The organism is Alphaproteobacteria bacterium, assembly GCA_026400645.1.
Classification (GTDB): domain Bacteria; phylum Pseudomonadota; class Alphaproteobacteria; order Paracaedibacterales; family CAIULA01; genus JAPLOP01.
This window is the reverse complement of the sequence record JAPLOP010000001.1, coordinates 15097-59902: the sequence shown is the minus strand read 5'-3', so window position 1 is coordinate 59902 and position 44806 is coordinate 15097. Positions and strand designations below refer to the sequence as shown.

Genomic DNA, 44806 nt, shown 5'->3' with positions numbered 1-44806 from the left:
CTGCGTCAGGAAAAAAGATTATGGGTCAGTTCATCAAGAAATACGTATGCTGTTTATTGGTTGGTGGCATCCTTAACAGCACAGTCATGGGAAGCTTGGCCCAAGCCATGGATTGCTTGCCAACGGATTGCTTCACGAGGGCTCAACACCGCCCCAGGATTAATCAAATTGTTCCGTTCACGCCATCACCCGTTGTGGATCAGGGTAACGATCAGCCGCTGTCACAATCTGTGGGATCCACCCCTCCCCATGTGGATGAAGTCCGCCTTGAAATACTCCCCAAACCAACAAGGATAGGTTTTGCCCGGTCATCGGTTTCAGCCCTGCATGATCAGCACGGAATCACACAGGACAAGCTGGATGAATTTTCCAAGTATTGGGAAGCGTTTTCGGAGGTGGATGATGCGACAAAGAAGAGTATTAGTGACCAATGGCGCCATTTAGCATTCGCTGGCGGAGTTGCGTTGTGGGCCACAGCGGGTTATTGTGCATCCTTGGAACTATATTATGGACCGTTACTGGGGTTGCAAAATAGTCTCCCCACAAACGTCAGAAGTCTGACCGAAAAACTGTTTGTTGCTGGTACGGCTTTGGCCTCCTATTCAATCTTATTCATACCTTTTGTTGGACAGTTAAACAGCGTTGCAAAAAATATATTTTCCTTGCGGAGCTTCCTTGGTTTGTCGTCCGATGAAAACAATCGGTGGCCCTATAAACTTTTAAGAGCCGGCATCGTGTCAAGTGCCCTGATGGCTGGGGTTGTCCCCGCTTCCTATAAGAATCTTCAATATTATTACCAGCTCAAGGATCTGCCTAATCCTCTTGTTAATACTGCGCTGAATGCAGTTTTTACGTTCAGTATTGCATACCAAAGAACATGCATCTATCGCGACATGCTTTATGACAGAGCGCAACAAAAACTGAATGAAAGATTATGGGAAAATGCGTACGTTGCTGGACTTAGAACGACACTATCCTGGGATATTGGAAATGCGATCACAAGTTTTCATTCTTTGTCCGATTCCGATAAAAAAGATTTTCATCATCGGATTTTTGGAGCAAGCCAAGAAAGTATAAACCCACAAGAAAACACCTTTGAGGATCTCGAAAACCTATACCGCATTGTGTATTTCAGTCGTCAACATAATCCTATCCACCCCAATCAAGAGGAGCCAAGCCTCAGGAAAGCGGCACGGCATGTATCTCATGCTTTCTCCTTGATTATCGGGGCGGTCGAGGCAAAGTTATTATATGATTCCAGTGAAGGTCTTCTCTCTGGTCACACAGCCCTATCCGATCAATGGACTACCTCACTTTCTGTTGGGGCAAGTTTGGCTTACGGATTTGTTAAAAAATCTATTTATCGAACTCTGATTACAAAAAATTTAACTGATCTTTATGACTGGTATTTTGGGTACAAACCCCAAGAGGTTGATTTCAATGACAATCATCATTCGACAAATTTGCTTACAAGAGGTTTTAATTATTTAGGTGGACTGTTGATGGGGGGAAGAGCGAATAATTTCTCAGAATTTAGTCAATTTCCAAGCGCACTGCAAATCCCCAGCATGGTTGTTGTTGGTGCAGGAAATGGATTATTTTGGTACTCTATCCTCAACAAATGGCAACCCGTTGGGATCAATAAGATCAAGGAATTATGTTACAAAACAGACTGTTTGAAACCCTATATGGGGTCGCCTGATGAGGATATATCCTTCATGACATACCAAGTGATTGATTATATGACCAAAATAGGAAAATCCGTTGGATCCATGCCGGATGAATTGATCCAAACACACTTTGGGTTGATTCAGACGTATATGGATAAAAAGGAGGAGGCGGCAGAGGCGGCGGAGGTGGCAGTGGCAAACAATACCATTTCATGAACTATCGATTGGTGTTTCCTGGATGGCCACACTCTCTTCGTTCGTTCGCCATGACGGCGTGGGTTCGGACGTGACCATCCCCACCTTCGTTCGTTCGCCATGACGCCCTGCATGAGAAGGGCGAAGTCCGATGGGACCATCCGATTCTACTCGTCAGCCATGACGTCATGGCGAACGAACGAAGAGAGTGTGGCCATCCATGACCTGAGTGATTGAGTGATTATTTTTGAAAACGATACGCTATCGAAATTTTTCAGCGCACTTGATTTTGATACCCGGGTGTGTCTATAGTCAGGGGTTAGTAACAAGCACTCCTTGCCTGTTCAAGGTCATTTATCGAAATGTGCCGGATTTTATGGAATGGGCTGTGGCTTTCGTTACAAGTTATCAACCGTAAGGAGTTAAAAGTGGATTTTTACGAAACTGTATTTATTGCGCGTCAGGATGTTACATCCTCTCAGGTCGAGGCGATGACATTGCAATACACATCATTGATTAAAGACAATGGTGGGGATATAACCAAGACTGAATTTTGTGGATTGCGTCCCTTGGCTTATACTAATAAAAAAAATAAAAAAGGCCATTATGTCCTGTTAAATATTTCTGTTGATTCCAAGTGGATCACCGAAATGGAACGGCAAATGAAAAATAATGAAAATATTTTGCGCTATTTGACTGTAAAGGTCGAGGAGCTGGATAACAACCCGTCGGCATTGATGCAGCAGCGTCATTACCGCGAGGAGCAATATCATAGCTACGGCGATGCCGAGGAAGAAACAACAGAAATCGTTGTTGAAACCGAAATTTAACAGTCACAATAAGGAAATAAAATAATGACTTATTCAAATTCATCATCCGGATCAGAAAGATCAGGCGGTTATCAATCCGGCGGACGTGGCGGGGAAAGCAGCGGAGCAGCAGACGGTCAACGTCCACAAGCGAAACGCCAATTTTTCCGTCGTCGTAAAACGTGTCCATTTTCTGGTGCCTCTGCCATGAAGATCGATTACAAAGATGTACGCGTTTTGTCAAAGTTCGTGTCAGAACGGGGCAAAATAATGCCAAGTCGCATCAGCGCCGTTTCTATGAAAAAGCAGAGAGAGCTTTCCGTGGCGATCAAACGGTCACGGTTTTTGGCATTGATGCCCTACGTGAATGGCTAAAGGCCTGGGGTTCTAAGAGACTAATGGCATTTGGTTAATGAAATAGCGTGAACTGCTCTCCAAATAACACCTCCCGTCATCCCGTGGCTTGACCACGGGACCCATGTATTTCGTTGTGGATCCCGCGATCAAGTCGCGGGAGGACGGGGGTGATGTTCTTTTAATGTGAATTTCACACTAATCGAATGCTATTGTAACAAGCGGCCCCTTTTTATTTTAGATGTTGATTCCTGGATGACCGCACTCTCTTCGCCCACTCGCTATGACGACATCGCGGTGCGCTAGGCGAGGCCCATTGAGTAATCCGGGAATCAACGTTAATCGACATGCACTGGTATCATTCGATGTTTTCGTCTGTTCGTTCCGTTCATCCCTTGATCCTGTCGTTTTTCGCGGGATTTCTCACACTCTTTCTGGCTTTGGGGCCTGCCTATATTCCCTTGGTTGGGTTTTTCTTGGGGTATTTTAGCTCTCTCCCCCTTTTTCTAATGAGTTTTGGCTGGGGAATTCAGTCTGGATTCACGGCTGGTGCTTCGGCTTTTCTGTTATTTTTACTGATCTTGGGCCCTCCGGCTGCCATTTCTTTTGCGATCGTCACGTTGGTGCCATTTGCCCTCTTGTCCTATTTGTTTTTGACACAGAAAAAGGATACTGACGACAACCAAAATTCCTTTTGTTACCCTATCTGTCTGATGCCGTCTTATTTGGCTGGGACATTCCTTATTGTTACGGGGGTCGCTATTTTTGGTTTTTATCTTTGGGGTGGGGCTGATCTTCGGCAAAGTGTTGCACATCAGTTGGAACAGTTTATACCCCCCAACCTCCCCATGGAAAAGGGGTTTATCGAGAATTTGATAGATTTAATCCCAAGCTTTTTCTTTCTATCCCTTTTGGCGGTTAATGTTGCCAATGCCTGGGTTGCTGAAAAAATACTGGTGACCCATAAAATGGCCATAAGATCTGTGACCGAAGGCGATCTTGTTTTTTCACGCGTGTGGGATACGGTCGTTGTTGGGGGTGGGTTGATTATTTTGCTTGGCAGGTATTGGCCAATGCCGCATCTGATAGTGATTGCAAAAACAATGGTGGTTGTGGGGTGTGTCCCTTTATTCATTTTGGGCCTGCGTATTTGCTATTTAGTTTATCCAAAAACAAAACAAGGGTCGATGTGGTTTAATTTAACCATTTTGTTGGCATTTGTTCTTGTCTGGCCCTTGTTAGTTATAGTACTGTTAGGTTTTATTGAACCATGCTATGGTCTGACAAGGCGTCTAACGCAAAAATAATTTTCTTAATCAATTATACTGAGGAGTTTTCGGGATGCAGGTCATCTTATTGGAAAGAGTCGAGAAGCTAGGCCAAATGGGCCAAGTTGTAACTGTGAAGCCGGGCTTTGCTCGTAATTTTTTGTTACCCAAGAAAAAAGCAATCCGCGCAACAAAAAGCAATCTAACGTATTTCGATACGCAAAAGGTTGAGCTAGAGGCACAAAACCTAAAGCGCAAAGAAGAAGCCACACACGTTGGATCGAAAATGGAGAACGTGATGGTTACCGTTCTGCGTCAGGCCAGCGAAGTTGGGCATTTGTTCGGATCTGTTCGGGGTCGGGATATCAGCGAAGGGTTGTCACAGGCTGGTTACAATGTTAGCAAGTTGCAAATCGAATTGATTTCTCCGATCAAAACATTGGGAATTCATACAGCACGCGTTGTTTTACACCCAGAGGTCAGCATCGATGTTTTGGTGAACGTTGCTCAATCAGAAGAAGAAGCCGTCGTTCAACGCGAAGCTGCTGCACAAAAAACTGCTGCGAAATAAGCGTTTTTAATTAAACCTTAATGTTTTAAGCCTAGCCTAAACCTATAAGTAGGGAATTTGGGCTAGGTTTTTTTATGGTTAGTAAGGTCTCGACGGTTGCATTTCACGGGATAGAAACGCTTTCTGTCACCGTAGAGGTGCAGATGTCATCCGGCCTGCCGGCATTTTATGTCGTCGGTTTAGGGGATAAAGCCGTTGCCGAATCAAGGGAGCGCGTCCGCGCCAGTTTTCATCACCTTGGTCTTAGTCTGCCATCCAAACGAATTACCGTCAACCTTGCGCCCGCTGACATGCAAAAGGAAGGGTCGCATTATGACCTGCCGATTGCTTTGGGCCTGATGGTATTTATGAATATCTTGGATCCATTAGATGTTGCCCGATTTTCAGCCGTGGGCGAATTGGGGCTTGATGGAACATTGGCGCAGGTGGTTGGCATATTGCCTGCTGCCATCAATGCATCGGCTAACAATCGTGGGTTAATCTGTCCCCAAAGTGGGGGGAGGGAAGCCGCCTGGGCCGGGGATCTGCCCATTCTGGCGGCGCCATCTTTATTGTCGATTATTAATCATTTCAAGGGGATTCAGGTCCTGTCCCCGCCGGAACATTCCCCCTTTCCGTCCTTTAACAAAACCGGTATGGATATGAAGGATGTCAAGGGGCAAGATATCCCCAAACGCGCACTAGAGATTGCCGCATCAGGCGGGCATAATCTTTTGATGATTGGTCCACCGGGTTCTGGTAAATCAATGCTGGCGCGACGATTGCCGGGTATATTGCCGCCGTTTGAACCCATGGAGGCGCTGGAAACCACCATGATTCATAGTCTGGCTGGATTATTGCCAGAGGAGGGGTTGATCACCGAACGCCCCTTTCGGGATCCCCATCATTCATCGTCGTTGGTTGCCTTGGTTGGGGGCGGGGCGCGCACAAAGCCGGGTGAAATTTCCCTGGCGCACAATGGTGTTTTGTTTTTGGATGAATTTCCCGAATTTGCCAGGGCCACGTTGGAATCGTTACGACAGCCCCTGGAGACCGGTCAAATTGTTGTGGCCCGTGCCAATAATCACGTGACCTATCCAGCAAGAATCCAATTGATTGCGGCCATGAATCCGTGTCGATGCGGATATTTCGGGGATGCTGATCGTCAATGTCATAAGGTTCCGCGGTGTGCTGGCGATTATCAAGGGAAAATATCAGGCCCCCTGATGGATCGTTTCGATTTGGTTGTGTCTGTGCAGGAAGTCAAGGCAACACAGTTATTGGAGGAAAGCGATGGCGAATCCAGTCATGATGTGGCGTTGCGCGTTGCCCATGCGCGGGATCTTCAGAAAAAGCGATCCACACATCCAAAGGGGCTGACGATCCTGAATGCCGTGATTGATGGTGAACAGCTCGAGGACGTGGTTGTGTTGGAATCGGACGGTCGGCAGCTTTTGTCAACCGCGATCGATAAAATGCGCCTGTCTGCCCGTGGGTATCATCGCATCCTTAGGGTTTCGCGGACGATTGCCGATCTGGATGACAGCCCTAGCGTTTGCCGCCATCACATTGCGGAGGCCCTTCGGTACCGTCAGAGTCTTTCATTGTAAAAAACATCTTGAAATTTTTCGAATTGTATGTGTTTATATCGGCATGGTGATTCCTATTGTAGTGATATAAATGCGTGATTCAGTGGAACTGTTAAGCGATAGCTTAAAAAAAGAAGATTACCCCGTAGCAAAAAAAAATCCCAATAAGATTGGCCGTTGTGGGTCTGATCGTCATGAGCATAGGGAGCTTTGTGATTTATGCAAATTCTGGTTTTTTAAAAACAGATTCCCAGAAAACAAATGTGATCAATCCCGTCAAGGGCTATTTTCTGGAACGACCGCAGCTTTCTGTGCAAATTGAACAAAAGCTGGCTGGAAAAGACAAAATCAATGCCGTTGCTTTAGTTGGTATTGTTGGCATGGGGGGTGTTGGCAAGACAACATTGGCCCGTGAATTTGGGCGATCGGATAAGTCATCTGTTGCATGGGAAATCAATGCGGAAACCCATGAACAATTAATTCGATCCTTTATGGATTTGGCTTTTGCTTTGGCGAAGACACAAGAAGAAAAGGGAGAATTAGAATCCATCAATGAGTTGAAAAAGCAAGAAGAAAAAGAAAATAAACTTTTGGCATTTGTCAAAAAATATCTCAAAAATGAAAAAGGCTGGCTTTTGATTTTTGATAATGTGAATACCCTGTCAGAGGTTAAAGATTTCTTTCCCGATAATGAAGCGACCTGGGGGTCAGGTAAAGTGATTATCACGACCCGGGATGTGGCTTTTGAAAAATCCAGTCTTGTGAATCCCGAAAACGTCATTCATCTGGATTCCTTAACACAACAAGAAGCTCACACCTTGTTTACGCGCATTCTTTTTGGATATCCGCATACCGATTTAACTCCTGAACGCTTTGCTGAAGTTGATAATTTTCTAAAACACATTCCGTTGTTTCCGCTGGATGTTTCAACCGCCGCGCATTACATTAAAAATACAGGTATTTCGTATGAAGATTATTTAAAAGAAGCTAAACGTCATAGTCAGGATTTTGAGAAGGCCCAAGAGCATCTGATGCAGGAAACAGGCCATTATATGAAAACACGATACGGCGTGATTGTTTCTGTGATTGATCGATTGATCTGCAGCAAACCCGATTTCGAAGATATGCTGTTTTTATTGTGCCTGGTGGATTCCCAAAATATTCCCATTGATTTTTTGTTGAATTACAAAGACAAAGAAACTGTCGACGCGTTCATGAAAATCCTTAAAAACTATTCATTGATGACAAGCCTATCATCAGAAAATCTGTCGCTACGACATGATCAAAATGATCCGGATGCACTACAATTGATTTCCCTTCATCGAAGCATGCAGGCGATTTGTTTTAGTCACCTTATTCAAAAGTTATCTCCAGAACGCAAAACAGCGATGATTCAATCCATTGCCGATGCGTTGGAAGGCTATATGAAGAAAGTTCTCGACACAGAAGATGTTCAAAAAATGAAAACCGCCATTGGTCATTTGGAGGTATTGGTTAATCACACGCCTATGCTGTCGGATACGATCCGGGGAACCTTTTTGAGTCAGCTGGGTGCTGTATATTACTATATGTCGGATTATAAAAAATCGAAACAGGTCCTGGATGAAAGTTTCGTTCTGTTGAGCCGGGATTACGATCGGAATTTTGAACGGATTGCATGGAATTTGTTTGTCTTGGGAGGGGTTCATGCAGAGACAGGATATTATAAGGAATCTATTATATTATACGAAAAAAGCTTGAGTATTTATAAAAAACATTTTCCTGAAAACCATATTTATGTAGCAAAAATCCTAACACATCTTGGAAACGTATATAGAATTACTAATCAGAACAAAGAATCCATAGAATTATTGGAAAAAGGTTTGTTGATCTATAATCAATATTACCCTGATGATCTTTCTGGACGCATTAGGGTTTTAGGCAATCTTGGAAACGCTTATAGAAACATCAGTGACTATGCCAATGCTGTAAAAATGTTTGAAGAAGGTTTGGTGCTTTATCAACAAAAAACATCGAAGAATTATGCGCGTATCGCACGAATTCAGGGGGACTTGGGGATCCTTTATACAGATATCGGTGATTACAAAAATGCTAAGATTGTTCTTAAGCAAAGCCTAGAGAACCATAAAAAAGTATACTCAAAAAATCATATTTATGTCGGTTGGTCGCTGGCGCACTTGGGAAATCTTTATCGTTATATAGGTCAATATAAAGAAGCAGAGGCGGCTCTTCAAGATAGTCTTAGAATACATAGTTTGAATGCTGAAACACGTTATGGTATTGCGCGTGCCCTTTGGTATCTTGGTGAATTGTATATCGAAATGAAAGATTACGGACAGGCCTATGGCTATTGCGAAAAAAGTCTAATTTTTTACAATTCGCTTCAGTTAAAGAGGGATTATGACATCGCCATGGTCACAAAAGCACAAGGGATGATCTATTTCTGCCAAGAAGAGTACGATAAAGCAGAAGAATATTTTCAACAATCAGTGGATAAGCTCACTGCGCTTGGACAACCCAAAAGATATATGGCCCTTGAAAACCTATGCGATCTTTACGTCAAAAAATCGGAAAATGCCACAAAAACAGGCGATCATCAACGTGCGCAAGAGTATAAAAATAAAGCCGCAGATTATATCAAGCAGGCCTATGAAGTTGTGCAAAACCATATGTCGCCTGATTCGCCCCACATCACAAGGATCGCTGCAAAGTTAATTCCCCCAAATCCTCAATAAACAAGCAGGTCCATTGCCCCGTTTTGGGGGGGCGGTAGTGATCGATAAAATGCGCTTATCTGCCCGTGGATATCGACGTATGCACAGGGTTTTTCAAGGATAATTAACCCCCAGTTCGACGTAAGAATCCCCAAGAAGCCTTATCAAGACTGGTGTTTTAAGGTCTGGATTGCTTTGTCGGGCTTCGCCCTCCGCGCAAAGACGTCGTTGCGAGGAACGTAAGAGATGAAGCAATCCAGGGTTGTCCTGGATAATTTGGACATTTCCGGTTTTTCTTACGTCGAGCTGAGGTTAATTACTCTGATATTGACGAAACTCCAACCGTTTGCTGCCATCACATTGCGGAGGCCCTTTGGTGCCGTCAGAGTCTTTCCCTATAGGGTTCTTCGTCGCAAATACGGCTCCAGGTACTGCCCGGTGTAACTTCCGGGAATCTTGGCGATATCCTCTGGCGTTCCAACGCCCATGATTTGGCCGCCGCCGGCGCCACCCTCTGGTCCTATATCAATGACCCAGTCGGCAGTTTTAATGACTTCTAGGTTGTGTTCGATCACAATGATCGTGTTTCCCTGGTCAGTCAGGGCATGCAGAACTTCTAAAAGTTTGCGCAAATCCTCGAAATGCAATCCTGTTGTGGGTTCATCCAAAATATACAGGGTGCGCCCTGTGGCCCGACGGGACAGTTCTTTGGCGAGTTTAACGCGCTGGGCTTCTCCGCCAGACAAAGTTGTTGCTTGTTGTCCCACATGCAAATACCCCAACCCAACCTGTTGCAGGCTTTTAAGTTTTTCCCGAACCTGAGAATGCGATTCAAAAAACTCAACCGATTCATCCACGGTCATATCCAAAACGTCAGCAATCGTTTTGCCCTTGAAATGAATATCCAGCGTCTCACGATTGTACCGCTTACCATGACATTGGTCACATTGGACATAAACATCGGGCAGGAAATGCATTTCAATTTTGATCAGGCCGTCCCCCTGGCAGGCTTCGCAACGGCCACCCTTGACGTTAAATGAAAATCGCCCGGGGCCATATCCACGGGTTTTTGATTCGGGCAAGCCCGCGAACCATTCGCGAATGGGTGTGAAGCATCCAATATAGGTTGCGGGGTTGGATCGTGGCGTTCGCCCAATAGGGGACTGATCAATGTCGATAACCTTGTCGATATATTCAACCCCATGCAGCTTTTTGTGTGCCCCTGGGTGGTCGCGGCTATTACTAAAAATACGGGCCAAGGCTTTATAAAGCGTTTCAATAACAAGCGATGATTTTCCCCCACCAGACACGCCCGTCACGCATGTCATTATGCCCAATGGAAAATCAACCGTCACATTTTTCAAATTATTTGCCGTTGCCCCAATCAGCTGCAGGCATTTCCCATCGCGACTTGATCGACGCGTTTCGGGAATCGGGATGAATCGTTTTCCTGTTAGATATTGCCCAGTGATGCTTTCTGGGGCTGCCATGATTTCCTGGGGCGTTCCCTGGGCGATAATTTCCCCGCCATGGACCCCGGCTGCCGGCCCCATATCGATCACATAATCGGCTGTGCGAATGGCATCCTCGTCATGTTCAACCACAATGACCGTGTTACCCAAGTCGCGCAAATGTTTCAATGTACCCAATAACCGATCGTTATCCCGTTGATGGAGACCAATGGATGGTTCGTCCAGCACATATAAAACACCAGTCAATCCCGATCCGATTTGGGATGCTAAGCGAATCCGCTGGCTTTCGCCGCCTGATAAGGTTCCGGCCGACCGGGACAGTGTTAAGTAATTCAATCCCACATTCACCAAAAATTTCAATCGATCGTTGATTTCTTTTAGAATGCGGGATGCGATTTCTTGTTGTTTTGGGGTTAACGTTAGATGGTCAAACCACGCCAGGGCATTGGCAATGGACAAATCAGAAACGTCTGCAATGTTGGTATTGTTGATTTTAACGCACAATGCCTCTGGTTTTAGGCGTTGCCCATTGCATGTGGAGCACGGACTTTCATTTTGAAAACGGGACAGGGCTTCTCGAACCCAATCGCTTTCTGTTTCCTGCCAACGTCGTTTTAAATTCGGGATGACCCCTTCGAATGCTTTTTGGGTCACATACGTTCGACTGCCATCATTATAGGTGATGGGGATGATTTCAGTTCCCGACCCATAAAGAACCGTTTTTTGTATTTTTTCTGGTAATTCATTAAAGGGGGTCATTGATGATTTTTGATAGTACCGCATGATGGAATCAAGGACCTGGATATAATATTCACGGGTATAAGCGCTTCTTTGGCTTCGTTGTGAATCGTCACTCCAGGGGGCAATGGCGCCCTCACGCAGGCTTAGCGATGAATTGGGAACAATTAGGGTTGAATCAAAAACGATTTCCACGCCCAATCCGTCACATCGCGGGCAGGCCCCTTGGGGGCTGTTGAATGAAAAAAGGCGGGGTTCTATCTCATCCAGGGTAAATCCCGAAACAGGGCAGGCGAACTTGGCGGAAAAGGTTGTGATTTTGGCGGTATCGGCGTCCTCCAGCCATATCAGACCATCGCTCAGCTTGATCGCAGTTTCTAGGGAATCCGCCAGTCGTATTTTCCATTCACTTTGGTCGTTGATTTCGGGAACAACCAGGCGATCTACGACCACAGCAATATCGTGCTTTATGTTTTTACTGAGGTCTGGCGCCTCGTCCAGTTCATAGATTTTTCCATCAATCTTGACGCGTTGAAATCCCTTTTTCTTGATTTCTTGGAGCTCGCGCTTGTATTCGCCTTTTCGACCTCGGACTATGGGGGCCAGCAATAATACGCGCGCCCCGACTGGCATGTCCAAAATTCGATCCACCATTTGGCTGACGGTTTGGGCCTCTATCGGCAGGCCTGTTTTTGGGGAATGCGGAACGCCAATTCGGGCAAACAAAAGACGTAAATAATCATACAGCTCTGTTACGGTGCCGACAGTTGATCGGGGGTTTTTGGACGTTGTTTTCTGTTCAATGGAAATCGCGGGGCTTAATCCCTCGATCGAATCCACATCCGGTTTTTGCATCAGCTGAAGGAATTGACGCGCATAAGCCGACAAGCTTTCCACGTATCGCCGCTGTCCCTCGGCATAGATGGTATCGAACGCCAGGGATGATTTCCCTGACCCGCTTAACCCTGTGACGACCACAAGTTTATCGCGTGGAATATCCACATTGATATTTTTCAAATTGTGTTCCCGCGCCCCGCGGATGCTGATTTGATGAAGAGTCATTTTTCCTATTGTATTTTACTTTAGCGGCTACTGGTATTGGTGGTGCTTTTGTTGACGCCATAAAGGTAAGGCCAGATCCCAAAAGAAGCAAGAGAATAGAGTCATTCATGACGCTTCTGTTAAGATATCCGATTTCTCTTTGGATTCTGGATTCGGCGTTTTCTTGGATTTTTTGGTTAATTCATCGACGACGCGCGTTAGCAGTCTTTCCGTTCTGAAAGAACCGTAAACGTACAATAATGAGAAGAAGAAAATTAGCCACAAAACAGAATCTTTGCCATAGCGCGCACTCAACCAAAACGTTAAATAAGATGTAATAAAGTACATGATAGCCTTTGTAAGGGACCACACCAACATCATCGTTCTGCAACGTTGTGTTACGGGGATGGCCTTGATAAAAAGTGGAGTTAGCGGAACGGGACCACTTGCAAAGCATGTTGAAAGTTGAAGAAAGGCAATGAGCAAAAAGCTCTGGGGTAGTGGGAAAAATATGACTAAAAGAAGGATGATAGGAAGAACGATCGACTTTGCCTTAAAAAGCGTGAATGGTTTGTTCGTTTTATAAGCTATATACCCCCAAAGAATATCTGTGAAAATAAAAAATGCTGAAACAACAGCGCTTTGCGCGGTAATAAAAGAAGGAGAATATCCCATTTTTGAAAGTTGTTCTGGACAATAACTAAAAGCAAAAACGGACGCCGCAGCAACAAGGGTATACAGGGTGGATAGAATGAATCGAAGCTGCCAAACGTTTTCTACAACTATTTTTTCTTTTTTAGAGGCCGGCGTTAAATGTATAGCGGCAATGAATTCTGGCGTTTCTTTAAGTGTTTGGCGTGCCCATGTTCCAAAGAAAGCAAGACAACTTCCGAGCCAGAAGGGGATCATCCATCCTTTTTCAGGGAAAAAATAAAGACATACCGATGAAGCAAGAGAGGCAAAAAGGAAGCCAATGCAGGTGGTTGATGAGATTAAACCGTCCCTAAAATAGGCCTTGGGTATTGTTGATGACTCGGCAAAATAAATGAAGGCTGCTTGAACCTCCCCGCCGGCCGCGAATCCCTGAAGAAACCGACAAAGAATAACCAAGATCGACGACCAAATACCGATCGACTGATAGGATGGGATTGCTGTAATGGCCATTGATGCAATACCCATCAAAATCATTGTGTTTGTCAATACATGAACGCGTCCGTAACGGTCCCCGATCCATCCCCAAAATAGAGCACCAACTGGCCGCATGAAATAGGCCGCACAAAACATAAACACTTTTCCCAGGATTGCAACAGACTCGTTTCCCTCTGGTAGAAAAATTGGGTTTAAAACAAAAAGAAGGGAAATAAACAAGCTGAGATCATAATACTCAAGAAAATTTCCAATTAAAATCAGCCTTAGGCATCGTTGTTTTTCTTTTTCCGCAATTTGGGGCGCCGAAAGGCCGAGTTCTTTGTAGCGATTCATCCTTTTATGGGACAGGATTTTGGAATCTGGCATGTTCGGATGCTTTTTCATTTTATACCCCTGTTACTCTTGTTTTACTAAAAAATTGGTAAAATTTAACATAAATACTAAACGATTAAATTGCCTAAGAATGATTAGGCTGAATTTGGGGTCAGTATATACCCTTTAAGATTTTATGCGAGTCTTTTCTTTTGTGCATAAAAAAACCCCGGCTACCCTTGTGGGCGGCCGAGGTTTTAAAACGCACGCGTTGATTAATCAATCAATTACTTGGTTTTTTTCTTTCCTTGAGGTTGTTGTTCGGCTGGTTTTGCAGCCTCATCACCGATTAGGTTTATAGACTCTTTGCCTTTTGCATTATCAAACCTGATAAAACACATGAACTTTTCTGGATCGGGTTGATTATTTTTTCTGTCGCCCAAAAGTGCGTTTTTTCCCCAGACTACATAGGTAAATACTTTGCCTGATTTATCCTTGAGGGAGAAAACAACTTTTTCAGCATCTGTTCCTGTGCGTTTTTTCTCTAGTTCCTTAATGGCTGTTGTAAACCATTTTTGCCCTGCCACAGATTGACCAAGGGCAGGCGTCCCAACGGAGGCTACCTTTACGATATTGTTTTCGATACAAGCCATGCCTTCGCCTGAATCTGCTGTTCCGGCTGCACAATCGGGGGCCCCCTCAGTGTCCTTGTCTGGAAAATTTCCACGTAACATAGAAAATGCACTGGTGGTGCCAGAGTCAGCAATAAGGTTTCCGGCGGTTTCTAGTCTGTCATTGGCCTTGCTAATGATTGAGCTTTCTGTAACAGTAGCCGATACCTGGCTGGCTATCATTGCCAAACCAAACACCAAGGATCCTTTTGTTAAAATTTTCATTTTTCTCTCCACGATTTATTTTTAATTAAGTTTATCATATTTTTTTCTAAACTGTAGCTCAGTCTCTCACACTTTAAGATCTTAATCAATTTCTTCCTGTTGGAGGAGACGATCCATCTCCTGTTTTTGCTTCTTTGAATATGTCGTGGTTGGGTTGGGATTGTCAATACCCTTTGGTTTTAGGTTGGCTAAATCCTCTGCTGCCTTTTGTGTATCAACAATTTTTTCCTCTCTCGTTTTTACCTTGGAGGAGGGATGCTGAGGCGAGGGCAGGGCAAGGGGCAATGTTTCGACCGTTTTCCCCACTGGTTCCTGAATCAGTGCCAGGATAGCTTTGTCGGTGACCTTGCTTAGGGCTGCTTCTGCTGGTGATTCTTTTTGTTCATTACTGTTTTTATCCTTTTGTTGGAGGATAAATTCCTGAACATAATTGGGCATTATCTGAAACAAAGCATCGCTTCCTTGGTATAATAAGGATGAAAATCGACTGCTTTTGACAAGCTCTGGCTGATCTGCCCGGGGCACAAAACATCCCATCAGTAATTCCAAAATGCACGCAAGTGCAACGCCCCGAACAATGCCAAAACCAAACCCAAGAGACCGGTCAATTCCGCCAAGGGCACTGTTTCGAACCATGCTCGAGAAAAAATGGCTGATTAAGCTAAAAAGAATAAGAAATACAACGAAAAGAATCAGCACCGCCGCGCCATCGGCGACAAGTTGATTGGTGATTTGCTGGCGTGCAATCTGTCGAGCAAACGGGAACAATAAATAGGTTCCTGTCCCCGATCCCCCCCAGGAAATTAGGCCAAAAAACTCCCGGGTGATTCCCTTGGATGCACCAAAAAGAGAGGACACCAATACAATAACAACAATACCAATATCGATTGCATTCACAAATTTGGCCGCCTTTATATTTAGAGGATTGAGCAGGCCTCGTCAAAGTCTAGCTTTGGAAGGCGTGGTAAAAGTTTTTCTGTTTGTCCGTATCCGAGGTTACATAAGAAATTGGAACGAATGGACGTTCCCCGAAAGAAAGTATCGTCAATTTTCTGGTGATCGAATCCAGACAAAGGCCCGCAATCAAGCCCAAGGCCCCTGGCTGCCATCATAAAATAAGCGGCTTGCAAAACAGCATTACGAAACGCTGTCGCATAAATCAGATCATTGTTGCCCACAAACCAAGCCTGCGCATCCACTGGGGGGAAAAGTTTTGGTAACTTTTTGTAAAATTCCATATCATGCCCAAATATAGCTGTAACGGGAGCTGTAATGGTTTTTTCAATGTTGCCCGCTGCCAAGCAGGGTGTTAGTTTTTCTTTCGCCTCTTGCGATTTAACAAAAATAATCCGGAGCGGGCAGCAATTCGCACTGGTTGAACCGAACTTCATGAGGTCATAAATGTTTACCAAAAGCTCATCAGAAACCCCCTTTGATTGCCAATGATAATGGGTCCGCCCATCAATAAAAATTTGCCTAAGGGTATGTTCGTTTGAAAAATCAGTCACGGTCTACCCTTTTGTTGGATGAATTTTGCTCATGCCAGCACCAGGGCCAAAGGCAACGCGTATAAATTTATTTTTTTTAACTGCGCATACAGGGGTATTGTTTGCTGCTTGTGTGACCAGTGGTTCTACACTAAAAAAAGTCTGACCCGGTGCCTGATGAGAAGAAGCGGCCGCTGGCAAAGGGGCAGCTGATCTCTGTTTATGTTTTTCCCACACAGAAAAAACACGTTTTTTGTAAGAAACATTATGATGGGGGGAGTCAGAATGATAATATTTCACAGCTTTTTCCCAGGAACCATGGTGGTCGTACAGGTGACGAACCAGCTTGGCCGCATAGGATATATTCTGAAATGGCGTTACAGCCTCATCAATCGATTTGAACTTTTTCCCATGCGAGGGCAAATTAATTTGCATACATCCCACATTGATATTTTTCACGCCCTGTGATTGCAATTTCTTTATATGGCTGACGGCGTCTTCTTTTTTCGAGAAAAAATGAGATCGGCATTGGGCATTAACGGCCCAAGGGGATTTTTTTGATTCCACAGAAGCAATCGCGGTTAAAAGCTTGTCGGGTATGCCATATTGTTTTTCGAAGTGTTCGATAATGGCCTGACAATTTGTAGAAGTACGAAGAGATGGCTCCGCGGCGCTAAGATGGCAGCTTTTTTGTGCCCCCAGTTTAGGGCCTGTCTTGATCCTCGGTATTGAACGAACAGCCCCAAACGATTGAGACGTCAGGACCGGCAGACATAGCAAAAAACCAACAAGAAAACGACAAACAGCTTTGTCCTTGGTCTTTGTATTATTTTGAATAATCAACTTGCTGTACCTCCATAACTTCTGGGATATAGTAACGAAGCATGTTTTCTATCCCGGCTTTTAATGTTGCTGTTGAGCTTGGGCATCCTGAGCAGGCCCCTTGCATTTTTACATAAACGATACCGTCCTTAAAGGAATCAAATACGATATCCCCACCATCCTGCGCCACGGCTGGACGGACGCGCGTTTCTAATAATTCTTGGATTTGTTGGATGATAGAATCTTCTTCGGGGGCGGACCCATCTATCGTTTCGGTTGGTTTCTTGTCGATGATGATATCAAGATTATTAACAAATAGCTCGAGCATCGTTCCCAGTATGGCTGGCTTTAAATCATACCAATCCTTATCGGGATTCTTGCTGATAGTGATAAAATCTTGCCCCAGCAAAATACTGTCGATCCCGTCAATGCCGAAAAGTTTTCTGACAAAGGGCGAATGATCACACGAATCTGTTTTCAAAAAGAAAACGGTGTCGCGATTTCCCAAAACCTCCCTGCCCGGAATAAACTTAAGGCTGTTTGGGTTTGGTGTTTCTTCGGTCTGGATAAACAAAAATTTTCCTCCTAAAAAAAACTAACAAAACCACCATATACCACTTTATGAGTGTTTGTCAAATTTAGCATTTTTTTTACAATCGCAAAGTTAATTGCGCCGAATAGGGCAAATTCTTTACTATGTTTTTTCAGTCAAGCATAATAATTGATAATCTGTACTTGAGCAAAAAAAATTTTGAAAAATGAGGGGATTGAAGTTTTTGTCCAGTTTTTGTGCCTGGTGGTACGCATTAATAAAAAATTAACAATTTTATTGTATAAAAAATAGTAACACTTCGCGTGTCAGTTGCGATTAGTTTAAGGAAAAATTCATGCTCAACTCTATATTTTTAGGTGCTATTGCGTTTGTTGCATTAAGCAACGTCAGTGTTATCGGTTCTGAGTTTGATCAATATGCTGAATCCAATCAATGCGATATGCAGTCCCCAAGAATCCTTGGGTCAGTCCAGCAGTCCTCTATCGTGAAAATCCAAAATTCATTGCGAGAAAGAGTTCGCCTTGAGGTGGCAGAAAAGGAGATGGTCGGGCCAATTCGCGAGTTTGCTGTGCACCATGCGGATGAAATTGTTTCTTTTGCAAAACAGAGGGCCGCGACAGCAAATCCGAGCGCTATTAATTTTATAAAAGATATGAATGATTTGAGGGCGGAAGATATGGAATCCGTTGATCCTTGTTTCTTGCCATGCCCACCGATGCGTGCGTTTTCTGAATACAGTCGAAAAAACCCGAACGATGTATACGCAAGATTGATTGAGTGCCGGCGAGCACAGAATGATCGGCTTTTTAAAGCTTTTGATATTATCAGGGCGCAGTTTAATATTAATCCGCTTTCTGATGATTTTGAATGGCCCGTTTGCTTGCCCGGTGGTCTTTTGATACAGGAAAATGGTGAGATATCCATGGTGAGCCCAAACGCTGCGGTCGATCAAGCCCGCTAATTCCATTGTTAAATCGGATTCCTTTGAAAAAAAGTGAACAGAGTTCTTGTTTGCAAGCTTGAGTTATATTAAGGTGAGTCATAACAGGGAGAGGTGGCCGAGCGGTTGAAGGCGCACGCCTGGAAAGTGTGTATACGGGGAACCGTATCGAGGGTTCGAATCCCTCTCTCTCCGCCAGGCTTCGTTCTGCGAACGAATATAAGGATCGTACGTATCATGAAAATAATCCCTCAATAAGCCCCACCAAACGGGCTTTAGCTGCGAATTGATAAAATTGCAGCCTCATCAAAAAAGTCCTTTGATGTATTGAGAGAATTTTCTATGCCCGCAATCAATTTCAAAAACGTTAGTCTGTCATTCCCCCACAAAATTTGTTTCGAAAATTTTACCACGCATGTCCAGCCCGGCAGTCGCATTGGCATTATCGGTCGGAACGGCAGTGGAAAATCCACCTTGCTTCAAATGATGCAGGGGGCCGTTAAGCCAACGGATGGGGAGATCACCCTTTCGCCCACCGCCGTTGTTGGATATGTGCCCCAAATCATTATCGATCACGATACTCTAAGCGGTGGGCAGCGCCTTAATAAAGCCTTGACTCACGCGCTTGTCCAACAGCCCACGATTTTGCTGCTGGACGAGCCAACCAATCATCTGGATACGCGCCACCGAAAATCATTGATGCGAATGATGGCGGCGTATTCCGGAACGCTGATTGTTGTCACCCATGATGAGGATTTATTGCGAACTTGCATAGATACGCTGTGGCACATCGATAATGAGCGTGTTCATATTTTTCCAGGTCGGTACGATGATTACAGGCAAGAAATCAACCGCAAACGTGCCTCCATCGAAAAAGAAGTATCCGGACTGAATCGATCACGGACCGAAATGCATCATGCCTTAATGAAGGAACAAGAACGCGCAAAGAAAAGCAAAATCAGTGGCGAAAAAAAGCGTGCGCAAAACCATTGGCCGACCGTCGTTGCCGGGGACAAGGAAAGACAGGCGGAATCCACAGACAGTCGTAAAAAATGCGAAATTCAGGGTAAAAAACAGCATCTATCCGACCGGTTGTCGGAATTGCGTTTACCCGAAATTATCAAGCCAAAATTTTCCATTGATGCCGCGGATATTAAGGATCGAACCCTTGTTTCCATTGTGGACGCAAGCGTTGGGTACGATAAAGCCCTGCTTTCTAAAATCAACCTGGAATTGAATTCGCGAGATCGCATAGTACTAATGGGCGACAATGCCAGCGGAAAATCGACGCTGATTAAGGGGATTCTGGGGGATCCATGCATCACACGGCAAGGCAATTGGACTACCCCAAAACCAGAGGATATTGGTTATCTTGATCAGCATTATGGCACGTTGTCATTGGAAAAAACCGTGATTGAATCGATTGTTGATTTGGTGCCGTTATGGTCCCATGCTGAAATCAGGTCGCATTTGAACGATTTTTTGTTTCGCAAAAATGAGGAGGTGAATTGTTCTGTGGCACAATTATCAGGGGGCGAGAAAGCCCGTCTTTCCCTGGCGCAAATAGCAGCAAAAACGCCAAAGCTTTTGATTCTGGACGAAGTCACCAACAATCTGGATCTTGAAACCCGTGACCACATTATTCAGGTATTGAAAGAGTATTCGGGGGCGTTGATTGTAATCTCTCATGATGATTCCTTTTTGAGAGAGATTTCTGTGACATGTTTTTATCAAATTGAGGATGGTATTATTTTTTCTGTTAATCCTATGGCCTCCATGGTAAAAAGACTCACAAGAGAATGACAAATCTGAGTTCGAGATAAGAGCGGTATCAACAGGACTCACCCTAGTCTTCCTCCGGCTTGACCGGAGGATCCAGCCGATAAGGATCGATTTCCTTCTCTGGACCCTATGGTCAAGCCATAGGGAGACTTCCTTGTCCGGGTTTTATTGGCTTGTTATATCGAACTCAGTCCAACAATTAAAATAAAGGGTGCCCCAGAAATGAAAAAATTTGGACCTATGATAATTCTTGCACTGAGTTTGTTGACGGTGATTACTTATACGATCAATAAAGGGGCATTTAAGTCTGACGTTCCGTCCACAAAGGTGCAAACAGCGCCTTTAGTTGCCGTCCCTGAACCTAAGAATATTCCAATCAAAAAAACAATTGCCTTGCCAGCCACAGCTGTTCGATCATTGTCGCGATTTGGCAAGCCGCTTTATCCGGATAATTTTGCGCATTTTAATCATGTGAACCCTGATGCGCCAAAGGGCGGAACCCTTCGTTTGGGGACAGTTGGTGGGTTTGACAGTATTAATAATTTTATTGTTATGGGTATTGCTGCTCAGGGGGTCCTTATAACCCATGAAACGCTCATGGTGCGGGCGGTTGGCGAGCCCTTTACATTATACGGTTTGTTGGCGGAGGGTGTGGAGCTTGCCCCCAACAATTCATCCATTACATTTTATCTGAATCCAAATGCACGGTTCCATGATGGATCCCCGGTTACAGCAGAGGATGTTCGCTTTACGATTGAATTGTTGCGGGACAAGGGATGGCCCCGATACCGTCAGCATTATTCCCGCATTGATAAAATGGAAATCATCAATCCGACCACCATAAAAATAAGTTTCAAACCAAATGATAGTGGGCAGTATGATCCCGAGCTGCCATTGGGACTATCCATGTTGTATGTTTTATCGAAAGCACAATTATCAACGGTCGATTTTGCTAATAGTGGCCTGACTGTTATTATGGGCAGCGGTCCTTATAGGGTTGGGGCCGTTGATCAGGGGCGTTCGATAACGTATCAGCGGGATCCCAATTATTGGGCAAAGGATTTGCCGGTTAATAAGGGGCAATACAATTTCGACACAATTCGAATTGACTACTTTAAAAATGCGCAATCTCAGTTCCAGGCCTTTACGGCCGGTGAATTTGACGCTTATTTTGAAACCAACCCCAACCAATGGCAAACGGGTTATAATTTTGCTGCCGTCAAGGATGGACGCGTCGAAAAGGTTAATGATTCACATCGTCGGCCTGTTCCCGTCAAGACGATTATTTTTAACATGCGTCGGCCAGTTTTTTCTGATAGTCGAATTCGGCAAGCATTAGGGTTGGCGTTGGATTTTGATACGCTCAACAAAATGGTATTTTATGGAACAATGAAATGCCCGAACAGTCTTTTTGCTAATACGTTTTTGGCGCATCATGGACCAGCTGTTGGTAAGGAAAAGGAAATTTTACAAAAATATGCCTCCCGGATTGAGCCAGGTTTTTTCAAAACGATGCTGGAAAAAGAATTTTCACCTGCAAGGACCGATGGCAATGGGGATCAGCGCGCAAACTTGGCAGAGGCTGATCGATTGTTAAAGGAAGCAGGTTGGACAATAAAAAATGGAAAGCGCGTCAATGACAAAGGTCAAATCATGACGTTCGAATTCATGATCAAAGACCCTCTGTTGGAAAAAATCGTTCTTGCCTATCGCGAAAGTCTTAAAAAACTCGGGATCAATTTGTCTGTCAGGATGATGGATGCGGTTCAGTATGAAAATCGCGTGATTGATCGTGATTTTGACATGATGATTCACGCGTGGGCGAATTCATTATCGCCCGGCAACGAACAACCCTATTACTTTGGTGTTAAAGTTGCTGATGTCAAGGGAAGCAGTAATCACATCGGAATGAAAGATCCAATTGCCGAGGAATTGGCAAAGAATGTGACGCAGGCAACTGATCAGGAAACGCAGGCTGCCGCAGTGCATGCCCTGGATCGATATGTGATGTACAGCATGTACCAGATTCCCTTGATGTATGACAACAACATTCGTTGGGCATATTGGGTGGATAAAGTGGCCCATCCCAAGGTGGATCCCGAAATTGGGACAAATGTTATGAATTGGGGTTGGTCACCACAAATAAAGTGAACCCGTTAACGATTTATTTATGATTTGATTGTATAGTCTATAGTATAGAAGCTACACAATCAGAGAGAGATTAATATGACAGTTCCTGTGATCAATAAAACCGGTGAAAACGATCGCGACATTACCGAAGGTTCGCGCATCCTTATTAAATATACAAATGATGTTGCCATAAAATTCTGCCAGGAGGGGGATAAAACCCCCCAGGAGTTCCTGGATTTTGGGCGTTCGTCTTATGCCGAAATATCACAGAAATGGCAGGGAGAAGTTATCCCCCTGAGAAATGTTGAAACATTTACTGTGCCTTCTTCGAATCCATTAAAAGAACAAGAATCCGACCACGCCATACCGGTCAGACTGTACCAAAATGGTACCCCTGAAACACCGCTGATTTTCTTTGTTCATGGGGGCGGGTGGTCCCGTGGTGATCTTGAAACCCACGATAATTTATGTCGGCATCTGTGTCAAAAGACCGGCTATAACGTTTTGGCTGTCGATTACCGTTTGGCACCAGAGAATCCTTTTCCATGTGGACTGAACGATGTTTTGTCGGCGTATGACTGGTGTATTGAGAATCATAAAACCTTGCAAATAAAGCCGAATCAAATCTTTGTGGCCGGTGACAGCGGTGGTGGAAATTTGGTAACGGCCCTAGTGATGGCCCTTCGTCAACGCAAACAGGCCATTCATCCATTGGGATTGTTGTTGATTTATCCGGCGCTTGACCTTCGGATCAGGGGGGATGAATTTGTGTATGACGAGGGGTATTTCTTGTCCCGGGATCGAATTGATATTTTGGTTAAATGCTATGTGCAAAACAGGCTGGACGAAGTCGACTTTAATCCATTGTTGTCCCCATTATTGGCATCAGATCTGGAAAATTTCCCCCCAGTTGTTATCGTTTCAGCACAGATTGATCCATTGCAGCCGGAAACAGAGGCATTCGCAAGGAAACTTCGGGAAAATGGCAACGATGTCAGGTGCATTAGTGTTCATGGGGTTATTCATACGTTTGCGCAATTCTTTGGACTTTTTCCAGAAGCCGAAGGGGCTGTTGCCTTTATGGCGGACCAACTGAAGGGTATTTATGGGGCGCAGAAGTAAGACGCAGATTTTTCGGATGGCTACGTTAACCCCAGTTCGATGCAACAAGTCAATAAAACTCAGACAAAAGCAAGTTTTCCTATGGCTTGACCCATAGGGTCCAGAGAATGAAAATGATCTTTATCAGCTGGGGCAACCTATAGGTTTCCCCGGTCAAGCCGGAGGAAAACTAAGGCGGGATCTTGTTTTGATGCTGCCCTTACGTCGAACTCGGACTACGTTATAAAATTACAATCAGAAACAACTGTATTGTTTGAAAAAATCTTCGTAATCGTGTATGTAAGGTAGTAACATACATTTTTTTTGAGTAGGAGTCCGAAGATATGAGCGCCAGTGGAATGATGCAAGCAGAAGCAAGGTCCGACAGTGGAACGGGAGTGGCGCGTTCTTTGCGTCGTGATGGTAAGGTTCCCGGGATCGTTTACGGAGACAACAAAGAACCACAAATGATTTCTGTGGACTATAAAACATTAGCGTTGGAATGCCAGACATTAGCGTTCTTTAACAGGGTGATTAACTTATCCGTTAATGGAAACAGTGAACAGGTTATCCCAAAATTTGTACAGCTTCACCCTGTGACAGATTTCCCCCTTCATGTCGATTTTCAAAGACTTGGGGCAAACGCAAAGGTTCATGTTTTTGTTCCAATTACTTTTGCGAATGAAGACAAAGCGCCCGGCCTCAAGCTTGGCGGTGTTCTGAACATCGTTGTCCATTCATTGGAAATGATTTGTTCCCCTCAGGCGATTCCAGAAAATTTGGTGATTGACCTGGCTGGTGCCGAAATGGGCCGAGGCATTCATTTAAGCTCTATTACATTGCCAGCGGGAACAAAGGCAGCGCATGCTGATCGTGATGATGTATTGGCGACAATCGTTGCCCCAAGTGGATTTGGCGAAGAAGCAGCCGCGAAATAACGCTGGTATCATGTTTGTTTTTGTTGGGCTGGGTAATCCCGGCGCGCAATATGCCCTGAATCGGCACAATGTTGGATTTATGGTTGTGGACACGATTGCGGAAAGTTACGACTTTCCGCCGTTTCGCACCAAGTTCAACGCCCTTGTAACCGAGGGTAAAATTGGTCCGCACAGGGTTATTTTGTGCAAACCACTTACCTATATGAATTTATCGGGGCAAGCTGTAGGGCCGTTAATTAAGTTCTATAAGCTGCCCTTGAGTTCTGTATACGTCGTTCATGACGATCTGGATTTGAATCCCGGTCAGGTAAAATTAAAGATCGGTGGCAGCAGTGGCGGCCACAATGGGTTGGTTAGTATTGACCAGGCTGTTGGCAAGGATTACTGGCGACTGCGCATTGGAATTGGTCATCCTGGCCATAAAGATGCCGTATCTGCCTATGTTTTGTCCAACTTTCGATCAGAAGACCATGATTGGCTTGTTCCGCTTTTATCGTCTGTCGCAGGTCAGGCCCCGACACTTTTTGATACAACCACCCCCGCCACATGGGTTAATGGATTAAAGAATTAAGGATATATAGTATGTTGCTTAAATCTATATGGATTGTTTTGGTATCATGTGCTGTTGCGGCCATTGTTTTTCTGGGCGGGGTTGGCGTTTCCGTTGTCCCGCTAACAGTTGAAAAAGAAGTTCCGGATAGTCAGCTGCCAAAGTGACATTACCAAAGTGACAGTTCCCAATGTTCACCCTCATAACCTTGTTGAGCGGTTTCTAGAAGGCATGGCAGCCGAAAAAGGGGCGTCAAGCAACACCCTTTCATCCTATAAAGCTGATATTCAGGATTATTTTGGTTTTTTAGAAAAACAATCTCCGCTAACCGCCACCAACGATACGATGCTGGCGTATCTGGAAACCCTCCAGAAAAAAGGATTTAAAACAACCACGCTTGCGCGACGCGTTTCCAGCCTAAAGCAATTTTATGGCTTTCTGGCAGAGGATGGTTTGTGCGCAAGTAATCCCACATCCCAATTATCGGCAACAAAAATAAAACGCCCATTGCCAAAAACGGTAACAGAGGTACAGATTGAAATCTTGTTGCAGTCGGTCTATCAGGATGAAACTGTCGAGGGGGTTCGAATGGCCGCCCTTTTGGAAACGCTTTACGCAAGCGGCCTTAGGGTGAGTGAGCTTGTTGGTTTGCCGCTTAGAAGCCTGATGGTTGATCGGGATCGAAAAACCCTGCAAAATATGGTTCATGTGTTGGGCAAGGGGGGTAAGGAACGTTTGGTTCCGCTCAATCCACCGGCGGTCATTGCCTTGCAAAATTATCTAGCGATCAGGGAGCAATTTGTCACCAAAAAGAATCTAAGGGCCCAAAGCTGGCTTTTTCCATCATCCAGCAAAGACGGGCACTTAACACGACAAAGGTTCGGGCAATTATTAAAACAGCGTGCTCTGGTGGCGAATCTAGATCCGGACACGTTTTCCCCGCACATCTTAAGGCACGCCTTTGCAACACACATGCTACGCGGAGGGGCCGATTTATTGGTGATCCAAAAATTATTGGGGCATGCTGACATTGCAACAACACAGATCTATACTCACGTGATTCCGGATACTATACTGGATATGGTAACCACCCATCACCCCCTGACAAAAGAAAGAAATTTATGACAAAGCAGTACAAAGAAATCACCAAGGATATTTCCGCATCCCTGGCCAAATTACGCAAGGAAATCCCGGATGCTATGGCTGGATTTAGCGCGTTGGCCCAGGCATCCACAAAAGATGGCGCGCTGGATAAAAAAACAAAGGAACTGATTGCGATTGCATTGGGTGTGGCAGCCCGCTGTGATGGATGCATTGGCTTTCATGCCCAAACGCTGGTTAAGCTTGGTGCATCCCGCGCAGAACTGACTGAGGTTCTGGCGATGGCCATTTACATGGGTGGCGGCCCATCGTTGATGTATGCAGCGGATGCCCTGGCGGCGTTTGATGAATTCAGCGGATAATACCATTTTCAATAAATGACCGGTGTGAGTTTCCTGGATGGCCACACTCACTCCGTTCGTTCGCCATGACGTCGCGGCGTGCAGGGCACAGCCCATCGAGCAATCCAGAACTCATGAAGATTTATTGAAAATGGTATAAATTTAGTTACTGATGATCGATAACAAAAGCAGCCCTCAACGATGCTTAGAATGAGTTTGCGCTTGGCATTTTTCGTTTTCGTCTGGTGTTAAATCCGCGCATATCGTATTACAACTTTTCTTGTGTTTATCACCCGAACAAGCAGATCCAATCCCATTACAGTTTTCCTTGCAATAATCCATAAGACAAGGTTTGATTTCGTCTTCTGTTAGTATTGTTTTACATAAACCCTGACAAGCCAATCCATTTGTGTCCTTGCTGCAATAACCCTCCTTTGTGCATTGTGTCGAGCAAAAATTCTGAAGGCATGGATTTATATCGCCCTCTGATTTCTTATCCTCAATCCCAATCTTATGGCACAAGCGGGCTTTCCCTGATGTGTCACAATATTCTCCGTCCTTTTTTGTGCAATTTGCCCAGTAAGCGGCACGACAATTTGGAATTTGCTTAGCCGAACAAACTTCATTGCATCGTTTTGCCTCGTCGAATTCTTTGCAACTGCTTTTTGAGCAGCCTAGCGAACAAGTCTCCCAGGGGCCGTCCTTCGCTCCTGCGATGCCCTGATTCATGCTGCCCGCAATGAATAAAATCAATAATGATGCTATTTTTAACATTTTTTAAACTTTCTAGTTTGAATACAATATCCCCATGGATGAGGCCTCTGATATCCAGAATAGATCATAAGGTCTTAAAAAATCGTTAACAAAGCCCCCCTAAAAAGATCTCAGCCCCCTTACGCCAAGCTTGGATACTGCTTTTGATCCTTTTTTAAGCACATCTTTTTCAAAACGATGGCAACCAAACCAAGTGCACCAAATCCAAACAGCGTATCACCAAAGGCACGCATCCAAATAAATGCATGAACAATGGGCTGCGCGGTAAAGTGTTCGGACCGGGCATACCACATGTCATGCGTGATGCTTGTCCAGGCTTGATACAAACCAACGGGCAGCAGACTCAAGAAACACATACCAGCAATACCAATATTCAAAAGCCAAAAAGTCCACGAGACCAATTTTTCATCACGGGCAATAACGTCTTTTTTGATGAACGAATTCATGCAGAAAAGAAGCAGGCCAATCGACAAATTACCGTAAACACCATAAAGGGCTGCGTGTCCATGCAGGGGTGTCGTATTTAAACCCTGAAGGTGATAAAGCGCTGATGGCATATTGATCATAAATCCAAACAAGCCTGCGCCAACCAGATTCCAAAAGCTTACGGAAATGAAGAAATAAATGGGCCACTTATAGATTGCAACCCAAGGGGCGGATTTACTGATTTCATAATTATGGTACGCTTCGAATCCCATTAACGTTAGGGGGACGACCTCTAGGGCGCTAAATATGCCTCCCAAAACGATGACTGTTTGTGGTGTCGCTGTGAAATAGAGGTGATGAAAAATCCCGATAATCCCCCCAAAGGAATAAAGAGACGTCGCCAACAAGACCGATTTGGTCGCTTTGTGACGATCAAGAAGCCCCAAATTAACAAACAAGAATGCAACGGCTGTTGTTGTGAAGATTTCGAATATCCCCTCGACCCAAAGGTGCACAACCCACCAGCGCCAATATTCAACGATGGCAAGGTTCGTGTGTGATCCCCACATAAATCCAGCGCCATAAAATGCAGCAATTGTGAATACAGCGATACAAAAAAGGAACAACAGTCCCCGGTTTTGTGTTTTGTCCCTTAGGGCGGGCATCAGGGCACGAACCATAAGCACAAGCCACACAACCAGGCCAACCATCAGGAACGATTGCCAGAAGCGACCCAAGTCAACATATTCATAACCCTGGTGACCAAACCAGAAATTCATCTGCAGCGAAAGGTATTGCTTGATACCAAACCATTCGCCAGCCATCGAACCCAGAACGATTATAACCAGGCATGTCCACAGGAAATTTACACCAAATCGTTGATAGGGGGGCTCGTACCCCGAAATCATGGGGGCTAAATAAAGTCCAGTCCCAAGAAGGGCCGTCGCAATCCAAAATAGCGCCAATTGAACATGCCAGGTTCTTGAAACCGTATAGGGCAGAAATTCACCCGTTCTTATTCCAAAAAGGGCATTCCCCTCGACAGTATAGTGGGCGGTTATAACCCCAAAGACTACCTGCAAAAGCAGCAACAGCGCCACAATCAAGAAATATTTTTTCGTGGCAATCATCGATGGTGTTGGCGCATTAAAGACGGGTGCTTTTAGCGTGGTTATGTCTGTATACCCGGACCTTAGGTGGACGGCATAATACCAAATCATAATGCCGACTGCTGCCAAAAGCAGGACAACGCTCATGATCGATGACATCAACAAAACAGGCGGTGCCGTGTTGCCAATCAGTCTTTCGGATGGCCAATTGCTTGTATAGGTAATGTCTTGCCCTGGACGATTCGTTTGACATGCCCAGGCGGCCCAGAATAAAAAGCCCGATAATGCGTGACGATTTTCAGCAGAGGCAACGGTATCCTCCATCATGGAATATTTATTACGCAATTCGTGTAATTCAGGTGCATTTCCAAATAAATCTTGGTAATAGCGTGCAACCCTTTGTATTGATGTCCCAACATCTTTTGAGAAAACTATATTCCCTGTATCTGGATTATAGGTGTTCGTGCGAACTTCTTTTTGAAGGCGCACTTTAAGGACGGCTTTCTCTTCGTCTGGAAGGGTATCAAAATTCTTTTTGTAGTCCCGTTGGGCCCATGTATTCAAAAGATCAACGGCTTGGCGGTGAATCCAATCGGCGCTCCAATCCGGCGCTAGATAGGACCCATGTCCCCATATGGTTCCAAGTTCCTGTCCGCCCGTTGATTGCCAGACGGCCTGACCTTTTTTGATATCTTCTTCTGTGTAAAGGGTTTGGCCACCGTCGATCAACATTGCTTTTGGAATGGGGGGAACCTGTTGGTATATTTCTTTCCCAAGATAACCAACAACTAGGAACGATAACACCGTGACGGCGATTAACGTTGACCAATAGGATCTGTATGACATAAAAACCGTATTTTTGAAGATGACTTCCGATCAGTATATGGGTGTTCCATCGCAATTACTAGGGTGCACTTTTGTTCATTTTTTGGAGGTGTTTCCTGGATGGCCACGTTCTCTTCGTTCGTCAGCCATTAACTAATGCTATAAAGTTTTCTTGTCCAAGCCCAATTCCTGAATCTTTTTTCTAAGGGTATTTCGGTTGATCCCCAAAACTTCAGCAGCCTTTTTTTGATTGCCGCACACAGCTTTCAGGGTTATCTCAATCAGGGGTTTTTCGACCTCATGAATGATGGTGTGGTACAAATTATTAACAGGCAATAATCCATTATGTTGATCAAAATAGATTTGCAAAAAATGATAAACGGCGCCACTAAGACCTTTATACTGGCCTGTATTATGATCATCATTTTTACTTGTATTCATGCCCGGTACCTCTAACAAAATCGTCCATAAAAAGAATTAATAAGATTCAACAACGATGACGTGTTTTCTGTCTGGTTGATGCCGACTCGAAATTCCGCGGATCCTGACAACCCCTTACTGTACCAGGCTATGTGTTTCCGGGCAATTTTAATTCCGTGCATTTCCCCATAATGCGACAAGATATCATCCAAATGTTCCAGCACCATTTTGTGCTGCGCCGAAACGAGCGGTTCTGGCAATATTTCTTTTGTCTTTAGATAATGACTGACATGATGAATGAACCATGGCCGCCCATACGAACCACGGCCGATCATGACGCCATCCGCTGTGCTTTCGTCCAGCAAGTTTTGCGCATCCTCTACCGATGTAACGTCCCCATTGCCAATGACGGGGATGGTCACTGCTTCCTTTACGGTTCGAATGAACGCCCAATCCGATTTGCCCGAATATAACTGACAGCGGGTTCGCCCATGAACGGTGATCATTTGGATGCCGCAATCCTGTGCAATGCGCGCCAAAAGCGGGGCATTTCGGGTATTTTCATCCCACCCCGTGCGCATCTTTAATGTCACGGGTAAAGACACGGCTTTGACGGTTGCTTCGATGATTTTTGTTGCCAGAGGGATATCCCGCATCAATGCTGAGCCTGCATAGCCATTCACAACTTTTTTGGCCGGACATCCCATGTTGATATCGATGATCTTGGCCCCTAGATCCTGGTTCAGTTTGGCAGCCTCTGCCATGATATCGGGTTCGCATCCCGCAAGCTGAACCGCCAAGGGATCATCATCGGCGCTTCTTTCAAGCATTTTGATTGTTTGGCGCGTTTGTCGAATCATTGCCTGACTTGCGATCATTTCGGAAAAAACAAGACCTGCCCCAATCTTTCTGACTGCACGACGAAACGGTTGATCACTGACCCCCGACATAGGGGCCAACAGAACGGGACTGTCAATGATGATAGGACCAATGCGCATACAATATTTAATCGTGTGATTTTAATTTGCGTAGAGTAAACCGATTTGGCGTTAAGTGCAAGCAAACAACCTTTGCATAAAAGGCTCGACAGAAAGCCGATAATCCGCTACAAAGGGAAGGTACGAAAAGTACGGGCGCCTAGCTCAGTTGGTAGAGCAGCTGACTCTTAATCAGCGGGTCAGAGGTTCGAATCCTCTGGCGCCCACCATTCCTCTTAATTTAAAATCAGATTAAGTCCAGTGACCTCAAAAAACAAATCATCCACAAAATCATTTCAGCAAATTATCTTTGATCTCCAAGTTTTTTGGGCAAATCAGGGATGTGTCATTCTGCAACCTTACGATACCGAAATGGGTGCTGGGACATCTCATCCCGCAACCACATTACGGGCATTGGGGCCAGACTTTTGGCGGGCTGCGTTTGTTCAGCCCTGTCGTCGCCCAAAGGATGGCCGATATGGGGAAAACCCCAACAGAACACAACACTATTACCAATTTCAGGTTATTTTAAAACCTTGCCCAGTCAATTCCCAGCAGCTTTATTTGGATAGCCTGCAGGCGATTGGGTTGGATCTGTCTCAGCATGATATTCGCTTTGTCGAGGATGATTGGGAAAATCCGTCCCTGGGTGCCGCCGGCATGGGATGGGAAGTTTGGTGCGATGGAATGGAGATCACTCAGTTTACGTATTTTCAACAAGTAGGGGGCATTGCCTGTGATCCTGTTCCGGTTGAGATTACCTATGGGTTGGAACGCGTTGCGACATTCGTTCAGGGCGTTCAAAGCCATTTTGATCTGAATTGGAATGGATGCGAGGGGGCAGAAAAGCTAACCTATAGCGATGTTTGTTTGCGGGCAGAAAAAGAATTTTCAGCCTATAATTTCGAATACGCCTCAACCGATATATTGTTTCGTCACTTTCAGGATTGCGAAATTGAATGTCGGCGATTATTGGAAAAATCCCTGATCATGCCAGCATACGAACAAAGTGTTAAGGCCAATCATTATTTTAACCTGCTGGATGCGCGCGGTGTGATTAGCGTGACTGAACGTGCGGGATATATCACCAGGGTCCGCGCCCTCGTAAAGGATAGTTGTGAAGCTTGGGTGGAGTCTTTGAAACAATGAATGAATTATTGATTGAATTTTATAGCGAAGAAATACCGGCCCGGATGCAATGTCAGGCGGAAAAAGACAGCAAAGTTTTGTTGGAATCGATTCTGACTGCCCAGAATGCATCGTTTCAGACGGTTCAATCGTTTATTGCGCCGCAACGTTTAACCCTGTGCGTTTCGGGTTTGGATGAAGCAACAAAGGACATCAAAGAAAGCCGTCGTGGTCCAAAGGTGGATGCGCCGGTGGCAGCATTTCAGGGGTTTTTAAAAAGTGTTGGCCAAAACCAGGATCAGTTGATCCAAAAAGATGGCCATTGGTATGCTGATTTGGCGGAGCCTGGAAAGCTGCTTGTTGAAATTTTACCTGAGGTTATCGGGGAATTTTTGGATAAAATGCCCTGGCCAAAATCAATGCAGTGGCACAATCACCAAACGAACAAACGGTCAAAGCCGTGGATTCGCCCCCTGCATTCGATTGTTTGTGTCTATCAGGGACGCGCTGTTTCTTTTAATATCTCATCGCTGGGATTGACCACGGGTAATGTCACGTATGGCCATCGGTTTTTGGCGCCAGATGCCATCATGGTCACGGATTTTCGGGATTATCAGGAAAAGTTGGCAGAGGCTTTTGTTGTGGTGGATCGTCAAGACAGGCAACGGGATATTTATGATCGCCTTGGGCAAATGGCGGCGGAAAAAGGTCTTTTCATTAAAGATGACCCGGCTTTGCTTGATGAGGTTTCGGGGCTGGTTGATTTCCCCTTTGTCCATATCGGCCGGATCGAAAAAGAGTTTATGCGATTGCCGGATGTCGTTTTATCCACATCCATGCGGGTCCATCAAAAATATTTCACACTGTGTGATCGGCACGGAAAGATTGCGCCATTTTTTGGTGTGGTAACGAATAATCCCGGTGGTGATGGGCAATTGATGATGGCGGGGTTTGAACGTGTTCTGCGGGCCCGATTAGCAGATGCGTCGTTTTTTTATGATGTTGACCTTAAATCCCCCCTTGAAAGTCTCGTGCCAAAATTGGATGCGATTATTTTTCATATAAAGCTAGGGTCCCTTGGGCAGAAAGTTGAACGCCTTTGTCGCTTGATGACAACGGACGACGGGGCGCGGGCCGCATTGTTGTGCAAAATGGATCTTTTGACTCAGATGGTGGGTGAATTTCCGGAACTGCAGGGAACAATGGGGCAAATCTATGCGATCCTTCAGGGTGAATCGGATGCTGTTGCCGCGGCCATCAAGGAACATTATCAACCCCATGGCCCAACAGACGATTGCCCAACGGCGCCCATTAGCATGGAATTGGCATTGGCTGATAAAATCGATACCTTGGTTGGTTTTTTGGGCAGTGGAATTAAGCCAACGGGGTCCAAAGATCCATTGGGATTGCGGCGGGCGGCTTTGGGGGTTATTCGAATCATTATCGAGAATACCCAAAAAGAAGTGTGTTTACGGGATTTGATTCATCGGTCCGTTTGCACCTATCAAAACCAGTCGGTTGCTTTGTCGGCGGGGGTTGCGGATGATGCGATTCAATTCATTGCTGACCGTTTAAGTTTTTATCTAAAGGGGCAGGGGGGTGACCACGATTGCGTGATGGCGATTCTGTCGACCCAGTCAGGGGATATTCGCCCTTATAGTCTTTGGTCGATTGCAGAGCGTGCAAAAGCATTGCAGGCCTTGTTGCAAACGGATGCCGGTGAAAGTCTTAAGGGTGCCTATCGGCGGGCTGCTGGGATTTTGGCCAAGGAATCGCATGATCTGCCTGAATGTGATGAGGCTTTGCTTGTTGAGTCCGCTGAAAAAGATTTGTTTGTTCAGATTCAGCGTGTTCAGCAAGATTACCGGGGTCTATTGGAAAATCATGACTATGCACCTCTTATGGAGTTATTAGCAACGCTAAGACCGCAAATTGATGCCTTTTTTGATGCCGTTATGGTTAACTGCGAGGACCAGACCCTTAAAAACAATCGATGTGCATTGTTGTCGAGCTTTAAGGGGCTGGTTGATCAAATAGCGGACTTTTCGAAGTTGCAAGGTTAGGTGGTTTTGCAGTACACTGCATCATTAAAGCACAAGTATAAGCACCCGTAGCTCAGCTGGATAGAGCGTTGCCCTCCGAAGGCAAAGGTCAGAGGTTCAAATCCCCTCGGGTGCACCAAAAATCAAATACCTCAAAATCAATTCCGTATTCCTACATGGTGATTCGACTTAATCAACAGAGGCATCCGATTCCTGCTTTGGATGATCGGGTGTGCTTGTTTCTGTGTCATCGTCCACCTGCTCTTCTGCTTGCTTCTTGTTTTTATTCCATGCTGTTCGGCATTTTTTTGTATTATCATGTCCGTTGAAATATTCGCACGCCTCGCTAAAACAATGTTCTGTTTTCTTGGTGCCGTCGCAATAATCAGGTTCTCGGCATTTTCCACAATGCGGCGCTAGGCAGGACTTTGTTGCTGAATCATCGGGGCCATTCTTGCATAATTTATAGCAGGCAAAAGCATCTTCTTTTTTGCTGCAATTTTTTTTGCTTTTCTCTTTGCATCCGGAACAGTAAGAATCCCTGCATTTCCCGATATTTGGTGACTTAAAAGATGGGCATTCGTTGCATTTTAAGGCCGTGTCACTGTCTGTTTTGCAGTGTTTTTCATTGCATTTGGAACAATAGGCAAGCGGGTCAACTGGCTCCCTGCTATGACTTTGAGTCAGAGTTCCCGCAAGCACAAAAATTATTAATGATAATGTTTTTAGCATGGTTTTTCCTTAAATATCTATCGAATCATATATCTAAGGCTAAAACACAACCTATTAACAAACCGTTAAGAAAATCATAACTATTCAGCTGCCCCCCATAAAACCATGAACTCACATAATTTCCTCGTGGGATCAATATTTAGAATTTTCATAAATCTTCTCACACTACCCCTGACTCATAATGCCATTTTCATAAATGATTAGTGAGTTTCCTGGGTTGCTTCGTCGCTACGCTTCTCGCAATGACGTCTTTGCGATGAGGGCGAAGCCCAAAGAAGCAATCCAGAAATCTCCACAAACTCATGAAGGCTTATTGACAATGGATAATCTGACAGGCTTCCATGCTGTGTTCCTCGAAAGCTGCCCCCGGAGTAATTCTGGAGCCACTACTGCACAAGTTAAGGCTTTGTTAATATTTTTGCTATATTGTTATAATATAGTGCTCGACATCTTATTACTTTTTTATTTTTGTGAGATTTATATGCTAAAAAAATATTTATTTATAGTCTACGGTATATTTGTATCATTGCAGCATTGTGATGCCAGTAATAACAATGCTTTTGATTTAGATATTGATTCAAACGTTTCACACAGTGCAATGACCACACACCGGCAATTAAAGGCTATAAAATACTTAAGTATAGAACAAAAAATTGCAAATTTCATAAATGGTACTTTGCAACAAATGACAAATAAAGATGTTTGTGGTCGCATGGCAAAACATTTTAGGCAAATGAAATTGCTAGATCAACAAGATAAATGGGCTCCTGGCCTTGAAGGGATTGCAAAAAAATTATTCCCAGAAAATGTTACAGTTTCAGATTTTGAAACCTTGGTTGACCAAATGGCAGTGTGTGCTGCACGTAATCCTTACTTACATAGTGTTGTTGAGGAAGTGGTAAATGGAAATTTGGGAGATTTATATTCTAAAGCAGAGCAGGAAGGAAAAGAAATTCTTCCAGATGTTGTGGCCTATGCTATGGTATTGAATAACTTAACCGTAGCTATGCGTAATGACATAGCTATTCTTAAAATTTGTAGTGACATATGGATCGAAGAAAGAAGTAAAATTGACATTTTTAGTTCCACCTTTGGGCTATTCGAGTGGATAAAGTTCTTCACAATTGAAAAAAGTATAGACAGTTTTAGAGCTGTAAAAAACACTAAATTGGCTCCAAATTATGGAAAATGCGGCATCCCAATAAATATCCTAGAAGCAACATTAACAGATATATTTAATGGTAATTTTAATAATGCTTATGCTGGCTGTGTATTGGCTAAGAATAGTCTGGGTGGCAAGGAAAATGAAGTAACTGGCGCAGGTCCTGCAACTTTTTCAGAAGATAGAAGAGCCATTTCTATTCATATGCCTTTTGAAAAAAAATGGGCCGACTTGTATGCGGTTTGGAACCTTGGGTTTGTTTCAAGATATGAAGCTTTTCCATATGTAATGGTGAAACTTTTAATTCCCCAAGTTAGTGATTATGAAAAAGCACCAGGTGAATACATATATAATAGAACTCTAGCTCTTTATGCAACACTTAATTTCATGTGTTTTGGTGACCCTGAAATAAAATGTGACGTACATTTAAAATCTTTCAATTGGAAGCAGCAAGAGCTTACTGATATTTTTGGTAAAATAAATGTTGAAAGTGCCAAAGAATATCAAGCAGAGGTTGATAAAGCTGATGCCATTTTCAAGAAATCCTCATGAGTGTCAACGACGCTTTCTGGATTGCTCATTGGGCTTCGCCCTCATCGCAATGACGTTGTGATGGCCGACGATCGCAGAGAGCGTGGCCATCCAGGAAACTCACCAATCATTTTTAAAAATGGCGCAAGGCTAAAACACAACCTATTAACAATCTGTTAAGAAAATCTAGATTTCCTCTTCGCTTGCTTCACTATCAGCATCTTCTTCATCTTCATCCTCATCTTCTTCGATTCCGTCTTCGTCCCCGTCGGTTATGCTAAATTCTTTGGGATTAAATTCGCCTGGATTCCAACCTTGTTCCGCCTTCATCACGTCCTGCAGCTCTTCATCAAGGACACTTTCAACATCATCAACAAAGACAGTTTTTTGCATACCTTTAATGACGCCCGCTCTCAGGCCCTCGATAGAGATTGTGTTCTCGGATATTTCACGCAAAGAAACGACTGGATTTTTATCGTTGTTGCGGGAAACTGTCAGGCTTGACCCTGCGGCAATTTCACGGGCGCGCTTTGCGGCTAAAAGAACAAGTTCAAATCGATTGGGAACATTCAGAATGCAATCTTCAACTGTGACGCGGGCCATGGGGATTCCTTTTTTTTGAAAAAACAAGATAACTTTGGACATAATACAAGAACTATCCCGCTAATCCTAGAAAAATCAAGCTAATCTTGCTATGCTTCAGGCATTATTCTGCGGGGTCAGACCCATAGGGAAGTTAGTGAAGACTCACAGAAGAGCGGCCTCATCTGATGGGAATTCGCACATATAAAATGAAATAGTTTCGCTTGGATTGGTTATGTATTACACTCTCCATTTATCTTGATATAAAGAAGGAATAGGGGTTTGAGTTTTAAGAAAATTTGGTTTTTGCTGTCGATCGCAATTGTGAGTTTATATCTCGGCCTGACTATTTTTGATTTTGTATATAAAAAATATACAGAGGAGGAAGTAAAAATAAATATATCTTCCCCCACAGATTTCAAAAATGATATCGATGTGCAGGGGTTTTTAAAGCAGGCCAACCCACAAGATCATCTGGTTCCAGAAATCAAAGATCTGTCTATTCTTGTTCCTAGCTGTGATAAATATTCAGAATTATGGAGCCCATTTTTTCATTTTTTGTTTAAAAATATGCCGTGGTTGAAAACGGGGTCGCTGCGCTCTTCGAGTATATATTTGATAACAGGGCGGAAAAAAATTAATCATGAAAGAATTGTAAATATCAAAATAGATGAAGAAAAAAGTTGGTCCGATAATATGCTTAAGGCTTTGGATGTTATCCCGACAAAATATGTTCTGATCGTCCTGGATGATTATATTATCTATGAAAATGTTTCTGAAAAACGATTTGCGGACCTTTTTAATTTTATGAAAGAAACAAATGCGCCCTACATGGAGCTTCAAAAAGATCCAGGTCGATTAGAGGGCGGAGAAATCGTCTCTCGTCCCCTGTCTCTTACTCGAAAAGCTCAAAAAGGCTCTTACAGAGCATCCCTTCAAATATGCATTTGGGAAAAAGATACCTTGCGGCGAATGCTAAAGTCAGGGGAAAGTATTTGGGAATTTGAAATCTCTGCAACAAAAAGAACTTTTGATGACACAAGGCCCTATCTTATTACTCATGGGGATTATGTATTTCGTTATCATAACCTGGCTACTAAAGGGAAATTATGCAAAATCGTTGTAGATTTTATTAGAAATGATATGGATTGGGATCATACATGGAAATGCACAGATGAGATACCCTGGGGTTATGGTCAGTACGATCTTCAATAGTAATAAAAACAAACGCAATCAATGAAACAGAGGAATAATATTATCTATGTCGCTTACCTTCTATAATAGCCTGTCTCGTCAAAAGGAACCTTTCATCCCCCTGGATCCGGATCATGTACGGATGTATGTTTGCGGCCCAACGGTCTATGATCGCGCTCACTTGGGGAATGCACGCCCTGTTGTTGTGTTTGATGTGCTGTATCGTTTGCTGCAGGCTCAATTTCCAAAGGTGACCTATGTTCGCAATATCACGGATGTGGATGATAAAATTAATGCAGCCAGCCTAAAACTGGGGATTAGTATTGGCGAGCTGACTAATCGCACGATTCAGGATTACCATGATGATATGGCCGCCCTTGGGACATTACCGCCGACGATCGAACCTCGTGCAACAGATCATATCCCGCAAATGATTGACATGATCCAGCGACTTATTGAGCGGGGTCATGCGTACGAGGCCGATGGGCATGTGTTATTTAGCGTAAATACATATCCGGTTTACGGCCGATTATCAGGGCGAAATCAAGACGAACTGCTGGCTGGTGCCCGTGTTGAGGTTGCCCCCTATAAAAAGGAGCCGGGGGATTTTGTGTTATGGAAACCATCAACTCCCGATTTACCAGGGTGGGACAGTCCGTGGAGCAGAGGGCGGCCCGGGTGGCACATTGAATGTTCGGCCATGAGTCAGGCTTATTTGGGGCAGACTTTTGACATCCATGGTGGCGGAATTGATCTGATTTTTCCGCATCATGAGAATGAAATTGCGCAAAGTTGCTGCGCCCACGGAACGGAATTGATGGCTCGTTATTGGTTGCATAATGGGCATTTGACAGTTCATGGCGATAAGATGTCCAAATCCCTAGGTAATTTTTTCACGGTTCATGATTTGTTGCAAGAGCACGCTGGTGAATCGATTCGGCTAGCTTTGCTGATGACACATTATCGCCAACCCTTTGATTGGTCTGATGATACGCTGGTGCGGGCTAAGCAGGCTCTCGATCGCTGGTATGCAGCCTTAAACACCACAGAACAGGAAGAAGGTCCGATTGATTCCGATGTCTATCAGGCGTTGGCAGATGACCTGAATACTCCGTTGGCGATCAGTCACCTCCATCAACTGGTGCACCAAATTTATAAAACGAATGATAGTGCGCAGAAAAAACGACTCGGGAGCCTGTTAAAACGATCGGCTGGTCTTTTGGGTCTTTTGCAGCAACCTCCCTTGCAATGGTTACAACAAGACCAATCTGGGGGTCTGGGCAGCTCCGAAATAGAATCACTGATAGAAAACCGTCGCATCGCCCGGCAAAATAAGGATTTCGCCGAATCTGATCGAATCCGGATATTTTTGTTGGAGAACGGCATCCAGCTGGAGGATACGTCGTCGGGCACCACATGGCGTCGGGCGTAGGGGGCATAATTTTCAGGGCCACAGCATGAAAAATCAAAATATGTCATTCTTGATACAGGGTCCATTTATTGTGTACTGAAGCACCATGACAAAGCTAGATTGTTGTTATAGATTGGCAACTGTAGTATTAACGCCTATGCAGTATATTGAGAGTGTTCATTCCGAGGCTGCAGCGGAGTCTCATTTGATGTGAACCCGCACACCGCACAAGAAATATCTAGACAAACGAATCCGTTACACATACCATGAAACTGCAAATTATCGCTTTATATCGGATATTAAAATGAAGAAAATCGTCGTCGTTTAAGTTGGAAAGTTAGGTTTTTCGGCAACCCTTGAAAACAGGGAACGCTATAATATTGCTTAATTTTGAATTTAAATGTCGGAGTTTTTTTATGATACACGTTTTATCGCCAGCTGTTTGGCTTATTGTTTTAATTGCGGGTCTTTCGCAACTTTCTGAAACCGTTTACACGCCTTCTTTGCCTGACATAGCGCATGCTTTACAGGCGTCAGAATCGATGGTGGAATACACACTAACCATTTATCTTTTTGGGTTTGCTGTTGGCACACTTTTTTGGGGTAAGCTTTCTGATAAATTGGGACGAAAACCCTGTGTTATAGTGGGCCTTGTCGTTTTTATTGCTGGATGCATTATCTGCTATCTTTCAGCAAATATGACTATGTTAATGATCGGTCGCTTTGTTCAGGCGTTCGGTGGAAGCATCGGCAGCGTTTTGGGTCAAGCCATTTGTCGTGATGCTTTTCATGGTCCAAAGTTGGGCAAAGTCTATTCATCCATAGGCAGCGCCTTGGCTGTTTTTCCTGCCATTGGTCCTGTCGTTGGTGGTGTCATCGCAGAGCGCTTTGGTTGGCCCAGCATATTTTTATTTTTGATAGGTTTTGCCATTATTTTGACACTGTTTGTGTTGGCAAAGTTACCAGAAACACATCATGCGGACAACAGGCAGCCTGTATCCATAATCAACGTTGCTTGCAAGCTTGGGACAAACAAAAGGGTTGTTGGCTTTGGTCTGATTGTGGCGGCCTGCAATGGCATATCTTTTAGCTATTTTGCCGAAGGATCATTTTATCTGATCAAAGGATTGGGTCTTTTGCCCAGTGAATATGGGCTTAGTTTTGTTGTTATTGCAATTGCCACAATGATGGGTGGGGAATTGTCTAAAAAGATGCATTCTTATTGTGCTCCTCAAGCCATCATGGATTATGGTCTTTGGATTATGATGATATCGGCCGCAGTGTTTAGCGGATTTGCCCTTGTTCATCATTGCATGCTGTCTTTGCCAAATTATCTGATGGTGATAATCACAATTATCAGCCAAATGACCCTGATGTTTGGAAATTGTATGATAACAAGCAATGCTTTGGCTTTGGCGCTTGTAGATTATAAATGGTGCATTGGGACCGCATCCAGCCTATTCGGTTTCTTTTATTACTGCTTGATATCACTGTTTACCTTTGGCATGGGTATTTTGCATAATGGCACATTGTTGCCAATGCCTTTGTATTTCTTGGGCATTGCGATCTTTATGATGGGCATTCAAAAAATCATCATGCGCCAGCAATAACCGTTTCGCCCCTCAAAGGATTAAATCTTTGGGGGGATGAATTTCTGAGTTCGATATAATACTATTTTCACAAATTGCCAATCAATTGTTTAAAATTCTGGATTGCTCGATGGGTTTTGCCCTCATCGCAAAGACGTCGTCATGGCGAACGAACGAAGTGAAGTGTGGAGTATATTCGGGATATCTGTTCCGGGGCTGCAGCGGAGTCTCATTTGATGTGAGCTCGCACGCTGACCATAACTTTCCTTGATTTGTTAATAGGGAAGTTTTACAATGCAATAAAAGTAATATATGCGATAATGAATTATGATAAAATTCCTAGAGTTTGAACGCCCAGTTGCTGAATTAGAAGGAAAAATAGAAAACCTGAAACACTTGGCCAATACTGGGGATTTGAATATTGCGGATGAAGTTTCCCGCCTTCAAACTAGGGCTGATCGATTGCTAAGGCAAACGTACAGCAACCTAACTCCGTGGCAAAAAGTGCAGGTGGCGCGTCATCCTGATCGGCCGAAATTTTTTGATTACCTGTCGTCATTGGTTGATGATTTTGTGACATTGTCGGGGGACAGATGTTTCGCCGAAGATTGTGCAATTATCGGCGGGATCGGAAGCATATCGGGCCGAACTGTCATGGTTATCGGGCAACAAAAGGGGAATGATACCGAATCCCGTATTAAGCATAACTTTGGCATGGCAAAACCCGAAGGGTATCGAAAAGCAAAACGATTAATGGAACTGGCTGATCGCCTTAAGATTCCCGTTGTGACTTTTGTTGATACGGCAGGGGCTTATCCGGGAATAGATGCCGAGGAACGCGGTCAAGCTGAAGCAATCGCCCGCTGTATAGAAACCTGTCTTAAAATCAAGGTCCCTTTGTTGAGTATTATCATCGGCGAAGGAGGATCAGGTGGTGCTATTGCCATTGCTGCAGCTGACCTTGTGTTGATGTTGGAGCATTCCATTTATTCGGTAATTTCCCCTGAGGGATGCGCCTCTATCCTGTGGCGGAGCGCGTCAAGTGCACCAGAGGCTGCGGAGGCTCAACGCTTAACGGCGCAAAACCTTTATCAATTGGGCGTGATCGATCATATCATTGCGGAACCAGTGGGGGGCGCGCATCGGTACAAGCAAGCTATCACAAAGCAGGTCAAGGAAATTATTGAAAAATCCCTCCAATTTCTATCCAATAAAGACAGCGCTACCTTGCTGAATTCACGTCGAAAGAAATACCTAACGATGGGCGAAAAGACACTGGCGTAATATTAATTTTCATAATAAAGGATTCCGTTTATGACCGTAAAAATTGGCGACAAAATTCCAACCATTTCTGTAAAGCAAGTAACGTCGAATGGCGCCGTTGATATAACGACGGATGATTTGTTTAACAATAAAACATCCATTGTGTTTGCCCTGCCGGGTGCATTCACGCCCGTTTGTTCTGCTCAGCACCTGCCTGGCTTTATTAAGAATAAAGATAAATTAAAGGAAAAGGGCATCGATCAAATTATTTGCCTTTCCGTTAATGATGTCTTTGTGATGGGCGCATGGGCAGACAACCAAAATGTTCAGGATTCCGTCATCATGATTGCTGATGGAAATGCTGACCTTACAAAAGCCGTTGGCTTGGATGTCGATTTATCCGCCAATGGGATGGGGATAAGGTCGCAAAGGTACCTGATGGTTGTGAAAAATGGTGTTGTTACGCGTTTGGAAATCGAGCCGTTATCTGCCTGTAGCCTGACAAGTGCGGACCATATTTTGGATGCTCTGTAAATAAATGATCGGGAAGGGGTGTATCAGAAAATATTTGCCTTGCCTTAAGTATGGTCTTTTGGTGTTCAGCATGGGATTGGTTTTTGCGGCTATTTTATGGCCAACCAAGCCATCCTTTATTGAGCTGACATCGGCTACAGCAGACAACGTTAATGGGGCGGAGAAATTGCGCTATCGCGGTGAATCCAACAAAGGAAAATCTTATGTGGTGCATTCCAATAAAGGGCATGAAATTTCAGGAAAGGAAGTCCTGTTAAAAGAACTGCAACTGCAGCTAGCTCTTGATGGTGGGGGTGAATTGGCGTTAAAGGCCGACGAGGGCTTGTATAATAAAACAGAAAAAACAATCATGATCTCGGGGAATGTTCGTTTGGACCATAACAATGGTTTTCACCTGCAAACAACAGAAGCAACCATCAATTTTAATGATGGAACGGCGGAAAATAATGCCCCGGTAGAAGGGCAGAAAGAGCAAACCTTTATCAGGGCGCACGGATTTAAAGTGTTGGACCAGGGGCAAAGAATTATCTTTCTTGGTAAACCGGAATTGACTATTCGAGAAAGTAAGGTTCAATAGAACATGAAAAATACAGTGTTAGGCTCTGTCCCTAAGCTCCACATTACACAAGACCGCCCCCCGCCACAAGACCGCCCCCCGTCATCCCGTGGCTTGACCACGGGATCCACAACGGAATACATGGGTCATCCCGTGGTCAAGCCACGGGATGACGGGGGTGTTTCTATAAACCGACAAGAAAAAAACGGGCATATCACTCGAATTTCTGCGGTATTTAGAGTTCGGGGACAGAGCCTGGTCAGTAGTCTTCTTTTGTGTTCCGGATTTCATTCTTTCGCTGTGAATGTAGAACCAGATCCACATGCAATCCTCATCACGGGGGATATGATGGAATATAACCTGACCAAAAATCAGTCAGAGGTTACAGGTCATGCCCATGCCGAAAAAGGCCCCCGGGATCAAAAGCAAACTTTGGCCGCCGATCATTTTTTGGTTCGATTTGTTGATTCTGCCGACAAGTACAAAGAAAATTCAAAAAATGATGTGAGATACATTACGGCCGAAGGGCATGTTACTTTTATCATGAAAGATTTAAACGCATCGGCCGGAAAATGTGTTTATGTCCCGGCTAACATCAACAATTCAAAAATCCCCGAACATATCGATTGCGAAAAAAATGTCGTGATCCTTAAGGATGGCAACAAGATCATGGGTGACGAAGCCACGATTAACCTTGAATCCGGTACATATGTGATTAAAAAAACCCCACAAGGGAAACGCGTTCAGGCAGAAATCGAACAACCCGTAAAAAAGAAGAATTAATGCCCAGTCCATTCACTCCCCCATTAGATGCTTTATGCGCCCATAATATTTTTAAAACCTTTGGCAAGCGCCCTGTTTTGATGGGGATAAATTTATACCTAAAACAGGGGGAGGCGGTCGGCCTTCTTGGGCCCAACGGTGCCGGGAAAACAACGTGTTTTTCAATTATGACAGGGTTAATTCAACCCGACAGGGGGTCTGTTTACCTGGATCAGGTCGACATCACGCGAATGCCAATGCATCGACGGGCCCGGCAAGGGGTTGGA

General features: G+C 44.4%; 39 protein-coding genes, 3 tRNA genes and 1 pseudogene. 30 read left to right on the top strand and 13 right to left on the bottom strand.

The window, feature by feature from the left end; translation table 11 throughout:
* The 7 genes from NTX76_00285 to NTX76_00255 all read left to right on the top strand — a co-directional run.
* Positions 1 to 1886: hypothetical protein (locus NTX76_00285; GenBank protein ID MCX7337711.1), on the top strand; the 1886-nt coding region annotated here is incomplete at its 5' end.
* A gap of 407 nt (positions 1887 to 2293) precedes the next feature.
* The gene (rpsF, locus tag NTX76_00280; GenBank protein ID MCX7337710.1) at positions 2294 to 2695 is read left to right on the top strand and encodes a 30S ribosomal protein S6; all 402 of its coding nucleotides are present in this window, start codon (positions 2294 to 2296) and stop codon (positions 2693 to 2695) included.
* Positions 2696 to 2719: 24 nt separating this feature from the next.
* The gene (rpsR, locus tag NTX76_00275; protein MCX7337709.1) at positions 2720 to 3049 is read left to right on the top strand and encodes a 30S ribosomal protein S18; all 330 of its coding nucleotides are present in this window, start codon (positions 2720 to 2722) and stop codon (positions 3047 to 3049) included.
* Positions 3050 to 3393: 344 nt separating this feature from the next.
* The gene (locus NTX76_00270; GenBank protein MCX7337708.1) at positions 3394 to 4335 is read left to right on the top strand and encodes a hypothetical protein; all 942 of its coding nucleotides are present in this window, start codon (positions 3394 to 3396) and stop codon (positions 4333 to 4335) included.
* Positions 4336 to 4369: 34 nt separating this feature from the next.
* Positions 4370 to 4867 carry a 50S ribosomal protein L9 gene (rplI, locus tag NTX76_00265; protein MCX7337707.1) on the top strand — a complete coding sequence of 166 codons (498 nt, stop codon included), beginning with the start codon at positions 4370 to 4372 and terminating at the stop codon, positions 4865 to 4867.
* 74 nt (positions 4868 to 4941) lie between these two features.
* Positions 4942 to 6456 carry a YifB family Mg chelatase-like AAA ATPase gene (locus tag NTX76_00260; GenBank protein ID MCX7337706.1) on the top strand — a complete coding sequence of 505 codons (1515 nt, stop codon included), beginning with the start codon at positions 4942 to 4944 and terminating at the stop codon, positions 6454 to 6456.
* Between the two features lie 191 nt (positions 6457 to 6647).
* Complete coding sequence (locus NTX76_00255) at positions 6648 to 9170, top strand: tetratricopeptide repeat protein (GenBank protein MCX7337705.1); 2523 nt, start codon at positions 6648 to 6650, stop codon at positions 9168 to 9170.
* A 374-nt stretch (positions 9171 to 9544) separates the two neighbouring features.
* On the opposite strand, the gene uvrA is transcribed toward NTX76_00255, so the two are convergent.
* From uvrA to NTX76_00220, 7 genes are all read right to left on the bottom strand, one after another.
* Positions 9545 to 12421: an excinuclease ABC subunit UvrA gene (gene uvrA / locus NTX76_00250; GenBank protein MCX7337704.1), complete on the bottom strand. Its 2877-nt coding sequence runs from the start codon at positions 12419 to 12421 to the stop codon at positions 9545 to 9547.
* Positions 12422 to 12526: 105 nt separating this feature from the next.
* Positions 12527 to 13933, bottom strand: coding sequence for an MFS transporter (locus NTX76_00245; protein ID MCX7337703.1), 1407 nt, complete (start codon positions 13931 to 13933; stop codon positions 12527 to 12529).
* Positions 13934 to 14148: 215 nt separating this feature from the next.
* A complete protein-coding gene (locus NTX76_00240; protein ID MCX7337702.1) occupies positions 14149 to 14757 on the bottom strand; it encodes a hypothetical protein in 609 nt (202 codons plus the stop codon).
* 81 nt (positions 14758 to 14838) lie between these two features.
* The gene (locus NTX76_00235) at positions 14839 to 15654 is read right to left on the bottom strand and encodes a CvpA family protein (GenBank protein ID MCX7337701.1); all 816 of its coding nucleotides are present in this window, start codon (positions 15652 to 15654) and stop codon (positions 14839 to 14841) included.
* Between the two features lie 20 nt (positions 15655 to 15674).
* A complete protein-coding gene (locus NTX76_00230) occupies positions 15675 to 16265 on the bottom strand; it encodes a malonic semialdehyde reductase (GenBank protein MCX7337700.1) in 591 nt (196 codons plus the stop codon).
* 3 nt (positions 16266 to 16268) lie between these two features.
* Complete coding sequence (locus NTX76_00225; protein MCX7337699.1) at positions 16269 to 17087, bottom strand: transglycosylase SLT domain-containing protein; 819 nt, start codon at positions 17085 to 17087, stop codon at positions 16269 to 16271.
* Positions 17071 to 17640: a NifU family protein gene (locus NTX76_00220; protein MCX7337698.1), complete on the bottom strand. Its 570-nt coding sequence runs from the start codon at positions 17638 to 17640 to the stop codon at positions 17071 to 17073. The genes NTX76_00225 and NTX76_00220 overlap by 17 nt, the downstream gene beginning before the upstream one ends.
* Positions 17641 to 17953: 313 nt before the next feature.
* Between NTX76_00220 and NTX76_00215 the strand changes: the two genes are divergently transcribed.
* The 10 genes from NTX76_00215 to NTX76_00170 all read left to right on the top strand — a co-directional run bounded on the left by NTX76_00215 (position 17954) and on the right by NTX76_00170 (position 26523).
* Positions 17954 to 18580, top strand: coding sequence for a hypothetical protein (locus NTX76_00215; GenBank protein MCX7337697.1), 627 nt, complete (start codon positions 17954 to 17956; stop codon positions 18578 to 18580).
* 87 nt (positions 18581 to 18667) lie between these two features.
* Positions 18668 to 18757, top strand: a tRNA-Ser gene (locus tag NTX76_00210).
* Between the two features lie 144 nt (positions 18758 to 18901).
* Complete coding sequence (locus NTX76_00205; GenBank protein ID MCX7337696.1) at positions 18902 to 20362, top strand: ATP-binding cassette domain-containing protein; 1461 nt, start codon at positions 18902 to 18904, stop codon at positions 20360 to 20362.
* A gap of 201 nt (positions 20363 to 20563) precedes the next feature.
* Positions 20564 to 22492: an extracellular solute-binding protein gene (locus tag NTX76_00200; GenBank protein MCX7337695.1), complete on the top strand. Its 1929-nt coding sequence runs from the start codon at positions 20564 to 20566 to the stop codon at positions 22490 to 22492.
* 75 nt (positions 22493 to 22567) lie between these two features.
* The gene (locus NTX76_00195; protein MCX7337694.1) at positions 22568 to 23593 is read left to right on the top strand and encodes an alpha/beta hydrolase; all 1026 of its coding nucleotides are present in this window, start codon (positions 22568 to 22570) and stop codon (positions 23591 to 23593) included.
* Between the two features lie 323 nt (positions 23594 to 23916).
* A complete protein-coding gene (locus tag NTX76_00190) occupies positions 23917 to 24510 on the top strand; it encodes a 50S ribosomal protein L25/general stress protein Ctc (protein ID MCX7337693.1) in 594 nt (197 codons plus the stop codon).
* Between the two features lie 10 nt (positions 24511 to 24520).
* On the top strand, positions 24521 to 25081 hold the full coding sequence (gene pth, locus NTX76_00185) for an aminoacyl-tRNA hydrolase (GenBank protein MCX7337692.1): 561 nt from the start codon (positions 24521 to 24523) through the stop codon (positions 25079 to 25081).
* An 11-nt stretch (positions 25082 to 25092) separates the two neighbouring features.
* A complete protein-coding gene (locus tag NTX76_00180) occupies positions 25093 to 25227 on the top strand; it encodes a hypothetical protein (GenBank protein MCX7337691.1) in 135 nt (44 codons plus the stop codon).
* Positions 25228 to 25237: 10 nt separating this feature from the next.
* A complete protein-coding gene (locus tag NTX76_00175) occupies positions 25238 to 26185 on the top strand; it encodes a site-specific tyrosine recombinase XerD (protein MCX7337690.1) in 948 nt (315 codons plus the stop codon).
* Positions 26182 to 26523 (top strand): carboxymuconolactone decarboxylase family protein, encoded by a 342-nt coding sequence (locus NTX76_00170; GenBank protein MCX7337689.1) that lies wholly within the window; start codon positions 26182 to 26184, stop codon positions 26521 to 26523. The genes NTX76_00175 and NTX76_00170 overlap by 4 nt, the downstream gene beginning before the upstream one ends.
* Before the next feature lie 174 nt (positions 26524 to 26697).
* Here NTX76_00170 and NTX76_00165 read toward each other — a convergent pair whose 3' ends face one another.
* From NTX76_00165 to dusB, 4 genes are all read right to left on the bottom strand, one after another.
* Entirely contained in the window at positions 26698 to 27276 is a 579-nt protein-coding gene (locus NTX76_00165; GenBank protein ID MCX7337688.1) for a hypothetical protein, read from the bottom strand.
* 119 nt (positions 27277 to 27395) lie between these two features.
* Entirely contained in the window at positions 27396 to 29657 is a 2262-nt protein-coding gene (locus NTX76_00160) for a nitric-oxide reductase large subunit (protein MCX7337687.1), read from the bottom strand.
* Between the two features lie 138 nt (positions 29658 to 29795).
* Positions 29796 to 30077, bottom strand: a complete 282-nt coding sequence (locus NTX76_00155) for a hypothetical protein (GenBank protein ID MCX7337686.1) — start codon at positions 30075 to 30077, stop codon at positions 29796 to 29798.
* A gap of 11 nt (positions 30078 to 30088) precedes the next feature.
* The gene (gene dusB, locus NTX76_00150; protein ID MCX7337685.1) at positions 30089 to 31054 is read right to left on the bottom strand and encodes a tRNA dihydrouridine synthase DusB; all 966 of its coding nucleotides are present in this window, start codon (positions 31052 to 31054) and stop codon (positions 30089 to 30091) included.
* 133 nt (positions 31055 to 31187) lie between these two features.
* On the opposite strand from dusB, the gene NTX76_00145 reads away from it, so the two are divergent.
* The 4 genes from NTX76_00145 to NTX76_00130 all read left to right on the top strand — a co-directional run bounded on the left by NTX76_00145 (position 31188) and on the right by NTX76_00130 (position 34342).
* Positions 31188 to 31263 (top strand) — tRNA-Lys (locus tag NTX76_00145).
* A gap of 31 nt (positions 31264 to 31294) precedes the next feature.
* The gene (locus tag NTX76_00140; GenBank protein ID MCX7337684.1) at positions 31295 to 32182 is read left to right on the top strand and encodes a glycine--tRNA ligase subunit alpha; all 888 of its coding nucleotides are present in this window, start codon (positions 31295 to 31297) and stop codon (positions 32180 to 32182) included.
* A complete protein-coding gene (glyS, locus tag NTX76_00135) occupies positions 32179 to 34224 on the top strand; it encodes a glycine--tRNA ligase subunit beta (protein ID MCX7337683.1) in 2046 nt (681 codons plus the stop codon). Before NTX76_00140 ends, glyS begins: the two co-directional genes overlap by 4 nt.
* A 41-nt stretch (positions 34225 to 34265) precedes the next feature.
* Positions 34266 to 34342, top strand: a tRNA-Arg gene (locus NTX76_00130).
* Positions 34343 to 34392: 50 nt separating this feature from the next.
* On the opposite strand, the gene NTX76_00125 is transcribed toward NTX76_00130, so the two are convergent.
* Positions 34393 to 34935 carry a hypothetical protein gene (locus NTX76_00125; protein ID MCX7337682.1) on the bottom strand — a complete coding sequence of 181 codons (543 nt, stop codon included), beginning with the start codon at positions 34933 to 34935 and terminating at the stop codon, positions 34393 to 34395.
* Between the two features lie 481 nt (positions 34936 to 35416).
* Here NTX76_00125 and NTX76_00120 point away from each other — a divergent pair, with 481 nt between their 5' ends.
* Complete coding sequence (locus tag NTX76_00120; protein ID MCX7337681.1) at positions 35417 to 36649, top strand: hypothetical protein; 1233 nt, start codon at positions 35417 to 35419, stop codon at positions 36647 to 36649.
* A 339-nt stretch (positions 36650 to 36988) separates the two neighbouring features.
* Here the strand turns inward: NTX76_00120 and rpoZ are convergent.
* Positions 36989 to 37231 (bottom strand): annotated as a pseudogene (rpoZ, locus tag NTX76_00115) (DNA-directed RNA polymerase subunit omega).
* A 261-nt stretch (positions 37232 to 37492) separates the two neighbouring features.
* Here rpoZ and NTX76_00110 point away from each other — a divergent pair.
* From NTX76_00110 to NTX76_00075, 8 genes are all read left to right on the top strand, one after another.
* Positions 37493 to 38425: a hypothetical protein gene (locus tag NTX76_00110; protein ID MCX7337680.1), complete on the top strand. Its 933-nt coding sequence runs from the start codon at positions 37493 to 37495 to the stop codon at positions 38423 to 38425.
* Positions 38426 to 38471: 46 nt separating this feature from the next.
* Positions 38472 to 39836, top strand: a complete 1365-nt coding sequence (gene cysS, locus NTX76_00105; GenBank protein ID MCX7337679.1) for a cysteine--tRNA ligase — start codon at positions 38472 to 38474, stop codon at positions 39834 to 39836.
* Positions 39837 to 40231: 395 nt separating this feature from the next.
* Positions 40232 to 41425, top strand: coding sequence for a multidrug effflux MFS transporter (locus NTX76_00100; protein ID MCX7337678.1), 1194 nt, complete (start codon positions 40232 to 40234; stop codon positions 41423 to 41425).
* Between the two features lie 309 nt (positions 41426 to 41734).
* The gene (locus tag NTX76_00095; protein ID MCX7337677.1) at positions 41735 to 42688 is read left to right on the top strand and encodes an acetyl-CoA carboxylase carboxyltransferase subunit alpha; all 954 of its coding nucleotides are present in this window, start codon (positions 41735 to 41737) and stop codon (positions 42686 to 42688) included.
* A gap of 30 nt (positions 42689 to 42718) precedes the next feature.
* Complete coding sequence (locus NTX76_00090; protein ID MCX7337676.1) at positions 42719 to 43201, top strand: peroxiredoxin; 483 nt, start codon at positions 42719 to 42721, stop codon at positions 43199 to 43201.
* Positions 43202 to 43205: 4 nt separating this feature from the next.
* Positions 43206 to 43778 carry an LPS export ABC transporter periplasmic protein LptC gene (gene lptC, locus NTX76_00085; protein MCX7337675.1) on the top strand — a complete coding sequence of 191 codons (573 nt, stop codon included), beginning with the start codon at positions 43206 to 43208 and terminating at the stop codon, positions 43776 to 43778.
* A gap of 3 nt (positions 43779 to 43781) precedes the next feature.
* Positions 43782 to 44540, top strand: coding sequence for a hypothetical protein (locus NTX76_00080; protein ID MCX7337674.1), 759 nt, complete (start codon positions 43782 to 43784; stop codon positions 44538 to 44540).
* Positions 44540 to 44806: ATP-binding cassette domain-containing protein (locus NTX76_00075; protein MCX7337673.1), on the top strand; the 267-nt coding region annotated here is incomplete at its 3' end. The genes NTX76_00080 and NTX76_00075, both read left to right, overlap by 1 nt.

Bases quoted from the DNA above. Each gene is read 5' to 3' on its own strand.
- NTX76_00190 (MCX7337693.1), top strand. From the start codon at position 23,917: ATGAGCGCCAGTGGAATGATGCAAGCAGAAGCAAGGTCCGACAGTGGA.
- rplI (MCX7337707.1), top strand. From the start codon at position 4,370: ATGCAGGTCATCTTATTGGAAAGAGTCGAGAAGCTAGGCCAAATGGGC.
- NTX76_00125 (MCX7337682.1), bottom strand. From the start codon at position 34,935: ATGCTAAAAACATTATCATTAATAATTTTTGTGCTTGCGGGAACTCTG.
- glyS (MCX7337683.1), top strand. From the start codon at position 32,179: ATGAATGAATTATTGATTGAATTTTATAGCGAAGAAATACCGGCCCGG.
- cysS (MCX7337679.1), top strand. From the start codon at position 38,472: ATGTCGCTTACCTTCTATAATAGCCTGTCTCGTCAAAAGGAACCTTTC.
- NTX76_00215 (MCX7337697.1), top strand. From the start codon at position 17,954: ATGCTCAACTCTATATTTTTAGGTGCTATTGCGTTTGTTGCATTAAGC.
- uvrA (MCX7337704.1), bottom strand. From the start codon at position 12,421: ATGACTCTTCATCAAATCAGCATCCGCGGGGCGCGGGAACACAATTTG.
- NTX76_00165 (MCX7337688.1), bottom strand. From the start codon at position 27,276: ATGTTAAAAATAGCATCATTATTGATTTTATTCATTGCGGGCAGCATG.
- lptC (MCX7337675.1), top strand. From the start codon at position 43,206: ATGATCGGGAAGGGGTGTATCAGAAAATATTTGCCTTGCCTTAAGTAT.
- dusB (MCX7337685.1), bottom strand. From the start codon at position 31,054: ATGCGCATTGGTCCTATCATCATTGACAGTCCCGTTCTGTTGGCCCCT.
- NTX76_00260 (MCX7337706.1), top strand. From the start codon at position 4,942: ATGGTTAGTAAGGTCTCGACGGTTGCATTTCACGGGATAGAAACGCTT.
- NTX76_00195 (MCX7337694.1), top strand. From the start codon at position 22,568: ATGACAGTTCCTGTGATCAATAAAACCGGTGAAAACGATCGCGACATT.
- NTX76_00200 (MCX7337695.1), top strand. From the start codon at position 20,564: ATGAAAAAATTTGGACCTATGATAATTCTTGCACTGAGTTTGTTGACG.
- rpsR (MCX7337709.1), top strand. From the start codon at position 2,720: ATGACTTATTCAAATTCATCATCCGGATCAGAAAGATCAGGCGGTTAT.
- NTX76_00090 (MCX7337676.1), top strand. From the start codon at position 42,719: ATGACCGTAAAAATTGGCGACAAAATTCCAACCATTTCTGTAAAGCAA.
- NTX76_00080 (MCX7337674.1), top strand. From the start codon at position 43,782: ATGAAAAATACAGTGTTAGGCTCTGTCCCTAAGCTCCACATTACACAA.
- NTX76_00180 (MCX7337691.1), top strand. From the start codon at position 25,093: ATGTTGCTTAAATCTATATGGATTGTTTTGGTATCATGTGCTGTTGCG.
- NTX76_00170 (MCX7337689.1), top strand. From the start codon at position 26,182: ATGACAAAGCAGTACAAAGAAATCACCAAGGATATTTCCGCATCCCTG.
- NTX76_00240 (MCX7337702.1), bottom strand. From the start codon at position 14,757: ATGAAAATTTTAACAAAAGGATCCTTGGTGTTTGGTTTGGCAATGATA.
- NTX76_00205 (MCX7337696.1), top strand. From the start codon at position 18,902: ATGCCCGCAATCAATTTCAAAAACGTTAGTCTGTCATTCCCCCACAAA.
- NTX76_00160 (MCX7337687.1), bottom strand. From the start codon at position 29,657: ATGTCATACAGATCCTATTGGTCAACGTTAATCGCCGTCACGGTGTTA.
- NTX76_00155 (MCX7337686.1), bottom strand. From the start codon at position 30,077: ATGAATACAAGTAAAAATGATGATCATAATACAGGCCAGTATAAAGGT.
- NTX76_00100 (MCX7337678.1), top strand. From the start codon at position 40,232: ATGATACACGTTTTATCGCCAGCTGTTTGGCTTATTGTTTTAATTGCG.
- NTX76_00120 (MCX7337681.1), top strand. From the start codon at position 35,417: ATGCTAAAAAAATATTTATTTATAGTCTACGGTATATTTGTATCATTG.
- NTX76_00270 (MCX7337708.1), top strand. From the start codon at position 3,394: ATGTTTTCGTCTGTTCGTTCCGTTCATCCCTTGATCCTGTCGTTTTTC.
- pth (MCX7337692.1), top strand. From the start codon at position 24,521: ATGTTTGTTTTTGTTGGGCTGGGTAATCCCGGCGCGCAATATGCCCTG.
- NTX76_00245 (MCX7337703.1), bottom strand. From the start codon at position 13,933: ATGAAAAAGCATCCGAACATGCCAGATTCCAAAATCCTGTCCCATAAA.